This is a genomic window from Methylobacterium sp. 88A, assembly GCF_000376345.1.
GTDB lineage: Bacteria > Pseudomonadota > Alphaproteobacteria > Rhizobiales > Beijerinckiaceae > Methylobacterium > Methylobacterium bullatum.
In genome coordinates this window covers 2,637,075-2,691,076 of the sequence record NZ_AQVT01000001.1, presented here as the reverse complement: position 1 = coordinate 2,691,076, position 54,002 = coordinate 2,637,075, and the positions used below count along the sequence as shown (strand labels likewise).

At 66.6% G+C, this 54,002-nt stretch carries 59 protein-coding genes, 1 tRNA gene and 1 riboswitch (2 of these 61 cut by a window edge); of the genes, 30 read left to right on the top strand and 30 right to left on the bottom strand.

Annotation, left to right across the window (positions count from 1 at the left end):
- A protein-coding gene (gene gcvP, locus A3OM_RS0112880) for an aminomethyl-transferring glycine dehydrogenase (protein ID WP_018044178.1) crosses the window boundary here: on the top strand, window positions 1-1,021 show its 3' end. 1,838 nt of this gene lie to the left of the window's left edge; the window shows 1,021 of its 2,859 coding nt (coding positions 1,839-2,859); its start codon lies beyond the left edge, outside the window; the stop codon is at window positions 1,019-1,021.
- An 88-nt stretch (window positions 1,022-1,109) separates the two neighbouring features.
- Window positions 1,110-1,622 carry a methylated-DNA--[protein]-cysteine S-methyltransferase gene (locus tag A3OM_RS0112875; RefSeq protein WP_043764706.1) on the top strand — a complete coding sequence of 171 codons (513 nt, stop codon included), beginning with the start codon at window positions 1,110-1,112 and terminating at the stop codon, window positions 1,620-1,622.
- 62 nt (window positions 1,623-1,684) lie between these two features.
- Here the strand turns inward: A3OM_RS0112875 and A3OM_RS0112870 are convergent, their stop codons facing one another.
- Complete coding sequence (locus A3OM_RS0112870; protein WP_043764335.1) at window positions 1,685-2,389, bottom strand: GyrI-like domain-containing protein; 705 nt, start codon at window positions 2,387-2,389, stop codon at window positions 1,685-1,687.
- 243 nt (window positions 2,390-2,632) lie between these two features.
- Between A3OM_RS0112870 and dapF the strand changes: the two genes are divergently transcribed.
- Window positions 2,633-3,520 carry a diaminopimelate epimerase gene (gene dapF, locus A3OM_RS0112865; protein WP_018044175.1) on the top strand — a complete coding sequence of 296 codons (888 nt, stop codon included), beginning with the start codon at window positions 2,633-2,635 and terminating at the stop codon, window positions 3,518-3,520.
- Complete coding sequence (mtaB, locus tag A3OM_RS0112860) at window positions 3,521-4,768, top strand: tRNA (N(6)-L-threonylcarbamoyladenosine(37)-C(2))-methylthiotransferase MtaB (RefSeq protein WP_018044174.1); 1,248 nt, start codon at window positions 3,521-3,523, stop codon at window positions 4,766-4,768.
- A gap of 248 nt (window positions 4,769-5,016) precedes the next feature.
- Here mtaB and A3OM_RS0112855 read toward each other — a convergent pair whose 3' ends face one another.
- A complete protein-coding gene (locus A3OM_RS0112855) occupies window positions 5,017-5,742 on the bottom strand; it encodes an RluA family pseudouridine synthase (protein WP_043764334.1) in 726 nt (241 codons plus the stop codon).
- 41 nt (window positions 5,743-5,783) lie between these two features.
- Between A3OM_RS0112855 and ftsY the strand changes: the two genes are divergently transcribed.
- Window positions 5,784-7,199 carry a signal recognition particle-docking protein FtsY gene (gene ftsY / locus A3OM_RS0112850; RefSeq protein WP_018044171.1) on the top strand — a complete coding sequence of 472 codons (1,416 nt, stop codon included), beginning with the start codon at window positions 5,784-5,786 and terminating at the stop codon, window positions 7,197-7,199.
- Window positions 7,200-7,341: 142 nt separating this feature from the next.
- Window positions 7,342-7,959 (top strand): septation protein A, encoded by a 618-nt coding sequence (locus tag A3OM_RS0112845; RefSeq protein WP_026176000.1) that lies wholly within the window; start codon window positions 7,342-7,344, stop codon window positions 7,957-7,959.
- Window positions 7,960-7,976: 17 nt separating this feature from the next.
- On the opposite strand, the gene A3OM_RS0112840 is transcribed toward A3OM_RS0112845, so the two are convergent.
- Genes A3OM_RS0112840 through A3OM_RS0112830 form a run of 3 tightly spaced genes read right to left on the bottom strand, consistent with a single transcriptional unit; the run spans window position 7,977 to window position 9,511 of the window.
- The gene (locus A3OM_RS0112840) at window positions 7,977-8,579 is read right to left on the bottom strand and encodes a DsbE family thiol:disulfide interchange protein (RefSeq protein ID WP_018044169.1); all 603 of its coding nucleotides are present in this window, start codon (window positions 8,577-8,579) and stop codon (window positions 7,977-7,979) included.
- On the bottom strand, window positions 8,576-8,731 hold the full coding sequence (gene ccmD / locus A3OM_RS0112835) for a heme exporter protein CcmD (protein ID WP_018044168.1): 156 nt from the start codon (window positions 8,729-8,731) through the stop codon (window positions 8,576-8,578). Before ccmD ends, A3OM_RS0112840 begins: the two co-directional genes overlap by 4 nt.
- 3 nt (window positions 8,732-8,734) lie before the next feature.
- A complete protein-coding gene (locus A3OM_RS0112830) occupies window positions 8,735-9,511 on the bottom strand; it encodes a heme ABC transporter permease (RefSeq protein ID WP_018044167.1) in 777 nt (258 codons plus the stop codon).
- Between A3OM_RS0112830 and A3OM_RS26130 the strand changes: the two genes are divergently transcribed.
- Together A3OM_RS26130 and A3OM_RS0112820 are read left to right on the top strand one after the other, a co-directional pair.
- Complete coding sequence (locus tag A3OM_RS26130) at window positions 9,502-9,726, top strand: helix-turn-helix domain-containing protein (RefSeq protein WP_198290826.1); 225 nt, start codon at window positions 9,502-9,504, stop codon at window positions 9,724-9,726. The two genes, A3OM_RS0112830 and A3OM_RS26130, sit on opposite strands and share 10 nt — an antisense overlap.
- A gap of 9 nt (window positions 9,727-9,735) precedes the next feature.
- The gene (locus A3OM_RS0112820; RefSeq protein WP_018044165.1) at window positions 9,736-10,347 is read left to right on the top strand and encodes a heme-binding protein; all 612 of its coding nucleotides are present in this window, start codon (window positions 9,736-9,738) and stop codon (window positions 10,345-10,347) included.
- Here the strand turns inward: A3OM_RS0112820 and ccmB are convergent, their stop codons facing one another.
- The 4 genes from ccmB to A3OM_RS25270 form a co-directional block, all read right to left on the bottom strand.
- Window positions 10,348-11,004 (bottom strand): heme exporter protein CcmB, encoded by a 657-nt coding sequence (gene ccmB, locus A3OM_RS0112815; protein ID WP_043764704.1) that lies wholly within the window; start codon window positions 11,002-11,004, stop codon window positions 10,348-10,350.
- 8 nt (window positions 11,005-11,012) lie between these two features.
- Window positions 11,013-11,669 carry a heme ABC exporter ATP-binding protein CcmA gene (gene ccmA / locus A3OM_RS0112810; protein WP_026175999.1) on the bottom strand — a complete coding sequence of 219 codons (657 nt, stop codon included), beginning with the start codon at window positions 11,667-11,669 and terminating at the stop codon, window positions 11,013-11,015.
- Window positions 11,670-11,744: 75 nt separating this feature from the next.
- On the bottom strand, window positions 11,745-12,014 hold the full coding sequence (locus A3OM_RS0112805) for a type II toxin-antitoxin system RelE/ParE family toxin (RefSeq protein ID WP_026175998.1): 270 nt from the start codon (window positions 12,012-12,014) through the stop codon (window positions 11,745-11,747).
- Window positions 11,998-12,222, bottom strand: a complete 225-nt coding sequence (locus A3OM_RS25270; RefSeq protein WP_081612742.1) for a DUF6290 family protein — start codon at window positions 12,220-12,222, stop codon at window positions 11,998-12,000. The genes A3OM_RS0112805 and A3OM_RS25270 overlap by 17 nt, the downstream gene beginning before the upstream one ends.
- A 298-nt stretch (window positions 12,223-12,520) precedes the next feature.
- Here A3OM_RS25270 and acnA point away from each other — a divergent pair, with 298 nt between their 5' ends.
- Complete coding sequence (gene acnA, locus A3OM_RS0112795) at window positions 12,521-15,220, top strand: aconitate hydratase AcnA (RefSeq protein ID WP_018044160.1); 2,700 nt, start codon at window positions 12,521-12,523, stop codon at window positions 15,218-15,220.
- Between the two features lie 150 nt (window positions 15,221-15,370).
- On the opposite strand, the gene A3OM_RS0112790 is transcribed toward acnA, so the two are convergent.
- Window positions 15,371-16,492 carry an AI-2E family transporter gene (locus A3OM_RS0112790; protein WP_018044159.1) on the bottom strand — a complete coding sequence of 374 codons (1,122 nt, stop codon included), beginning with the start codon at window positions 16,490-16,492 and terminating at the stop codon, window positions 15,371-15,373.
- Window positions 16,493-16,864: 372 nt separating this feature from the next.
- On the opposite strand from A3OM_RS0112790, the gene A3OM_RS0112785 reads away from it, so the two are divergent.
- From A3OM_RS0112785 to A3OM_RS0112745, 9 genes are all read left to right on the top strand, one after another.
- Window positions 16,865-17,167 carry an acyl carrier protein gene (locus A3OM_RS0112785; RefSeq protein ID WP_018044158.1) on the top strand — a complete coding sequence of 101 codons (303 nt, stop codon included), beginning with the start codon at window positions 16,865-16,867 and terminating at the stop codon, window positions 17,165-17,167.
- A gap of 73 nt (window positions 17,168-17,240) precedes the next feature.
- The gene (locus A3OM_RS0112780; RefSeq protein ID WP_018044157.1) at window positions 17,241-17,738 is read left to right on the top strand and encodes a 3-hydroxyacyl-ACP dehydratase FabZ family protein; all 498 of its coding nucleotides are present in this window, start codon (window positions 17,241-17,243) and stop codon (window positions 17,736-17,738) included.
- A complete protein-coding gene (locus A3OM_RS0112775; protein ID WP_018044156.1) occupies window positions 17,735-18,886 on the top strand; it encodes a beta-ketoacyl-ACP synthase in 1,152 nt (383 codons plus the stop codon). The genes A3OM_RS0112780 and A3OM_RS0112775 overlap by 4 nt, the downstream gene beginning before the upstream one ends.
- Window positions 18,887-19,015: 129 nt before the next feature.
- Complete coding sequence (locus A3OM_RS0112770) at window positions 19,016-20,317, top strand: beta-ketoacyl-ACP synthase (protein ID WP_026175997.1); 1,302 nt, start codon at window positions 19,016-19,018, stop codon at window positions 20,315-20,317.
- Window positions 20,314-21,078, top strand: coding sequence for an SDR family oxidoreductase (locus A3OM_RS0112765; protein WP_018044154.1), 765 nt, complete (start codon window positions 20,314-20,316; stop codon window positions 21,076-21,078). The genes A3OM_RS0112770 and A3OM_RS0112765 overlap by 4 nt, the downstream gene beginning before the upstream one ends.
- Before the next feature lie 13 nt (window positions 21,079-21,091).
- On the top strand, window positions 21,092-21,367 hold the full coding sequence (locus A3OM_RS0112760; protein ID WP_018044153.1) for an SH3 domain-containing protein: 276 nt from the start codon (window positions 21,092-21,094) through the stop codon (window positions 21,365-21,367).
- A 209-nt stretch (window positions 21,368-21,576) separates the two neighbouring features.
- Window positions 21,577-22,602 (top strand): zinc-binding dehydrogenase, encoded by a 1,026-nt coding sequence (locus A3OM_RS0112755; protein WP_018044152.1) that lies wholly within the window; start codon window positions 21,577-21,579, stop codon window positions 22,600-22,602.
- Window positions 22,603-22,699: 97 nt separating this feature from the next.
- Complete coding sequence (locus A3OM_RS0112750) at window positions 22,700-23,704, top strand: lipid A biosynthesis lauroyl acyltransferase (protein ID WP_018044151.1); 1,005 nt, start codon at window positions 22,700-22,702, stop codon at window positions 23,702-23,704.
- Window positions 23,705-23,744: 40 nt separating this feature from the next.
- Window positions 23,745-24,473, top strand: coding sequence for a DUF1223 domain-containing protein (locus A3OM_RS0112745; protein WP_018044150.1), 729 nt, complete (start codon window positions 23,745-23,747; stop codon window positions 24,471-24,473).
- A gap of 28 nt (window positions 24,474-24,501) precedes the next feature.
- Here A3OM_RS0112745 and A3OM_RS0112740 read toward each other — a convergent pair whose 3' ends face one another.
- The 3 genes from A3OM_RS0112740 to A3OM_RS0112730 all read right to left on the bottom strand — a co-directional run bounded on the left by A3OM_RS0112740 (window position 24,502) and on the right by A3OM_RS0112730 (window position 27,913).
- On the bottom strand, window positions 24,502-25,767 hold the full coding sequence (locus A3OM_RS0112740) for an aminopeptidase (RefSeq protein WP_018044149.1): 1,266 nt from the start codon (window positions 25,765-25,767) through the stop codon (window positions 24,502-24,504).
- Between the two features lie 91 nt (window positions 25,768-25,858).
- On the bottom strand, window positions 25,859-26,152 hold the full coding sequence (locus A3OM_RS0112735) for a DUF2218 domain-containing protein (protein WP_026175995.1): 294 nt from the start codon (window positions 26,150-26,152) through the stop codon (window positions 25,859-25,861).
- Between the two features lie 315 nt (window positions 26,153-26,467).
- Window positions 26,468-27,913: an FAD-binding oxidoreductase gene (locus A3OM_RS0112730; protein WP_026175994.1), complete on the bottom strand. Its 1,446-nt coding sequence runs from the start codon at window positions 27,911-27,913 to the stop codon at window positions 26,468-26,470.
- 168 nt (window positions 27,914-28,081) lie between these two features.
- Between A3OM_RS0112730 and A3OM_RS0112725 the strand changes: the two genes are divergently transcribed.
- From A3OM_RS0112725 to A3OM_RS25875, 5 genes are all read left to right on the top strand, one after another.
- Window positions 28,082-28,780, top strand: a complete 699-nt coding sequence (locus A3OM_RS0112725; RefSeq protein ID WP_018044146.1) for a fumarylacetoacetate hydrolase family protein — start codon at window positions 28,082-28,084, stop codon at window positions 28,778-28,780.
- Complete coding sequence (locus A3OM_RS0112720; RefSeq protein ID WP_018044145.1) at window positions 28,777-29,256, top strand: NUDIX domain-containing protein; 480 nt, start codon at window positions 28,777-28,779, stop codon at window positions 29,254-29,256. The genes A3OM_RS0112725 and A3OM_RS0112720 overlap by 4 nt, the downstream gene beginning before the upstream one ends.
- Window positions 29,257-29,385: 129 nt before the next feature.
- Window positions 29,386-29,460: transfer RNA gene (locus tag A3OM_RS0112715), tRNA-Gly, on the top strand.
- Window positions 29,461-29,897: 437 nt separating this feature from the next.
- On the top strand, window positions 29,898-30,152 hold the full coding sequence (locus tag A3OM_RS0112705) for a hypothetical protein (RefSeq protein WP_018044143.1): 255 nt from the start codon (window positions 29,898-29,900) through the stop codon (window positions 30,150-30,152).
- 25 nt (window positions 30,153-30,177) lie between these two features.
- The gene (locus A3OM_RS25875; RefSeq protein WP_157196486.1) at window positions 30,178-30,654 is read left to right on the top strand and encodes a hypothetical protein; all 477 of its coding nucleotides are present in this window, start codon (window positions 30,178-30,180) and stop codon (window positions 30,652-30,654) included.
- A 191-nt stretch (window positions 30,655-30,845) separates the two neighbouring features.
- Here the strand turns inward: A3OM_RS25875 and A3OM_RS0112695 are convergent, their stop codons facing one another.
- A complete protein-coding gene (locus A3OM_RS0112695; RefSeq protein ID WP_026175993.1) occupies window positions 30,846-32,660 on the bottom strand; it encodes an adenine deaminase C-terminal domain-containing protein in 1,815 nt (604 codons plus the stop codon).
- 329 nt (window positions 32,661-32,989) lie between these two features.
- Here A3OM_RS0112695 and A3OM_RS0112690 point away from each other — a divergent pair, with 329 nt between their 5' ends.
- Window positions 32,990-33,247 carry a hypothetical protein gene (locus A3OM_RS0112690; RefSeq protein WP_018044140.1) on the top strand — a complete coding sequence of 86 codons (258 nt, stop codon included), beginning with the start codon at window positions 32,990-32,992 and terminating at the stop codon, window positions 33,245-33,247.
- 2 nt (window positions 33,248-33,249) lie between these two features.
- Here the strand turns inward: A3OM_RS0112690 and A3OM_RS0112685 are convergent, their stop codons facing one another.
- The 5 genes from A3OM_RS0112685 to A3OM_RS0112665 all read right to left on the bottom strand — a co-directional run bounded on the left by A3OM_RS0112685 (window position 33,250) and on the right by A3OM_RS0112665 (window position 36,344).
- Window positions 33,250-33,465, bottom strand: a complete 216-nt coding sequence (locus tag A3OM_RS0112685; protein WP_018044139.1) for an alkylphosphonate utilization protein — start codon at window positions 33,463-33,465, stop codon at window positions 33,250-33,252.
- A gap of 3 nt (window positions 33,466-33,468) precedes the next feature.
- Window positions 33,469-33,684: a hypothetical protein gene (locus A3OM_RS0112680; RefSeq protein ID WP_018044138.1), complete on the bottom strand. Its 216-nt coding sequence runs from the start codon at window positions 33,682-33,684 to the stop codon at window positions 33,469-33,471.
- A 119-nt stretch (window positions 33,685-33,803) separates the two neighbouring features.
- On the bottom strand, window positions 33,804-34,559 hold the full coding sequence (locus A3OM_RS0112675) for an ABC transporter ATP-binding protein (protein ID WP_043764700.1): 756 nt from the start codon (window positions 34,557-34,559) through the stop codon (window positions 33,804-33,806).
- On the bottom strand, window positions 34,559-35,311 hold the full coding sequence (locus tag A3OM_RS0112670) for an ABC transporter permease (protein ID WP_018044136.1): 753 nt from the start codon (window positions 35,309-35,311) through the stop codon (window positions 34,559-34,561). The genes A3OM_RS0112675 and A3OM_RS0112670 overlap by 1 nt, the downstream gene beginning before the upstream one ends.
- A gap of 4 nt (window positions 35,312-35,315) precedes the next feature.
- A complete protein-coding gene (locus A3OM_RS0112665) occupies window positions 35,316-36,344 on the bottom strand; it encodes an ABC transporter substrate-binding protein (protein WP_018044135.1) in 1,029 nt (342 codons plus the stop codon).
- 262 nt (window positions 36,345-36,606) lie between these two features.
- On the opposite strand from A3OM_RS0112665, the gene A3OM_RS0112660 reads away from it, so the two are divergent.
- Together A3OM_RS0112660 and A3OM_RS25870 are read left to right on the top strand one after the other, a co-directional pair.
- Window positions 36,607-37,008: a DUF3597 domain-containing protein gene (locus tag A3OM_RS0112660; RefSeq protein WP_018044134.1), complete on the top strand. Its 402-nt coding sequence runs from the start codon at window positions 36,607-36,609 to the stop codon at window positions 37,006-37,008.
- Window positions 37,009-37,810: 802 nt separating this feature from the next.
- Window positions 37,811-39,148, top strand: a complete 1,338-nt coding sequence (locus tag A3OM_RS25870; protein WP_157196485.1) for a hypothetical protein — start codon at window positions 37,811-37,813, stop codon at window positions 39,146-39,148.
- A gap of 118 nt (window positions 39,149-39,266) precedes the next feature.
- Here the strand turns inward: A3OM_RS25870 and A3OM_RS0112655 are convergent, their stop codons facing one another.
- Complete coding sequence (locus tag A3OM_RS0112655) at window positions 39,267-40,409, bottom strand: polyamine ABC transporter substrate-binding protein (RefSeq protein ID WP_018044133.1); 1,143 nt, start codon at window positions 40,407-40,409, stop codon at window positions 39,267-39,269.
- Between the two features lie 26 nt (window positions 40,410-40,435).
- Entirely contained in the window at window positions 40,436-40,798 is a 363-nt protein-coding gene (locus A3OM_RS0112650; protein ID WP_018044132.1) for a RidA family protein, read from the bottom strand.
- Window positions 40,799-41,006: 208 nt separating this feature from the next.
- Between A3OM_RS0112650 and A3OM_RS0112645 the strand changes: the two genes are divergently transcribed.
- Window positions 41,007-41,270: a GlsB/YeaQ/YmgE family stress response membrane protein gene (locus tag A3OM_RS0112645; protein ID WP_018044131.1), complete on the top strand. Its 264-nt coding sequence runs from the start codon at window positions 41,007-41,009 to the stop codon at window positions 41,268-41,270.
- 107 nt (window positions 41,271-41,377) lie between these two features.
- Here the strand turns inward: A3OM_RS0112645 and A3OM_RS0112640 are convergent, their stop codons facing one another.
- Entirely contained in the window at window positions 41,378-41,599 is a 222-nt protein-coding gene (locus A3OM_RS0112640) for a DUF2892 domain-containing protein (RefSeq protein WP_018044130.1), read from the bottom strand.
- A gap of 77 nt (window positions 41,600-41,676) precedes the next feature.
- Between A3OM_RS0112640 and A3OM_RS23975 the strand changes: the two genes are divergently transcribed.
- Window positions 41,677-43,491, top strand: coding sequence for a hypothetical protein (locus A3OM_RS23975; protein ID WP_018044129.1), 1,815 nt, complete (start codon window positions 41,677-41,679; stop codon window positions 43,489-43,491).
- 3 nt (window positions 43,492-43,494) lie between these two features.
- On the opposite strand, the gene A3OM_RS0112630 is transcribed toward A3OM_RS23975, so the two are convergent.
- The 3 genes from A3OM_RS0112630 to rpsO all read right to left on the bottom strand — a co-directional run bounded on the left by A3OM_RS0112630 (window position 43,495) and on the right by rpsO (window position 47,403).
- On the bottom strand, window positions 43,495-44,139 hold the full coding sequence (locus A3OM_RS0112630; protein WP_018044128.1) for a glutathione S-transferase family protein: 645 nt from the start codon (window positions 44,137-44,139) through the stop codon (window positions 43,495-43,497).
- A 608-nt stretch (window positions 44,140-44,747) separates the two neighbouring features.
- Complete coding sequence (gene pnp, locus A3OM_RS0112625; protein ID WP_018044127.1) at window positions 44,748-46,919, bottom strand: polyribonucleotide nucleotidyltransferase; 2,172 nt, start codon at window positions 46,917-46,919, stop codon at window positions 44,748-44,750.
- A 214-nt stretch (window positions 46,920-47,133) separates the two neighbouring features.
- Window positions 47,134-47,403: a 30S ribosomal protein S15 gene (rpsO, locus tag A3OM_RS0112620; protein WP_018044126.1), complete on the bottom strand. Its 270-nt coding sequence runs from the start codon at window positions 47,401-47,403 to the stop codon at window positions 47,134-47,136.
- A 454-nt stretch (window positions 47,404-47,857) separates the two neighbouring features.
- On the opposite strand from rpsO, the gene A3OM_RS0112615 reads away from it, so the two are divergent.
- Window positions 47,858-48,157 carry a hypothetical protein gene (locus tag A3OM_RS0112615; RefSeq protein ID WP_018044125.1) on the top strand — a complete coding sequence of 100 codons (300 nt, stop codon included), beginning with the start codon at window positions 47,858-47,860 and terminating at the stop codon, window positions 48,155-48,157.
- An 88-nt stretch (window positions 48,158-48,245) separates the two neighbouring features.
- Here A3OM_RS0112615 and A3OM_RS0112610 read toward each other — a convergent pair whose 3' ends face one another.
- Window positions 48,246-49,313: a low specificity L-threonine aldolase gene (locus A3OM_RS0112610; protein ID WP_018044124.1), complete on the bottom strand. Its 1,068-nt coding sequence runs from the start codon at window positions 49,311-49,313 to the stop codon at window positions 48,246-48,248.
- Between the two features lie 50 nt (window positions 49,314-49,363).
- Window positions 49,364-49,475, bottom strand: a riboswitch (SAM-I-IV-variant riboswitch).
- A 310-nt stretch (window positions 49,476-49,785) separates the two neighbouring features.
- Window positions 49,786-50,595, bottom strand: coding sequence for an exodeoxyribonuclease III (locus tag A3OM_RS0112600; protein ID WP_018044122.1), 810 nt, complete (start codon window positions 50,593-50,595; stop codon window positions 49,786-49,788).
- Between the two features lie 139 nt (window positions 50,596-50,734).
- Here A3OM_RS0112600 and A3OM_RS0112595 point away from each other — a divergent pair, with 139 nt between their 5' ends.
- The gene (locus A3OM_RS0112595; RefSeq protein ID WP_043764698.1) at window positions 50,735-51,475 is read left to right on the top strand and encodes a lysophospholipid acyltransferase family protein; all 741 of its coding nucleotides are present in this window, start codon (window positions 50,735-50,737) and stop codon (window positions 51,473-51,475) included.
- Here the strand turns inward: A3OM_RS0112595 and A3OM_RS0112590 are convergent.
- From A3OM_RS0112590 to A3OM_RS0112580, 3 genes are all read right to left on the bottom strand, one after another.
- A complete protein-coding gene (locus A3OM_RS0112590) occupies window positions 51,463-51,897 on the bottom strand; it encodes a hypothetical protein (RefSeq protein ID WP_051074322.1) in 435 nt (144 codons plus the stop codon). The two genes, A3OM_RS0112595 and A3OM_RS0112590, sit on opposite strands and share 13 nt — an antisense overlap.
- Window positions 51,898-52,155: 258 nt before the next feature.
- A complete protein-coding gene (locus tag A3OM_RS0112585) occupies window positions 52,156-53,067 on the bottom strand; it encodes an outer-membrane lipoprotein carrier protein LolA (RefSeq protein ID WP_018044119.1) in 912 nt (303 codons plus the stop codon).
- Between the two features lie 163 nt (window positions 53,068-53,230).
- Window positions 53,231-54,002, bottom strand: the final stretch of a protein-coding gene (locus A3OM_RS0112580; RefSeq protein WP_026175991.1) for a DNA translocase FtsK. 2,675 nt of this gene lie beyond the right edge of the window; the window shows 772 of its 3,447 coding nt (coding positions 2,676-3,447); its start codon lies beyond the right edge, outside the window — the gene reads right to left on this strand; its stop codon occupies window positions 53,231-53,233.

Genomic DNA, 54,002 nt, shown 5'->3' with positions numbered 1-54,002 from the left:
CGTCGTGGTGGTCGGCGCCGACCAGCACGGCAACATCGACGTGGAGGATTTTCGCCGGAAGGCCGAACTGCACGGCGAAAAACTCGCCGCCTGCATGATCACCTATCCGTCGACCCACGGGGTGTTCGAGGTGCGGGTCCGCGAGATCTGCGACATCGTCCATGCCCATGGCGGCCAGGTCTATCTCGACGGGGCCAACCTCAATGCCATGGTGGGCCTGGCGCGCCCCGGCGACATCGGCGCCGATGTCAGCCACCTCAATCTGCACAAGACCTTCTGCATCCCCCATGGCGGCGGCGGGCCGGGCATGGGGCCGATCGGCGTCAAGGCGCATCTCATCCCGTTCCTGCCCTCCGACCCGCGCAGCGGTGAGGAGGGTGCGGTCTCTGCCGCCCCCTACGGCTCGGCCTCGATCCTGCCGATCTCGTGGAGCTACTGCCTGCTGATGGGCGGGCGCGGCCTCACCCAGGCCACCCGCGTGGCGATCCTCAACGCCAATTACATCGCGAGCCGCCTGAAGGGCGCCTATCCGGTGCTCTATGCCGGGGCGCAGGGCCGGGTGGCGCATGAATGCATCATCGACGTGCGGCCGTTCCAGAAATCGGCCGGGATCGGCGTCGAGGACATCGCCAAGCGGCTGATCGATTGCGGCTTCCACCCGCCGACCATGAGCTGGCCGGTGGCCGGCACCCTGATGATCGAACCGACCGAATCCGAGACCAAGGGTGAGATCGACCGGTTCTGCGACGCCATGCTGGCGATCCGGGAGGAGATCCGTGCCATCGAGGAGGGGCGGATGGACAAGGCAAACAACCCACTGAAACACGCGCCGCACACGGTGGCGGACCTGATCGGCCCGTGGGAGCGGCCCTATTCCCGCGAGGCGGCGTGCTTCCCCTCGGGAAGTCTCGGCATGGACAAGTACTGGCCACCGATCAACCGCGTCGACAACGCTTACGGCGACCGCAACCTCGTCTGCTCCTGCCCGCCGGTGGACGCCTATAGCGAAGCGGCCGAATAAGCCGGATCGAGGACGCGGCGCGCTTGAGGCGTGCCGCGATCCTCGCCATCCTGGCCATGGCGGGCAGGTCGTGTCCGTGGGACGCGACATGCCGGACATCCTCTATACGTTTCTCGAGAGCCCCATCGGCGTCCTACTTCTCGCGGGCACGGAGGAGCGTCTGCGGTGCATCGGTTTTCCCACCGGCAAGGGCGCCGTCGCCCCGAAACCGGACTGGCTCCGGGACGACGCGGCCTTCGCCGAGGCCCGGCGGCAATTGAGTGCCTATTTCGAAGGCCGGCTCACCCGGTTCGATCTCGAACTCGATCCCAGCGGCACGCCGTTCCAGAGGCAGGTCTGGACCGCGCTCATGGACATCCCGCCAGCTAAGACGATCAGCTACGGCGAGCTGGCCAGGCGGATCGGACGTCCGAGCGCAAGCCGGGCCGTGGGTGCCGCCAACGGCGCCAATCCGCTCCCCATCGTGGTTCCGTGCCACCGCGTCATCGGAGCGGCGGGCAGCCTCACGGGGTTCGCCGGCGGCCTCGATACGAAGAAGTGGTTGCTCGCGCTGGAGCGCGGGGTGACCTCCGGGGTCTCGGCGCAGCTCAGCCTGCTCTGAGCCCGTACGGCGCGATCCGGGAAGCCGCTCGGCCGGGCGAGCCGGCCTGAGCGGCGATCCGCCTATTTCGGCAGGGCGTAGATGTTCACGTCGAGCTTCTCGTCCGCCTTGTCGTTCAGGTCGGTGACGTATTCCTCGATGAACCGGTCCTGGACCACCACGTCCTTGGCGTCGAGATAGGCGGTGAGGGTCTCGTAGGTGCCGTCGATCTCGTCGTAGGAGCCCTTGTGCGGGAAGCGCAGGGCCTTGCCGCTGGGGGTCGTGCCGAAGCGCAGGCCGCCGGTCTCGGCGGGCTTCGGGTTCGGCATCGAGGCGATGGGGATCATCGCCTCGAACTGGAACCCGTCATCGTCGGTCTTGGCGAAGACCGCGAGCGGCCGGCCGGCGGGGGTGATCCCGTCCTTGGCCAGCGCCTCCTCGATCTTCACGAAGGCCGCCTTCAGGGCCGGCACCGCCTCCTCCCAGCTCGCCCGCCCCGCCAGGATCGCGGCGGGTTTGGGCGGCAGGGAGACCTCGTCCACGTCGTTGGCGTCGCCGGGGGTCTCCACCAGGGTCGGGCGCGAGGAACCCGGCGTGAGTGCCGGCGCGGCGGGGAGGGCCTGGGTCGGCACCGGACGGGACGGCGCGTCGGGATTGACCGGATCGGGCGCCGTCGTGGTCGGCAGCGGAGAGGAGGTCGCGGGCGAGGACGGCTGCTGCGCGAGCGCGGAGGAGACGGCCAAAGCGGCGGCGAGGCTGACGAGCGGCAATAGACGATGACGGGTCAAGGCAACGCTCCGGAGATCGCACGCCGCGACGAATCGTACGGCTGAATCGCGAAGCCCTAAAATAGGGAGGAAGCCGCCCGCCTGCGAGGCGCCAACCCGCATCGGGCGCAGGAACGTGACGGGCGCGTCCCTTGTGCAACGCTCCCCCGAGCGGACCCCGCGTGCGCGGCCCGGCGCTTTGGCCTATATGCGGGGGCCGCGCATGCGGGATGCCCCGTTCGGACAACGAATCCAAAGACGCTCATGACGAGGCTCGAGAACCGCCGGTTCCTGAAGATGCACGGGGCGGGCAACGCCATCGTGGTGCTGGACCTGCGCGGCACGGAGCTGGTCGTGCGCGCCGAGGAGGCCCGCGCCATCGCCGGCCACCCGCGCTCCGGCTTCGACCAGCTCATGGTCATCCACGATCCGCGCAAGCCCGGCACGGATGCTTATCTGCGGATCTACAATACCGACGGGTCGGAATCCGGCGCCTGCGGCAACGGCACCCGTTGCGTCGCCTTCGCCATGTTGGACGACCCCGCCATGGCGCGCCCCGCCGAGAGCGGCCGCCTCACCCTGGAGACCAAGGCCGGACTCGTCGGCGTGAAGCGCGAGGCGCAGGCCTCCTTCACCGTCGACATGGGCCGCCCCCGCCTGAAGTGGGACGAGATCCCGCTGGCCGAGCCGTTCCCCGACACGCGGCGGATCGAACTGCAGATCGGTCCCATCGACGCGCCCGTCCTGCATTCGCCGGGGGCGGTGAACATGGGCAACCCCCATGCGGTGTTCTTCATCGAAAGCGATCCCGACCGCTACGACCTCGGCCGCTTCGGCCCGATGCTGGAGAACCACCCGATCTTTCCCGAGCGCGCCAACATCTCGCTGGCGCAGGTGACGGGACCGGAGACGATCAAGCTCCGGGTCTGGGAGCGCGGCGCCGGGTTGACGCTGGCCTGCGGCACCGCCGCCTGCGCCACGCTGGTGGCGGCCTCGCGCCTGCGCATGATCGGCCGCCACGCCACGGTGAGCCTCCCCGGCGGCGACCTCGTCATCGAGTGGCGCGCCGACGACCACGTGCTGATGACCGGCCCCGTGGCCCTCGAATGGGAGGGGTTCCTGTCCCCCGAGCTCTTCGCGCGGGTGGACTGAGTGGCGGTGGAGACCCTGACCTTCGGCTGCCGCCTCAACACGGTGGAATCCGAGGTGATGCGCCGCCACGCCGAGGCGGCCGGGACGGGCGGCGACCTCGTCCTCGTCAATACCTGCGCCGTCACGACGGAGGCCGGGCGCCAGGCCCGCAAGGCGATCCGCAAGCTCGCCCGCGAGCGGCCGGGGGCCGAGATCGTCGTCACCGGCTGCGGCGCTCAGGTGGAAACGAACGCCTATTCGGCGATGCCGGAAGTGGCGCGGATCGTCGGCAACGACGCCAAGACCAGGGCCGAGACCTGGCTGCCCGCCACGCATGTCAGACCGCGCCTTGCCATCGACGACATCATGGCCGCGCGCGACGCCGCTCCGACGCGGATCGCCTCGGTGGCCGGGCATACCCGCGCCTTCGTACCGGTCCAGAACGGCTGCGACCATCGCTGCACCTTCTGCATCATCCCCTTCGGCCGGGGGAATTCCCGCTCCGTCACGCTGGCGGACGCGGTCGATCAGGTCCGTCGCATCGTCGACCATGGCGGGCGCGAGGTCGTGCTCACCGGCGTCGACCTTACCGCCTACGGCCGGGATCTTTCGGAGTCATCGAGCCTCGGCCGATTGGTCCAGGCGATCCTGCGCCACGTGCCGGATCTCGCGCGCCTGCGCCTGTCCTCCATCGATTCCATCGAGGCCGACGCGGCTCTCTGGGAGGCGATTGCCGGCGAGAACCGGCTGATGCCGCATTTCCACCTCTCGCTGCAGGCCGGCGACGACCTCATTCTCAAGCGCATGAAGCGCCGGCACTGCCGCGACGACGCGATCCGGTTCTGCGAGGCCGTGCGCCGTCTTCGCTCGGGCGCCGTCTTCGGGGCCGACCTCATCGCCGGCTTTCCCACCGAGACCGAGGCGCAGTTCACCCGCTCCCTCGATCTCGTGGCCGAATGCGGCCTCACGCATCTGCACGTGTTTCCCTATTCGCCCCGCCCCGGCACGCCGGCCGCGCGCATGCCTCCCGTCGCCGGAGACGTGATCCGCGAGCGCGCCGCCCGCCTTCGTGACGCGGGAGCGGCAGCCTTGACGGCGCATCTCGCGGGAGAGGTCGGCCGGACCCACCGCGTGCTCACCGAGCGCGGCGGAATGGGACGCACGGAAGGGTTCACGCCGGTCCGGCTGGCAGCCGACACGCCTCCGGGCGAGCTGCGCGACGTGACGATCGCGGGGCATGACGGCCGGGTGCTGATCGCGGCAGAGTGATCCGGCGCGACGGCGACCGCCTCTCCCCGCACGCGGGGAGAGGATCGCGGACACCTTGTCGTGTCCGCGATGAGCGAGAGGCGAAGCCGAAGCGAGGGGGGGGGCGCATCCGATAGGGGCTCACCCGGACGCGCCCCCTCACCTTCGGCTGCCGCCTCGCCGCGACGACGACGAGGTCGTCGCGGCCCTCTCCCCGCGTGCGGGGAGAGGAGATGTGCTCCTCTAGCTCAGCCGATCCATTGCGCGCGTCATGCGCCGGCCCGATACCCGCACATCTCCATCCGCTCCCGCATGTGCCCGGGTGCCGGGGCCTCGACCACGATCGGCGGCTTCTTGGGGTAGAGCGGCAGGGTCAGCGCGCGGGCGTGGAGCTGGAGCCCCGGCCCGCCCGAGCGGGGGGCGGTGCCGTAGATCGTGTCCCCGAGGATGGGCCAGCCCATGGCGGCGCAATGGACGCGCAGCTGATGCGTGCGGCCGGTGACCGGGCTGAGGGCGAGCCAGGCGAGGCTCCGGTCCGGCGAGCGGCCGAGGACGCGCCATGTGGTCAGCGAGGGGTCTCCGGCGGGGTCCGTCTTCATCCACCACGAGCGCGGGTCGTCCGAGCGGCGGGCGAGGGGGAGGTCGATGCGGCCCTCGTCCCCGGCGGGATCGCTTTCGACGATGGCCCAGTAGGTCTTCCCCACCGTGCCGCTCGCGGAAAACAGCTTGTTCAGGCGGGCCAGAGCCTTGGCGTGACGGCCGAGAGCCAGGCAGCCGGACGTGTCGCGGTCGAGCCGATGGGCGGCCTCGGGACGGCGCGGCAGGCCGAAGCGCAAGGCATCGAGATGATCGGTCAGGGTCTCCCCGCCCTTGGGGCCGGGATGGACGGGCAAGCCCGCCGGCTTGTCGATGACGAGGACAAGGGCATCGCGGTAGAGGAGGCGCGCGCCTATGTCTGTTATGCGGTGTTCCACTGGGGCATCGGCTGACGGCATCGCCCTGCGCTACTCATGCGGGGTCGAGGGAGCAAGTGGGAATGAGCGAAGACAAGAGGCCGGGCTGGTTGCTGCGGCGGATGTTCGGGAAGAAGGAGGAGGCCTGGCCGCCCGAGCCGGTGCCGGTCCAGCCGCCCGATCCCAAATCCGAGTCCAAGTCCGAGTCCAAGCCCGAGCCGAAACCCGAAACGCCGATCGAGCCGGCTTCACCTCCCATCGCGTCCCCCGCCTCGGCATCGGAAGGCCAGCCCGACTTCGCCACGGGTGCGGACGACATCTCGGCGATCCCGCTGCCCCCCAGCGAGCCCGCGACCGCCGACCCGGACAAGAACACGATCCCCGACGAGATCGAGGGGGCGGACCTGCAGCCCATCGCGGGCGCGGATGAGCGCCCGCCGGCAGGCACCGTGGGAGACGATCCCGCGCGCGGAGCGGAGAAGGCCGACACCACGACGGTCGCCTTCGCGCCGGAGCCCGCCCCGGTCCCGGCCCCCACGCCCGAGCCGGTCTCCGAAGCCGAACCGGCCTCCGAGAAGCGTGGCTGGTGGAGCCGCCTCACCGGGGGCATGAAGCGCACCTCGTCGGCTTTGTCCGAGCGGGTGACCGGCCTCTTCACCAAGCGCAAGCTCGACGCGGACACGCTGGAGGAGCTGGAGGACGCCCTGATCCAGGCCGATTTCGGCATCGACACCGCCATGCGGATCTCGGAGGCCGTGGGCAAGGGCCGCTACGAGAAGGGCATCTCCCCCGACGACGTCCGGGCCATCCTGGCGGCCGAGGTGGAGCGGGCGCTGACACCCGTCGCCATTCCCCTCACCATCGACACGACGAAGAAGCCGTTCGTGATCCTGATGATCGGCGTCAACGGGGCGGGCAAGACCACCACCATCGGCAAGCTCGCCCTGAAGCTGAAGGGGGAGGGGCACAGCCTGATGCTCGCGGCGGGCGACACGTTCCGCGCCGCCGCCATCGAGCAGCTCAAGGTCTGGGGTACGCGCACCGGGGTTCCGGTGGTGGCGGGAGCCCAAGGGGCGGATGCCGCCGGCCTCGCCTTCGAGGCCTTCCAGCGGGCCAGGACCGAGGGCACCGACGTGCTCCTGATCGACACCGCGGGCCGGCTCCAGAACAAGACGGGGCTGATGGCGGAGCTCGAGAAGATCCTGCGCGTCATCCGCAAGATCGACGCCGAGGCGCCCCATGCCGTCCTCCTCGTCCTCGACGCCACCGTGGGCCAGAACGCCCTGAGCCAGGTCGAGCTGTTCTCGAAGGCGGCCAACGTCACCGGCCTCGTCATGACCAAGCTCGACGGCACCGCGCGAGGCGGCATCCTCGTGGCGCTGGCCGCGAAGTTCGGCCTGCCGGTGCATTTCATCGGCGTCGGAGAAGGCGTCGAGGATCTCGAACCCTTCGCCGCGCGTGACTTCGCACGGGCCATCGCGGGGTTGGACAAGGACTAGATTCATGGACAGTCGCTCCGGAGACCTGCGCGAAAAGCGCTCGCGCTAGGAAAGCCGGGGCGACTGTCCTACATCCGGCGTCCCGCCCGGCGCCGCTCTGCGTCCGGGCGTGCCGAACCACGAGCCGCTCACGATCATGACCCTGCCCATCGAATCCGTGCCGCCGCGCCGCCATCTCGATCCGGTGCCGAAGCTCGCCCTGGAAATGGGGCCGCTGGTGCTGTTCTTCCTGCTGAACTCGTTCGGCACGCGGTTCGGCTTGAGCGAGGACAGCAGCACCTTCATGGCCATAGGGGTGTTCGTGGTGGCGACGGTGGTGGCCTTGGCCATTCACTTCGCGCTGCTGCGGCGGCTGCCGATCATGCCGCTGGTCTCCGGCATCGTGGTGCTGGTCTTCGGCGGCATGGCGCTGGCGCTGCACGACAAGACGTTCTTCGTAATCAAGCCGACGATCGTGAACGCCCTGTTCGGCACCATCCTCCTCGGCGGTCTGCTGTTCGGGAAGTCCCTGCTGTCGGTGGTGCTCGATTCGGTCTTCGACCTGACCGAGGAGGGCTGGCGCAAGCTCACCTTCCGCTGGGGATTGTTCTTCCTGGCCCTGGCCGCCATCAACGAGGTGGTGTGGCGGACGCAGACCTACGCGTTCTGGGCCAATTTCAAGGTGGTCGGCATCATGCCCCTGACCATCCTGTTCGCCCTGTCGCAGACCCCGCTCCTCATGCGCTACGACCGCAAGGCCGAGGCGAAGCCCGACGTCTAGTCAGGCGCGTCGGCGAATCAGGGCTTCGCGGCCGTCATCGTCTCCGCCGCCCGGATCTTCTGCAGCACCGCGGCATAGTTCTCCGCCGTGACGATGCCGACGAGCTTGTCGCGGATCACGCCGTCGGGGCCGATGATGAAGGTCTCCGGCACGCCGTAGACGCCGAAATCGATGCCGGTGCGGCCGGTGGAATCCATCCCCACTGCCCGGAACGGAACGCCGCTGCGCGACAGGAAGCGGCGGCCGTTCTCCGGCGCGTCCTTGTAGTCGATGCCGACGAGGTTCACGCCCGGCTCACGCGCCAGCCGCATCAGTTGCGGATGCTCGATCTGGCACGGCGCGCACCACGAGGCCCAGAAATTGACCACCGTCACGCGGCCCTTGAGGTCGGCGCTCGACAGGCCGGGAATGGCCTGGCCTTCGCCGCCGACGAGGTTGGGCAACGGTCCCAGGGCGAAGGCCGGCACCGGACGCCCGATCAGCGCCGAGGGGATCGCGGCCGGGTCGGCGCCGGACCGAAGGCGGATGAAGAACACCAGGGCCAGCGCCGCGAAGATCACCAGCGGCGCGATGACGAGGAGCGACCGGCGCACCGGCGCCGACGAGGATGCGGCGCTCACGAACGCTCCCCGGCATCGCCCTGGAGGGCCGCGAGCGCCTGTTTCTGCGCCCGGTGATCGCTGAGCGAGCGCCAGATCAGGGCGCCGATGACGAGGGCGGTGAAGGCGTAGGCGCCGAGGATGAAGCCGGCATGCGGCCCGAGGGAAGCCATCGGTCAGACTCCCCGGATCGCCTGGCCGAGGGGCCGGGCCGGACGCGGATCGGCATCCAGGCGCTCGGCCTCGCGGATGGTGAGCGCCCGGACCCGGCGGCGCAGGATCTCCGTGCGCATGGCGTAGAGATGCAGCGTGATCCCGAGCAGGGTGAAGGCGAGGATCATCTCGAGCAGGGGGTAGAGCATCGAGGGATCGATGCTGGAGCCACCCATCCGCATGATCGAGGCCGGCTGATGCAGCGTCGACCACCAGTTCACCGAGAACTTGATGATCGGTAGGTTCACGGCCCCCACCAGCGTCAGGATCGCGATGGCGCGCGCGGCCCGGTTCGGGTCCTCGATGGTGCGCCACAGGGCGATGATGCCGCAATAGATCAGGAACAGGATCAGCATCGAGGTCAGGCGCGCGTCCCAGACCCAGTAGGTGCCCCACATCGGCTTGCCCCAGAGCGAGCCGGTGACGAGGCAGATCAGGGTGAAGGCCGCCCCGATCGGCGCGGCGGCGCGCTGCGCCACGTCCGCGAGGGGGTGGCGCCAGACCAGGGTGCCGATGGCGGAGAGCGCCATCGACCCGTAGAAGAACACGCCGAGCCAGGCTGCCGGCACGTGGATGTACATGATCCGCACGGTCTCGCCCTGCTGGTAGTCGGGCGGGACCACGAACCAGGTGAGATACAGGCCGATTGCGAGCAGCACGGCCGACAGCCCCGCGAGCCAGGGCATCACGGGGCCGGTCCAGCGCAGGAAGTGACCGGGATGGGCAAGACGTGTCCACATGGTCCGTGGACCTAGCCCAAGGTGCGGTGCAGCATCAATGCGGGCGTTACGCGCAGTCCGGCCGCGTCGATCATTTCTTCGCGCACGCCCTCGATCTGGGCTATGCCGATGCCGCCCATTTCACCCGCGCGTTCCGTGGCTGGACCGGCCCGCCGCCGACGGAATGGCGGCGTCTGGCGGCGAGCCTGGAAACAGGGCCGCCGATGGGGCGTTGACGCCGCGCCATGCTCGACAAAGCCCTCTACTACGCCCTGACCTTCGCGGAATCGGTCCTGTCTGTGTTCGGCATCCGTGCCACCTACGAGCAGCCTCGCTACGAGGTGGTCGAGCAACTGCCCCGCAACGTCGAAATCCGCCACTACGAACCGCGTGTCGCGGTCGAGACCGACATGGCGGGACCGGGCGATACGGAAGCGTTTCGGCGGCTGTTCCGGTACATCACCGGCGCCAATGGGGGAGACGACCGCATCGCGATGACGGTGCCGGTGGAACAGGGCACCCTGATTGCCATGACCGTGCCGGTGGAGCAGGGCGGCGATCTGCGCATCATGCGCTTCTTCCTGCCCGCCGCCATCGCGAAGGCCGGACCGCCGGTTCCCACCGACCCGGCGGTCCGTATCGCCCGGCTGCCCGCCGCGACCTTCGCCGCGCTCCGCTTCTCCGGCACACTCGACGCCAGGGCGCGCGAAAAACGCGAGGCGGTTCTCCGGCAGGTCCTGGCGAAGATGGCCCGCGAGACGGCGGGCCCATCGAGCGTGCTGAGCTACGATCCGCCCTTCGCGATCCCTTTCCTGCGGCGCAACGAGATCGTCATCCCCGTCGCCGAAGGGCGCTGATCATTCCGACCAGCGCAGGGCCGCGGCCGCCGCGAAGGTGCCGATCACCGCCGCGATCAGGCTGAGGGCCGACAGGATCAGCAGGGGCGTCGTGAAGGGCACCGTGCCGCCGGAGGCCGCCTCGGTCGCCGAGACGCCGAAGATCAGCGTCGGGATCATCAGCGGCAACACCAGGACGGCGAGGATCAGGCCGCCCCGGCGGATCGATGCGGTGAGCGCCGCACCGACCGCGCCGATGAAGGTCAGGGCCGGCGTGCCCACCAGCAGGGTGAGGGCGGTGGCGCCCATGGCGGTGCCGTCGAGGGCGACGAGCAGCCCGAAGAGCGGCGAGGCCAGTGCCAGCGGCAGGCCGGTGGTGAGCCAATGGGCGATCACCTTGGCGAGCACCACCATCTCCATCGGCGCGGGAGCACCGGTCATCAGGTCGAGGGAGCCGTCCTCCTCGTCGGCCTGGAACAGGCGGTCGAGGCCGATCAGGGTGGCGAGCACCGCCGCGAGCCAGAGGATGGCCGGACCGATCCGCGAGAGCAGGTTGAGGTCGGGTCCGAGCGCGAAGGGCACCAGGGCGACGATCATCAGGAAGAACACCAGCGACAGGGCGCCAGAGCCGCCGACACGGGCCGCGAGCTGCAGGTCGCGGGCGATGAGGGCGCGCATCACGCCGATCACCACCACACCTCCGAATCGGCCGCATTCGCGCCGGCCGAGGCGGGTGCGGGTTTCAACGCCTCGTCGATGCGCAATTCGCGGGCATCCTCCAGGCCGAGGGATTGGTGGGTGGCCGCCACGATGAGGCCGCCCTCGGCCCGGTGGCGCGCCATCAATCCGGCGAGCACGGCCTGAGAGGCGGTGTCGAGGGCCGCGGTCGGCTCGTCGAGCAGCCAGAGCGGACGCCGGCAGACGAGAAGCCGGGCGAGGGCGACGCGGCGGCGCTGGCCGGCGGAGAGGTAGGCCACCGGCAGCCGCAGGGCATGGCCGAGGCCGAGTTCGTTCAGCGCTTCGGCCGGGCTCGCGGTGGGCGCGCCGAGGAGGTCGCGGGCGAAGGTGAGGTTCTCCTCCGCCGTCAGCGGGCTCTTCAACCCGTCGCGATGGCCGACCACGTGGAGACATTCGGCCAGCGTCGCCTCGCCGACGTCGGCGACCGCGATGGTGCCGGCATCCGGCTTCAACCGGCCGGCGAGAAGGCTGAGCAGGGTGGATTTTCCCGCGCCGTTGCGCCCCGTCACCATCAAGGCCTCGCCGGGGCCGAGCGCGAAGGACAGACCCGAGAAGATGCGGCGGCCGGAGCGGCGGGCGGCGAGGTTCGTGGCGGTCAGCCGCACGGATAAGTCCATCCGTCGGCAGGGCCTTGGTTCAGGCCCCCGTCGTGAGACGAGTTGGGTCTTTTCACCATGCCCCTACCGATAGACCTCGCGACGATTGCCAATCCTGACCACGAGGATGCGAACGGCACTGTCTTCGATCGACGCGATCACGCGATAATCGCCGACCCGATACTTCCAGAATTCGCCGAGTTTTGAGCCCTTCAGGGCTTCGCCGATCATTCGAGGGTCGTCCAGAGACGAGACTCTGTGGCGCAGGAAGGTCAGAATACGCTTGGCTGCACTATCATCGAGCTTGGCGAGATCCTTTTCTGCAGTCCGCGTGAAATCAATGGTCCACGCCATAACGCGCCATCAGGTCGGACAGCGGGATCGTTTCGCTCTCGCCACGACGATGCTCTTCGAGGCGTCGCTCGGCCAATTCGAGATCCTCGAGGTTCTCGAGATGATCCAAGATCGCATCGCTCGCATGGTCGTGTGCGCTGCGGCCAGTACGGCGGGCGAGTGCCTCCAGGCGCTCCTCTATATCCGGGGGTAGGCGAAGGGCGATCATGGCGGTCTCCGGCTCTTCGATCTGCTTAACCCGCATGTGCCCCAACGTCCACGTTCTCCCGACACTCCCGCGCTCGTGTCACGGCAGGGCGTAGCGGCCAGTTTCGAAGTGTTCTATACGGGGCCCAGGCTGCGCCGCGCGAGTCCCGAGCGTCCAAATCGCTCGTCGCGCAACATCCTGTCCGGGCACCCCCGGAGCGGCGCGCGCTTTTTTTAGAAGCGCTCCAGCCGAACACGACTTCGTGGCGCGGGTCATGCCTGCGCGTGTTCGACAACCGCTCGTGAGGAAGAAACAAGCCGTGGCATCACTCGACAGCTTTCACTCCCGCCAGACCCTCACCGTCGGCGACAAATCCTACACCTACTACTCCATCCCCCATGCCGAGCAGGCCGGCCTCGCCGATGCGACGGCGCTGCCCTTCTCGATGAAGGTCATCCTCGAGAACCTCCTGCGGTTCGAGGACGACCGTTCGGTGAAGAAGGACGACATCTCCGCCACCGTCGCGTGGCTCGGCAACCTCGGCAAGGTCGAGACCGAGATCGCCTTCCGTCCCTCGCGCGTGCTGATGCAGGATTTCACCGGTGTGCCCGCCGTGGTGGATCTCGCGGCCATGCGCGACGCCATGGTGGCGCTGGGCGGCGATCCCCAGAAGATCAACCCGCTGGTGCCCGTCGACCTCGTCATCGACCACTCGGTCATCGTCGACGAGTTCGGCACCCCGAAGGCCCTGGCCGACAACGTGGCGCTGGAATACGAGCGCAATGGCGAGCGCTACACCTTCCTGAAATGGGGCCAGTCGGCCTTCGACAACTTCTCCGTCGTCCCCCCCGGCACCGGCATCTGCCACCAGGTGAACCTCGAGTTCCTGTCGCAGACGGTGTGGACCAAGACCGAAGACGGTACCGAGCTCGCCTATCCCGACAGCCTCGTCGGCACCGATTCGCACACCACCATGGTCAACGGTCTGGCCGTGCTCGGCTGGGGCGTGGGTGGCATCGAGGCCGAGGCTGCCATGCTCGGCCAGCCGCTCTCCATGCTGATCCCGGAAGTCGTCGGCTTCAAACTGTCGGGCAAGCTGCCCGAGGGCACCACCGCCACCGATCTCGTGCTCACCGTGACCCAGATGCTGCGCAAGAAGGGCGTGGTCGGCAAGTTCGTGGAATTCTACGGCCCCGGCCTCGACGACATGGCGGTGGCCGACCGCGCCACGATCTCCAACATGGCCCCCGAATACGGCGCCACCTGCGGCTTCTTCCCCATCGACCAGAAGACCATCGACTTCCTCAAGGTGACCGGCCGCGCCGACGACCGGATCGCGCTGGTGGAGGCCTATGCCAAGGCCCAGGGCATGTGGCGCGACGCGCAGACCCCGGACCCCGTCTTCACCGATTCCCTCGCCCTCGACATGGGTGACGTGCGTCCGTCGCTGGCCGGCCCCAAGCGGCCGCAGGACCGGGTGCTGCTGGACGGCGCCAAGCCGGGCTTTGCCCAGTCCATGGAGACCGAGTTCAAGAAGGCTGCCGACATCGCCAAGCGCTACCCCGTCGAGGGCGCGAATTACGATATCGGCCACGGTGACGTGGTGATCGCGGCGATCACGAGCTGCACCAACACCTCGAACCCGAGCGTGATGATAGGCGCGGGGCTGCTCGCCCGCAACGCCGTCGCCAAGGGCCTGCGCTCGAAGCCCTGGGTGAAGACCTCCCTGGCGCCCGGCTCCCAGGTGGTCGCCGAGTATCTGGAGAGTGCCGGCCTGCAGGCTCCCCTCGACGCCCTCGGCTTCAACCTCGTCGGCTTCGGCTGCACCACCTGCATCGGCAATTCCGGCCCGCTGCCGGCGCCGATCTCGAAGGCGATCAACGACAACGACGTGGTCGCGGCGGCCGTGCTTTCCGGCAACCGCAATTTCGAAGGCCGCGTGAACCCCGACGTGCGCGCCAACTACCTGGCCTCGCCGCCGCTGGTCGTCGCCTACGCGCTCGCCGGCTCGATGCAGATCGACATCACCACCGAGCCGCTGGGCATCGGCTCAGACGGTCAGCCGGTCTATCTCGCCGACATCTGGCCCTCCACGGCAGAGGTCGCCGAGTTCATCGAGGCCAACATCACCTCCACCCTGTTCAAGTCGCGCTACGCCGACGTGTTCAGCGGCGACCATTACTGGAAGGCCGTGGAGGTCACCGAGGCCGAGACCTTCAAGTGGGATTCGACCTCCACCTACGTGCAGAACCCGCCCTATTTCGAGGGCATGACCAAGACGCCGGCGCCGATCACCGATATCGTCGATGCCCGCATCCTCGGCCTGTTCCAGGATTCCATCACCACCGACCACATCTCTCCGGCGGGCAACATCCGCGCGGCCTCGCCGGCGGGCGCCTACCTGCAGGAGCATCAGGTCCGGGTGCAGGACTTCAACCAGTACGGCACCCGCCGCGGCAACCATCAGGTCATGATGCGGGGCACCTTCGCCAACATCCGCATCAAGAACCAGATGGTCCGGGACGAGAACGGCAATGTGGTCGAGGGTGGCTGGACCCTGTTCCAGCCCTCGGGCGAGCGCATGTACATCTACGACGCCGCCCAGAAATACGCCGAATCGGGCACGCCCCTCGTCGTCTTCGCCGGCAAGGAATACGGCACCGGCTCGTCGCGCGATTGGGCGGCCAAGGGCACCAAGCTCCTCGGCGTCCGCGCCGTCGTGGCGGAGAGCTTCGAGCGCATCCACCGCTCGAACCTCGTGGGTATGGGCATCGTGCCGCTGGTGTTCCAGGGCGAGACGTCCTGGGCGTCGCTCGGCCTCAAGGGTGACGAGACCGTCAGCCTTCTCGGCCTCTCGGGCGACATCAAGCCGCGCCAGACCATGATCGCCGAGATCACCTCCGCCGACGGCACCAAGACAGAGGTGCCGCTCACCTGCCGGATCGATACGCTCGACGAGCTGGAATATTTCCGCAACGGCGGGATTCTTCCCTACGTCCTGCGCTCCCTGGCGGCGTAAGCCTAGGATGCGAGGAAGGCCCTTCCCGGTCAGGGGAGGGCCTTTCGGCTCGGACATTCCACCGGAATCTGAGCCGGCTTTGCAATTCCTCGAAACACCGTCCCATGGCGGTCGTTTCGGCCGTCCCATGGCGGTTGCGGGCGGCTCGAATTACGGTCCGCGCGGGCCTCCGGATGCGGCCTGCGCCCCATCCCCATCGGTGAATTCCCGCCACAAAAGCACCAGCGCCGCCATCACCGCCGGGCCGAGGAAAAGCCCGAGCAGGCCGAATGTCTCGACCCCGCCGAGGATGCCGAGCAGCACCCAGAGGAAGGGCAGGCGGGTGGTGCCGCCGATCAGGACCGGCCTGACGAAATGGTCGGCGACGAAGGTGACGACGAAGCCCGCCGCCACCACCACCACCGCCGGGATCACCGCCCCGCCGGCGAGAAGAATCAGCGCGGCGATGCCGAAGACCAGCGGCGCCCCGAAGGGGATCATCGCCGCCACCGCCGTCAGCGCGCCGAGCAGGACCGGATGCGGCACGCCCGCAAAATAGTAAACGATTCCAAGGATTACGCCTTCGCCGAGGCCGACCAGGACGAGCCCATCGACGGTGCCGTGGACGGAGGCCACCATCTGGCGCGCCACCCGCTCGCCACGCGGGCCGAACAGGCGGCCGCTCGCGGTCAGCGACTGCTTAATGACAGTCCGCCCGTCGCGAAACAGGAAAAACAACGTCAGCAGGGTGAAGCCGAATAGCACAACCCGGCGAACCACTTGAGCCCCGAGGCTCTTGGTCAGGCCGATCGTGGTCGAGTTGTCGAGCTTGTGCAGGATTTCGGAGCCGGCGGACGGGTGGCTGAGATTCTCGTTCCACCAGGCACCGGCCCTTGCCGCGCCGTAGGGTAGATGGGACAGGAATTCGGGGGCTGGAATCCCGCTCTGCTCCACCGACTTCACCCAGGCCATCGCATCATGGGCCTCCCGCGCCGCCTGGACGCCGAGGATCACCAGGGGCGCCAGGAAGACCAGCGCCACAGCCAGGGTGAACAGGCTCGGCAGCAGGATGTTATGCCCCCCGGGCGGCCAGCGCCGCTCCGCCTTCGCGTAGAGGGGCCAGAGCGCGATGGCGAGGATCACGGCCCAGGCCAGGGCCGGAAGGAAGGGGTGGAGAACCCACAGGCCGAGGGCGGACAGCGCCAGGACCAGGGCGATGCGTGCCCCTCCTTGGGCGCGGCTGCGATGGTCCGTCGGCGGCTCCGCGGCATCGACAGAAATAGATTGTTCCATTCTCGTCACCTCTGCCGCCCCGTGGCACGCCTCACGCTCAAGGAATTTCGGGCAAGGAGCCGGATGGACCCACGTCGAACAGGCGCGCGTCCGCATGTAGGTCAAGGCATCGCAGTGCGGAATGGTCCGGCGAGGCCCGCAGCCGCACGAAGACGCGAGCCTGGCCTGAGCTTCTGCCAAGGTTGCCCGCCACCACCCCCTCGTGTAAGGGACCGCCTTCGATCGGAAGCGGCGCGACGCCGCTTCGGGGGCATGCTGCGCGACCCGGGGGGCGCCGGGTTCACGCGCCAGCCTCGGACCGGCCGCGCCCGCCACGGGATCCGATACCGGATCCACCACGGCGCGCCATAGAGAAGAAAACGGCGAGAACGCATGTCTGACCAGCCGACCACCGCTACGTTCGACCGCGTCGCGGACATCATCGCCGACACCGCCGACATCCCGCGCGACACCATCTCGCCCGAGAGCCACGCCATCGAGGATCTCGGCATCGATTCGCTCGCCTTCCTCGATATCGCCTTTGCGGTGGACAAAGCCTTCGGCATCAAGCTGCCGCTGGAGCGTTGGACCCAGGAGGTCAACGAGGGCAAGGTGCCGGCCGAGGAGTATTTCGTCCTCAAGAACCTCTGCGCCCGCATCGACGCGCTGGTGGCCGAGAAGGCCGCCAAGGCCTGAAGGGCAAGCCCGGCCGGGCCGAGCCTTTGAGTGTCCAGCGGAGCCTCTAGTCCCCAGCGGAGCCTTTGACGCCATGCGCCTCGAATATTTCGAGATGATCGACACGGTGACGAGTCTCGACAAGGCCGCCGGCCGGATCGAGGCGCTGGCTCACGTGCCGATGGAGAGCCCGGTCTTCGAGGGTCACTTTCCCGGCCATCCCCTGGTGCCCGGGGTGCTGCTCACCGAGACCATGGCACAGGCGTCCGGTTACCTGCTCCTCGCCCATCTCGATTTCGTGCAGATGCCGTTCCTGATGGCGGTGGACAAGGCGCGGTTCCGCTCCTTCGTCGGCCCCGGCGCGACGCTCGTCGTGCAGGCGAGCCTGGAGCATGATGGCTCCGGCTACGCGGTGACAAAGGCCTCGATCCGCCACGAGGGCAAGCCGTTGGCCGATGCGGAGCTGCGGTTCCGGACGATGCCGTTTCCCGAAGGGCTCGATGCTCCCATGCGCGAGCGCGCCCGGCGGATCGGCCTGATGGATCGCGCCATAGCATCGGGGGCGCCCTCCGGCGGGGCGGTTCCGGCATGAGCAAGACCAGCATGAGTCAGCGCGACGTCGTCGTCACTGGTATCGGCCTCGTCTCCTGCGCCGGCGAGGGGATCGCCGCCCACCTCGAAGCCTTCGCAGCGGGCAGTCCAAAGGCCACGGATACGGAGCGCTTTGCGCCCTATCCGGTCCATCCCGCCCCGGCGCTGGTCCTCGACGGACAGATCCCCAAGAAGTCGGACCAGCGGCAGATGGAGGCGTGGCAGCGCCTGGGCGTCTACGCGGCCGGGCTTGCCCTCGACTCGGCCGGGGTGAAACAGGACGTGGCCTTCAAGGCAGCGATGCACCTCGTCGTCGCCTGCGGCGGCGGCGAGCGCGATACGGCGGTGGACGGTGCTATCCTGACCGGCCTGCGCGACGCGGCCGATCCGGGCGCCTATCTCAACGAGCACCTGCAGAACGACCTGCGCCCGACCCTCTTCCTGGCACAGCTCTCGAACCTGCTCGCCGGCAACATCGCCATCGTCCATGGGGTCACGGGCGCCTCGCGCACGTTCATGGGTGAGGAGGCTTCGGGCGTCGACGCCTTGCGCAACGCTCAGAGCCGTATCGCTTCAGGCCAGATCGACACGATGCTGGTGGGCGGTTCCTACAGCGCGGAACGTCCCGACGTCCTGGTCGTCCACGAGCTGGGCAGATATCTGCGGAAGGGCAACTTCCGGCCGGTCTTCGAGCGTCAGGGTGAAGGCGGGGCCGGCTTCATCCTTGGGAGTACCGCCGCCTTCCTCATGCTGGAAGCCGCCGAAACGGCCGCCGCGCGCAAGGCGACTATCTTTGCCCGCCTGCTTTCGGTGGAGAGCGATCGTCCCAGGCGCGAGACCGGCAGCGTAGAACTCAGCCTCACCGCCTTGTGGAAAAAGGCCGGTGCCAAGCCGGACCTGCTAGTTTCGGGCGCTACCGGCGTCGAGGGAATCACAGCCGAGGAGAGCACGGCACTGGGCGAACTTGCGCCCGGTGTGCCCGTCACGGCCCTCGGGGACATCACCGGCCACTCGCTCGAAGTCACGGCGCCGTTGGGGGCCGCACTCGCCGCCGCGCTCATCTCGGAGGGCAGGGCGCGCGAGGTCGCGATCACCACCGTTGGCCATCGCCGTGGTGAGGGCTTGGTCCGCTTGAGCGCGATGTCGTGACCCGCGGGGATACGGCTGTCAGCTCACCGAAATTCCGCTAAGACCGGTTCAACCGTGATCGATCGGCCCGAATGTTCGGGGCGGGGCAACTTCAAGGCCGTTCGGTCGGAACGATAGCAAGACGGCGCTATGACGAACTCCTCTCCCCGCGATTCACGAAGCTTCCGGGACAGCCATGGCCGGCCATTGGTCGCGGTGACGGGCCTCGGCATCGTCACGTCCCTCGGGCAGGGACAGGCCGACAATTGGGCTGCGCTCACCGCCGGCCGGTCCGGCATCCACAACATCGCCCGTTTTTCCACCTATGGCCTGCGCACCCGCATCGCCGGCACGGTGGATTTCCTCGACACCGACCCACTCGTGGCGCCCGCATTGTCGCAGCGCTTCGCCGAGGAAGCGGCCGAGGAAGCGATCACTCAGTCCGGCATTGGTGCGAAGGGTGATTTCCCCGGTGCACTGTTCATCGCCGTACCGCCGGTGGAGATGGAATGGCCCCAGCGCCAGTCCCTGGCACAGGCGTCCGGCCAGAACGGCGACATCACCTATTCCGACCTTCAGCGGGCGGCATCGAGCGGGCGGTTCGACGCTTGGCACGACCTCTTCATCTTCGCCACCGTAGCCGACAACATCGCCGACCGGTTCGGCACCAAGGGATCGCCGATCTCGCTCTCCACCGCCTGTTCCTCCGGCGCCACCGCGATCCAGCTCGGTGTCGAGGCGATCCGGCGGGGCGAGATGAAGGCGGCTCTCTGCATCGGCACCGACGGTTCGGTAAACCCGGAATCACTGATCCGATTCTCGCTGCTCTCTGCTCTTTCGACCCAGAACGATCCGCCGGAGGGGGCGTCGAAGCCGTTCTCCAAGAATCGTGACGGTTTCGTCATGGGGGAGGGGGCCGCCGCCCTGGTCCTGGAGAATGCCGAATCCGCACGGGCGCGGGGCGCGACGATCCTCGGCTATGTCCTGGGCTGCGGAGAGAAGGGCGACGGCTTCCATCGCACCCGGTCGAGCCCAGACGGTGCGCCCGGCATCGCCGCCATCCGCGCTGCCCTGGACGATGCCGGCAACGAGCCGGATTCCATCGATACGATCAATGCACACGGCACATCGACGCCGGAGAACGACAAGATGGAGGCATTGGGATGCGCCGCTGTGTTCGGTGAGCGGATCCGCACCCTGCCGATCTCGTCGAACAAGTCGATGATCGGCCATACGCTGACCGCCGCGGGGGCCATCGAGGCGGTGATCTCGCTCCTCACCATCGCCCATGGCCGCATCCCGCCGACGATCAACTATGCGGTGCCGGACCCAGCCCTCTCCCTCGACGTGGTGACCACGGCCCGCGACGCCCGGGTCAGCCGCGTTCTGTCCAATTCCTTCGGCTTTGGCGGGCAGAATACCTGCCTCGTCCTTGGGGACGAGCCCGTATGACGACGGAAACCACCCGGCGCGTTCTCGTCACCGGGGGTGCCTCCGGCCTCGGCTCGGCAATTGTGCGGGCGCTGGTATATGCCGGCTACGACATCGCTTTCACCTATCGCTCCTCGGGCGATGCGGCGGAGCGCCTCGTGGCCGAACTCAGCCAGGCCAATCCCGGACGGGCGATCACCGCCCACCCTCTCGACCTCGCCGACCGCGATGCCTTGGAGGTTTTCTGCGAGGCCCAGGAAGGGGAAGCGTTCTACGGCCTCGTCCATAATGCCGGCCAAACCTACGACGTGCTGGCCGCGATGATGGCTCAGGACAAGGCCGAGGCGGCGATGCAAGTGAACTTCTGGTCGCTGACCCGGATCACGAAGGCACTGGTGCGCGGCATGATCCGAGGACGTTCCGGCCGCATCGTCGCCATCGGTTCGGTGGCAGCCCTACAGGCCAACCCGGGCAATGCTGCCTATGCGGCGACGAAGGGTGCGCTGATCTCCTATTGCCGGACGTTGGCGATCGAATCGGCCAAGCGCGGGGTGACGGTCAACGTCATTGCGCCGGGCTTCATCGACACCGAGATGATGGCTCCCTACGCCGCGCATCGTGACGGTATGGAGAAACAGATTCCCTCGGGACGCTTCGCCAAGCCTGAGGAAATAGCGGCGCTCGTGGCATTCCTTATGGGAGATGCCGCGGCCTACATTACCGGCGCGGTTCTGCCGGTCGATGGCGGGCTGACGGCGATGATGGGTGTTCACCGGACCTGAGGCGGATGATCCTATGCGCTTCCGCCTCATCCTCGCGCTGGCTCTGACAGCGGTTCCCGCCTTCGCTGAGACCGGCGCTTTCCGCGTCGACGGTCTTCCGCGCGGTGACGGGTTGAGCATCCGCGAGACCCCGGACGCCTCGGCGCCCGTGCTTGGCCAAGCGCCGGAAGGGGCGCGCCTGCGCGGCTTCGGCTGTACCAACGAGACGCCGAGCGGCCTCACATGGTGCCGGGTCAAGGCTGGCCCGATCCTCGGCTGGGCGCGGCGGCGCTACCTTGCGCCGGATTGAGCCGGGACGGCTTTCAGTCGATAAGGCCGCCTATCCATTCCAATCCCTCTTCCCCGAGGTGCGGATTTATTGCGGAGGCCTCTAAGGAGGGCTCCAGATGGCACATGGGCCCTGGAGCCCCCCTTCGAGGCCTGCTGATGCGGGCGCCTCAGGACGAGGTGGTGCGAAGGAGGCTCGGGGTCCGAAGCGCCTGACGAGAGACGAGACCGATGCAAGCCCTCCAACTCTTCGGTGACCGTGACCTTCGCCTCGGCGAGGTCGATCCGCCTTCCGCTCCCGGCCCGGGCGAGGTTCAGATCCGCGTGCGCGCCGTGGGATTGAACTTCATCGATGTCTGGGGCTTTCGCGGCATGGCCTTCGCCAAGCGCAAGATGCCTCTGACGGTGGGGGCCGAAGCCTCGGGCGAGATCGTCTGCGTCGGCGAGGGCGTGACGGATCTCCGCGAGGGCGACCGCGTGGTGATGTACGGCGCGCAGACCTGCGGCCGCTGCAAGGCCTGCCGGGAAGGTCGCGACAACCTGTGTGAGGACGTCTCCGGCGTCATGGGCTTCCATATCGACGGGTTCGCGCGCGAGCGCGTCACCATGCAGGCCCGTCTCGTGGTAAAGGTGCCCGATGGGGTAAGCTTCACCGATGCAGCCTGTGCGCCGATCGCCTTCGGCACCGTTCAGCACATGCTGTTCGACAATGCCAAGCTCGAACCCGGCGAGAGCATCCTCGTCCATGCCGGTGGCTCGGGCATCGGCACCGCCGCGATCAAGATGGCCAAGGCTATCGGCTGCACCGTGTTCACGACGGTAGGCGACGACAGGAAAGGCGAGATGGCAAAAGCCCTCGGCGCCGATCACGTGATCAATTATCGGAACGAACGCTTCGAGGGTGAGGTTCGCCGCCTGACTAAGCGAAAGGGCGTCGATGTGGTGTTCGAGCATGTCGGTCCTGACACTTGGAACGGCTCGCTCCTTTGCCTCAAGCGAGGAGGCCGCCTCGTCACCTGCGGCTCCACCTCCGGCGTCTCCACCACTATGAACCTGATGCAGTTGTTCCAGCAACAGTACCGCATCACCGGCTCCTTCGGGTGCTCCATGGCCAACATCCGCCAGTCCCTGGCGAAGATGGCGGACGGGATCACGCCGGTGGTGGACACGGTCCTCCCCCTCGGGGACTTTTCACAGGGGCTGGAACGCCTGGAATCGCGTAAGGTGTTCGGTAAGATCCTGGTGGCGATCGACTGACCTATCGTTGGGGCAAGCATGACTCGCATTCACCTCAGGCTGCCACTTCTCCAAAAAATGTTCTACACGAGCATGATAGCCACTTCCGGATAGTCTCGTGCTGCGTCTTGCCCTCGTCCTGAACCGCCATCTGCCCCGGATGGCGGGGATTGCCATGATTCCGCTGGTCCGCTGCCTGTTCTGGCTGGCGCGGATGCTGGGGACCGAGCGGGCGAGCCGGACTGGCGGGGCGATTGCGCGAAGGGTGGGGCCGTTCCTGCCGGCGAACCGTATCGCATTGGCGAATCTGCGTGCTGCTTACCCCGAGAAGAATGAGGCCGCGATCAGGGCGTTCGCGACCCAGGCTTGGGACAATCTCGGCCGGACGGGGGCAGAATACGCGCATCTCGCCACCCTGTTCGATATCGACCCCAACGATCCGGCGAGTCAGCGGATGACCATTGCCGGCGCCGAACATTTCGAGGCCTTGCGCGACGACGGCAAGCCGGGTCTCATATTCGCTGCCCACCTCGCCAATTGGGAATTGCCAGCGATCTGCGCCGCTCGCTACGGGCTTGAGGCTACGGCGATCTTTCGCCCCCCCAACGACATCGCCTCAGCCCGCCTCGTCGCCGAGGTGCGCCGCGAGACCATGGGCGGGTTGGCGGCAGCGGGGCAAGGCGCCGTATTTTCGATGCAGGGCGTCGTGGAACGCGGCGGCCATCTCGGCCAACTCATCGATCAGCATTTCACCCGCGGTGTGGTGGTGGAGTTCTTCGGCCGACCCGTTCTGGTAAACCCTTTGCTCGCCAAGCTCGCCAAGCATTACGAATGCCCCGTTCACGGGGTCCGCGTGGTGCGCAAGGACAATGCCCGCTTTCATCTCGAACTCACCCCACCCCTCGATCTGCCCCGTGATGCCAAAGGCGAGATCGACGTCCAGGGCGCGATGCAGGCGATGACCCGCGTGGTGGAGCAATGGATCCGGGACAATCCCGGCCAGTGGCTCTGGATGCACAGGCGCTGGCGCCCGAACATGCTGCCAAAACCCAAGGTTGCCCCGCCGACACAGTCGGACTCATCCACGGCCCATCGAGACAACGTGTCTTCCGTTCCAGGCTAAGGCGCTGTCACATAGGTATATGGGCCGATCCGCTTCACGCATGCGCCGCTCCGCGCCAAGCCTCCTCGCGCTGACCATTGTCCTGACGCACATGGTGGGTCCGGCTCGCGCCGAGCCGCCCCGCGCGGTGATCGAACTCTTCACCAGCCAAGGTTGCGGCGCCTGCCAGCAGGCCTCCCGGATGATGGGAGAGTACGCTCAGCAGCCCGACGTCATCGCCCTGACAATGCCGGTCACCTACTGGGACTATCTCGGCTGGAAGGACGAGTTTGCGATTCCGGCGTTCACCGAGCGCCAGCGCGCCTATGCTCTCAGCCACGGTGAGCGCCAGCTCTTTACGCCCCAGGCCATCATCAACGGCGAGCCGTCCCCGGTCCGGTCGGACCGGGCATTCCTGGACCGCAGCCTTCGTGCGGCACGACAATCGAGCGGCCTCATCGTATCGGTGAAGGCAACGGACCAGGGGGACCGTATCGCCATCGATATCGGCGCCGGACGCGGCACCGGCGAGGTCTGGCTGCTGCCAATCCTGCGCAGGCACCGGACCGCCGTCGCGCACGGCGAGAACAAGGGGCAGGTGGTGGATTACGTCAACGTGGTGCGCGGGATGCACAGGGTCGGAGCCTGGACGGGCCAAGCCACGCATTTCGAACTCCCGCGCACCCTCGTTCGCTCGGGCAATGCCGATGGTTACGTGGTCGTACTCCAGAGCGGGACGCTGGCCCATCCCGCTCGGATTCTCGGTGCCACGAAGGGTCCCGGCTTCTGAGCCACGGCCACTTCCCGCCTTCGGTGCCTCAGCCGATCCATTCCCCCGCGCGCATCACCGGTACCGCGCGCCCTTCGGCAGTAAGTCCGTCGACATCAATGTCGGCAGAGCCGATCATCCAGTCGATATGGATTAGGCTACGGTTTGCGCCACGTGCCGCGAGGTCGTCCTCACTGAAGCCTTCTCCACCATTGAGGAAACATTTGCTGTACGCCTGCCCCAGAGCAATGTGGCTTGCGGCGTTCTCGTCGTACAGGGTGTTGTAGAACAGCAGTCCGGACGCCGAAATGGCGGACGAGGCCGGCACCAGGGCGACCTCGCCGAGACGGCGGGAACCCTCGTCCGTGTCGAGCACCCGCGCGAGGACGTCGCTTCCCGTGCGAGCCGTCGCTTCGACGATACGCCCCTCTTCAAACCGAACCCGGATACCGTCGATCAACGTGCCCTGGTAAGACAGCGGCTTGGTGCTTGCCACATAGCCGTCAACCCGCAACTTGTGCGGCGTGGTGAACACCTCCTCGGTGGGAATATTGGCATTGCACAGGATGCCGCTGCGCGAGACGGATGCACCGCCGCACCATTCGTGATCGTCAGCGAGGCCGACGGTGAGGTCGGTATCCGGCCCTTGAAACCGCACAGCCGCGAAGCGATGCTGATTGAGGATTTTAGTGCGGGCGTGGAGAGCATCGTTATGCGCCTTCCACTGGCCCACCGGATCGTCTCCGTCGACCCGGGACGCGGCGAAAATCGCGTCCCACAGGCGTGCCAGCGCCTCGTCCTCCGGGCAATCCGGGAAGACGGTCCGCGCCCACGGGCGGGTCGCCGCCGAGACGATCGTCCAGTTGGTGGCGAAGTTGGCGATAAGCTCAAGGGCCGGCACATAGGCCTTCGAGCGCGAGCGATTGGCGCGGGCGACCTTCTGCGAATCCTGGCCGGCCAGCAAGGATGGATCATCTCCGGCGATCGCCAGCCTCGCGGCCCCGTTGCGGAAGGCTTCGGCCATACCGCCGTAGAGCCAGCCCGCCGCAGTATCGAACGCGTCGTCAGGCGCGTGAGCGAAACGAGCCAGGGTTGCGGTATCGTCGGAATAAAAGGTTGTCACCAGGGACGCGCCGGCCTTGTAGGCTTCGGTGGTAATCGCGCGGGCGAGGGGCGCGGCTTCGAGCGGCGCGGTCATCACCAATTCCTGGCCATGCTTCAGCCCGAGCCCAATTCGGACCGCCACCTCGGCGAGGCGGCCGATCCGCTCGTCGAAGGGGAGGGCGATCGTGTCAGCCCCAGTGCTCGTCGTCATCACCCTGTCTCCTCAGCCCCACCCCGCATAGGCTGCGGGGACGACGCTCAGCAAGATCGGAATTCGTGGCGGCGTTTCAAGCGCGAGGCGGTCAGGCCGCGCGCGACCAGGTGATTTCGCCGAGATTCTCGCGGAAGGCAAAACGCATGAGGTGGTCGGCCACCACGTTTTCGAGACGGGTCAGACCGGCCGGGTCGGGGGTCGCCACACGCATCAGCAGGGCGTCGGCTTCTGCCTGGAACGTGCAAATGCGATCCTCGCCGAACGGCACCGTACCGGCCGCATCCGTGGCCTCCACGGGGAACTTATGACTCCAATGGCGGCAAAGCTGCTTCAGGTAGCGGCTTGCCTCGGCAGTAGGAACTCTCGCCTGCGAGGTCGGCATCGTCTGGTCTCCTTCGGTCCCTGTAATTCAAGAGCACAGCCGGAAAATGGTTGTCGCCAGGCTGGGCAGGCCGTCATTGAGGGTACGATCCGCCTCTCATGAAGGGGCCTAGATCGTTAACGCCCCCATAAGACGCTGCAGCGCACTCAAGCAGCACTCTCACCGCGACAACGCTTTAAATCGGAATTCAAACCCGATTTATGGCGCATCGCGAGACGGATTGTGATCCTTTCTTGTGCGTCGCACAATGGGGTTGTGTAAAAGGCGGATGAGCGTTCGGTTCGCTCCTGAAAGGCAAGGTCATGGCCCCGAATCCTATTCGGGAGGAAGCGCCGGAGGTGGATTTGCCGACATTGCTACGATCTTCCCAGGGTTTAGGAGATCGTGCGGATCGAGGGCGAGCTTGAACCGACGCATCAGGTCCAGGCCCACTGGATCGCCGTAAAGGCCCAGTTCGTCGCGCTTGATCAGGCCGATGCCATGCTCGGCGGCGATGGACCCGCCCATATGATGCACAATGTCGTGAACGATCCTATTGAAGCGAGCCCAGTGCTTGAGGAAAGCGGCCTTCTCCATGCCGAGAGGCTGGCTGAGGTTGAAGTGGATGTTACCGTCGCCGAAATGCCCGAACGCGCAGACGCGCAGGCCCGGCATTTCGGCTTCGCAGGCTGCAATCGCCGTATCCAGGAAGTCGGCCAGACGCGAGAGCGGTACCGAGACGTCGTGCTTGATCGAACCGCCTTCGAGTGACTGAACGTCGGACAGGTTTTCGCGAAGCGCCCATAAGTTCGCGTTCTGCGTCTCGCTCAATCCGATGACGGCATCTTCAACAAGACCATCCTCAATCGAAGCGGCGAGGGCCGTCTCGAGGCCGCCCAAAGCCTCCGGCCCGGCGCGCGTCGTGGACATCTCGACGAGCGCGTAGGCAGCATGGTCGCCGGGGAGGGGGCGCAGAAACTCAGGCCTATGTTTCAGCACGATGTCGAGGCCGAAGCGCGGAATGTACTCGAATGCCGTGAGATCCTGACCGGCCGTCCGCTTCAACTGGTCGAACAGGGTCAGAGCCGCGTGTGGGGACGACAAGCCAGCGAAACCCACCGCCCGCGACGAGGGCTTGGGATAGAGTTTCAGCACCGCCGCGGTGATGATTCCCAGCGTCCCTTCCGATCCGACGAACAGGTGTTTCAGGTCGTAGCCCGCATTGTCCTTACGCAGTGCGCTCAGACCGTTCCAGACTCGGCCATCAGCCAGCACCACTTCGAGGCCGAGCACGAGATCGCGCGTGTTGCCGTAGGCGAGGACTCCGGTCCCGCCGGCATTGGTGGCGAGGTTCCCGCCGATCGTGCACGACCCTTCCGAAGGCAGTGAAAGGGGGAACAGCATTTCCTCCACGTCGGCCGCCGCCTGAACCTCGGCGAGCAGGGCGCCGGCTTCGACGGTAATGCTGGCGCTCAGGCGGTCGATGGCGCGAATGCGGGAGAGACGACACAGGGACAGGACGATCCCGCCCTGTGGCACGCCGCCCCCCACCAGCCCGGTATTGCCGCCCTGGGCAACGATTGCGATTCCAGCTTCGGCGCAGGCCGCGACGACGAAGGCGACCTCGCCGGTATCGGCCGGACGGACGACGGCGATTGCGCTCCCCCGGAAGAGGCCGCGCCATTCCACGAGATGAGGTGCGATGTCAGCGGGCGCCGTGAGGACATGCTTCTCCCCCAACCGACCGGCGAGACGAGAAAGGAATTCGGCGGAAGCGCTCACGGAAAGCTCGGGGCAGGAGATGAAGGGGCAACACGAGGGGTCAGGGCAGGACCGGCACGATGGCGGCGGGCGGCTCTCCTCCTATAATAATGATAGTGACCCCTCTTTGCAGGGCGCAGGGCTGCCCCGCAACCGATCCGAGCAAACCCATCAGGAGGCGCCAGACCGATGCTGTCCGTGATCCCGAACCCACCCCGCATTGCCCTGCCTATCGTCGGCAGCGAAGACTTCTTCCCCGTGCGCCGCGTCTATTGTGTGGGGCGCAACTACGCCGCTCATGCCCGCGAAATGGGAAAGGATCCTGAGCGCGAGCCGCCGTTCTTTTTCATGAAGCCGGCGGACGCGCTTCAGATCGTCCCGGGCTCGGAGGCGGTGGATCATCCCTATCCGCCGCGTACCGCTAATTACCATTTCGAGGTGGAACTCGTGGCCGCTCTCGGACGCGGCGGGCGGGATATTCCCGCGACTGAGGCGCTGGATCACGTCTACGGCTACGCCGTCGGCCTCGACATGACCCGCCGCGATGTTCAGGACGAAGCAAAGCGCCTTGCCCGCCCGTGGGACGTCGCCAAGTCAGCCGATGCCTCGGCCCCCATCGGACCGCTCCACCGGGTAGAAGGTGACGGGCATCCGATGCGCGGCGCCATCGTGCTCTCAGTGGACGACATTCCCCGTCAAGCCGGCGACCTGTCGGAGATGATCTGGTCCATTGCCGACCAGATCGCGCTCTTGTCCACCTATTTCGAGCTCCATCCCGGCGACCTGATCTTCACGGGCACGCCTTCGGGCGTCGGCGCGGTCGAGCGCGGACAGGCAATGGAGGCGGCCATCGAAGGCTTCGGCGCCATCCGCCTCATCGTCGTATGATCAGACCCCTCCTCGACCGACCGCTCTTCCAGTGGCTGTTCCAGTTCGGCGCCCTCGCGTCCCGGGGGATGACCCTCGGCGTGCGTGGCGTCGCCCTCGACGCGCGGGGCCGCGTCTGCCTCGTGCGCCATACCTATGTGGCGGGATGGCACTTGCCCGGCGGTGGCGTCGAGATCGGCGAGAACGCCGTCGACGCCATGGTCCGGGAGTTACGGGAGGAGGCCGAGATCGTGGTGGAGGAAGCGGACACGATGCGCCTGCACGGATTTTTCCGCAGCACTGCTGCCACGGGCCGCGACCACATCGTCGTCTACGTCGCCCCAGCCTTCACGCTCCTCGGACCAAAGTTTCCCGACCGGGAGATCGCGCAATGCGACTTCTTCGCGCTCGACGCCCTGCCCGAAGGGACCACGCGGGCCACGCGCGAGCGCCTCGGCGAGATCGCCCATGGGCGATCCCCGGCGGCCGCGTGGTGAGGAAGCGAGAAAGTCGCCCGCCGGCAAAAGAACCGCAAAACAGCCCTTGCCACGCCCGCCGTAATGTTGTTTAGAGACGCCGTCCGGGGCCGCCGGCGGGTCTTCTCCTTCAGCGGCACGGCATAGTGAGCGGGTGTAGCTCAGGGGTAGAGCACAACCTTGCCAAGGTTGGGGTCGAGGGTTCGAATCCCTTCGCCCGCTCCAATTCATCCAACCGACTTATAGTACTGCGACAGGCCGCCTTCGGGCGGCCTTCGTCGTTTTCGCCTTGTAACGCATCTCCTGGCAGACGGTTATGATGCATCGGCTTCCCGCACATCGCTTCATCCGGTGGCGACCTTCCAGACCTGTCGATGAACCAATGCGGCCCTCTGCATGTTGAGTGAACGACAGCAAGGGAAAAAACGTATGACATCAACGTGGATGACCCTCGAAGAACTCGCCTTGAACCGCCGGATTACGGTGGATGAGGCTCTCCGAATCGTGAACGAGGCCCATTGCCCCAAAGTGTTTCGCGCGTCGACCACTCTCTATCTGGTTTGAGGGTCATACGGGCATGTTTGGGTTTCGTTAACGATTTTTACCTTCTATGCCCGTCCCAGCCCTGAACCAGTGACTCCAGACCGAAGGAATACGACGCAATGAAATCATTCCGGATTGCCGCCCTCACGGCATTCGTAGCCTGCGCCGGCTTCGCCTCCGCATCCCAGGCTGCACCCATATCGCTCGGCAAGGTGGATATCGCTCCGTCGGGCGCCGTGGAACATGTGCAGTATGGCTACGGCTATGGCTATGGTCACAGCGCCCGCTATTTGCGTCGCAAAGCCATCCGGCAGGAAATCCGTCGCGAGCGTCGTTGGGACGCCCGCCGCCGTGCTTGGCGCTACGGTTATTGAGCGTTACGCCATCGTCATGATTTGAATGAATTTAACGAAACAGCTTGGCGCCATCATTTGGCGCCGAGCTGTTTCGCTACGCGGGTCTCTGCTGCTCAGCATTCGTACGGGATCGAGCGGGAATACAGACCCGTATCCGGGTGATCTCAGAACCGGCGTTTCCGCCCCGGCCTTGTTGGATCATATTGATACCTGGCGGGTCTATCTCGCGATGAGATGCCCCCAACTCATGGGATTCACCCTTGATACCGGACGCCAAGCGGGCTCATCATGGCTGCTTGAAAGCCTCCAGTCAGAGCTCTCGTTAAAGCGCTTGCCCGCCGGTCTGACGCATGGGATCGCAGATTTTCGCCGAAACCTTATCGAGATGCTCGCAGGCATTCTTAAGGTACCAAGTTTTCAAATCTGGCTGGGTTGGTGCGACGAACATCGCCACGAGGACGAAGCCGACGAAGCCGAGGACGACGATCGTCAGAAGATTCCGCATCAACTCACTCCATAAAAAGGCGTTCTCTCCCGCTATTGGAGCAATAGCCCCTAGAAGATAACGCAAAACGGCCAGCCAATCGCCTCAACGGACAATTCGGCTGACCGGTTCGATAACACTACGGCTTGCAAAAGCCGACATGGGAAAGGCTGTTGAGACCTGATCCATCAACGATCGTTGGAGTGCATCGGTTCCCAATAGGAGTTTTAGGCCTCTACGGGTTCGAATAGCGGCACAATCTCCATGGCTGGGACCAATACGATGCCCTTGTCGGTGATCCGAATTTCCGGAATGACCGAGAGGGGGATCAGGTTGAACCCCATATAGGGAATCGTGCACCCGGCCCGCTCCCAGGCCTTCTTCAGCAGTCGGACTTCCTCGGCGACGATACCGACGCGCTTGTCCGAGAGAAGTCCCGCCACTGGCAGCGGAACCATGGCGGTCACCTGGCCATCCTCGACGACGCAGACGCCCCCTTGGATCGCCGACAACGCATCAATGGCGACGCGCATATCCTCCGCGTTCAGCCCCGCGACGATCACGTTGTGCGAGTCGTGGCCGACACTGCTCGCGACCGCGCCATGCTTCAGCCCGAAGGCACGCAGCAATCCGTGTGCGACGTTGCCGGCTCCGCCATGGCGCTCAATGACGGTGACGAAGCACAGATCGTTGTCCCGCAGGGTCGTCGGCCAATCCGAAGCAGGCGTCAGGTCGTACCGCTCATGGGTCAGTTCGATTCCGGGAAGCGTGGTGCGGATGGCGTTGACGACACAGCGGCCTTTGGGGAGCACCGGGACCAGGGCTGGTAGGGGCAGTGGCAGATGCATCGTCGCATAGGCCGGTGCAGGGTATTGGTAGGGACGCGAGAGCGCCGCATCGAGGAGAGGCGTGATCGTGCGATTCTCGACCACGCAACGGCCACCGTACCAAGTGGTCTGCGGAATGAAATCGTCGTCGAGGAGTACGAGATCGGCCCGGCGACCGCCACCGAAGCCACCGATCTCGCTATCGAGCCCATACCGGGTCGCCGGATGCAGCGAGCCCATCGACCACGCCTGTTCGCGGGGAATACCCATGCGGATGGCCTCTCGCACCACCCAATCGAGACCGTAGGCGAGGAGATCCTGGGCGTCCCGGTCGTCGGTACAGACGCAGACCCGCTTGGCCGAGGCCCCCAGTTCGATGATCGTGCCGATGGCCTTGGGCAGGCTGTGCCAGGGCGTGGTCGGCGGGCCTCCGCGCAGGTAGATCCACAATCCCGCTTCCAGCAAGTCGTCGGCAATGTCCCGGTCGATGGCCTCGTGGGTGTCGGTGACGCCGCTGGCGGCATAGGCGCCGACAAAGCCGCGTCCGTAGATGCGACCGGAGACCGGTCGCCCACGCTGCAGTGCAGCCGCGATGATGGCATGAGCCCGCTCGTCGCCCTCGGCCACGGCGACGAAATCCATCTTCTCGCCGAGGCCGATCGCCTCCGGCCACGCATCGAACAGGGCGCCAATCTTCTCCGCCGTGAGGTCGCCGCCGGCGGTCTCGAGTTCCGGCGAGGTGGCCGGAACCGTGCTCGGAACCGTCAGGTAGATATTGAGCGGCGCCGCGCGGGCATCCTCCAGCATCCAGGCGATCCCGTCCGTGTCGAGGACGTTGCCGATCTCGTGGCTGTCGCAGACGATCGTCGTTGTGCCATTGAGGAGCGCAGCCTCGGCATAGGCACAGGCCGTCACCATGCTGCTCTCGATGTGCAGATGGGGATCGACCAGGCCGGGAGCCAGAATGCCGCCGCCGGCCTCATAGCGTGGCGCTCCGCCCCTGTAGGCTCCCGCCGTCTTCACGGCGGCGATGCGCCCGCCCGTGATCCAGACCTCGCTGTCGGGCCGCATCCGCTCGGAATAGGTGGACAAGATGCGCGCGCCGGTGATGACGAGATCCGGCTCGGCCCGTCCGCCTGCGACACTGGCGAGCTGGCGGGTCATCCGGCTTAAGGGAGCGACGGAGAAGCGTGTCAGCGGTGTCGGATCGGTCATCGTGCAATTGGCTCCTCGCCTTGCCCGGCCCCCCTGCCCGACGGGGCGGGTCACAGCGGGCGATCCGCACGCATCATGCCACAGGTCGGTCCATTAGGTCGGCCCATGCGGGAGGCTGCCTTGCGCCGCACCATGCCGGAGGGGATACGGGTTGCCTTAACGTCGGGACGGGACCATGTAGCGCCTGAGCCCGGTCGCGACCCTTCCGATCGATCGGCGACGGCGAAGAAGGCAGGATGTCGGCGGGACCACGGGGTCGATCGCCAGACATCTGCCTTGAGAGCCGTCGACCGGGCACCCTCCCGGTTTTCATCGTCCGAGCATCCGTCATGGCCAAGCGTACCAAGTCGAAACCGCAGGAGCGTGGCTCCGTCCTGTTCGATGTCCTCTACGAGGACGAGTCCCGCGCTTCGAACCGGCGGGTTCCCATGGAGATCCTCGGAGGCCTCGACGGCGACGAACCCGCCAGGCACCTCATCGAGGAGCAGGATCGCGCCATCGCCGAGAAGTCCGGCCGCCCCTCCCGTGCCATCCGCAGCCTGAGCCGCTCGCCGATCCGCGCACCGAGTGCCGTCTCCGGCGACTGATCTCAGGCCTTCTTGAGGAACTGGGTCTTCAGGACGAGCCCTTTCACCTTCTCGGCGTTGCACTCGATCTCCTCGGGATCGTCCGTGAGTCGAATGTTCTTGACGAGCGTTCCCCGCTTCAAGGTGGTCGAGGTTCCTTTCACCTTGAGGTCTTTGACCAGGGTGACGGAATCGCCGTCCGCCAGCTTCGTGCCATTGGCGTCCTTGGTGTCTGCCATGGCTCAGGCGTCCGCGTCGGAGATCGGCGGCATGTACGGCTGACCGGCATTGGTCAGCGCCCGGTCGACCGCCTCGATCGCCAGCAGGATGCGCATGAAATCCTCCGCCGCGGAGGCGGCGGCGAGCTCGCTCGAGCCGATCCGCTTGGCGAGCGCGCTGCGCTGCCGCGAGAGGCTGGCGCGGGCGCGGTTGAGGTCTGCAATCTCGTCGGGCGTCATGGTGGGGTCTCTCTGCCGATCGACCGCCCAGGCGGTCTCGGGTGGGGAGCGATGCAGTCTTTATCGGCGGGATGCAATGGCGCGTCCCCCCGCGGAGAAAGCGTCGCCTGCGTAGAGGGTCACAATTCCGCCGACCGCCCCGACAGCTCCGCCCGGAGCTGCCGGGCCGCGTCGGTGAGGGCCGTATCCCGGCGCAGGCGCGGGCGGGGAACGTCGATCGTCATGTCGGCGGCGACCCGTCCGGGACTGCCCGCGAGCACCACCACGCGGTCGGCGAGGGTCACGGCCTCGTCGATATCGTGGGTGACGAACAGGATGGTCTTGCCCGTCGTCGCCTGGATGCGCTGCAACTCGTCCTGCAGGCCCTCGCGGGTGAAGCTGTCCAGCGCCGAGAAGGGTTCGTCCATGAGGAGCACGTCCGGATCGACGGCCAGCGCGCGCGCGATGGCGACGCGCTGGCGCTGGCCGCCCGAGAGCTGGTGCGGCCAGCGCTGGCCGAGGTCGCCGAGACCCACGAGGGCGAGCATCTCCTGCGCCTTGGCCAGGCGCTGAGCCTTCGACAGGCCGCTGCCCTCGAGACCGAAGGCGACGTTGGCGATCACCCGGCGCCAGGGCAGCAGGCGGGCGTCCTGGAACACCAGCGCCATCGGCGTGCGGCAGCCCTCGCGCGTGGCGAGGCGCACGGTTCCGCCGCTGGGCTCGGCAAGGCCGATCAGCACCCGCAGGACCGTGGATTTGCCGACGCCGGATTCGCCGACGATGACCACGAACTCCCCGCGCGCGATGGAGAGGTCGAGCTCCGACAGGATGACGTTGCGGACCCCGTCGCGCTCGTAGGCGAGGCTGAGGCCGCGGATGTCGATGATCGGGTCCATCAGGCGCGCCACCGCAGGAGCCAGCCCTGGAGGGCGACGAAGCCGGTGTCGAACAGGCCGTAGAGCCCGGCCATGGTGAGCATGTAGACGACCACGATGTCGGTGGAGAGGAGGCTGGAGGCCTGCATCATGCGGGCGCCGACGCCGGGCACGCCGAAGATCTCGGCGGCGACCACCGCCATCCAGGCCTGGCCCAGCGCCGTGCGCAGGCCGACGAGGATGCCCGGCGTGGCGGCCGGCAGCAGGATCTTGGTGAGACGCGCCAGGGGCGAGCGGAAGCCGAAGGCCTGGGCGACCTCCACGAGGTCCCGGTCGACCCCGCGCACCGCCCCTTGCGTCGCGAAGAACACGATCCAGAACACGCCGATGGCGATGATGAACACGGCGGCCGAGGGCTGGACCCCGAACCAGATGATGGCGAAGGGCACCCAGGCGAGGCCGGGAATGGGCCGCAGCAGGCGCACGATCCAGGCGGTGAGCGCCTCGAAGCCGCGGAACATCCCCACGACGATGCCCAGCGCGATGCCGGCACCGGCGCCGACGGCGAGGCCGACGAGGTAGTGGCTGAGGCTCGACCACACCGCCTCGCCCCAGACCCCGAGGCGGATCTCGTTGAGGAAGGCGGCCGGGATCGTGCTCGGCGGCGGCAGGAAGGCCGGGTTGATCAGCCCGAGCCGAGGCATCGCCTCCCAGAACAGGAGGAAGGCGACGAGTCCGAGAGCCGCGAGGGCGGGGGCGCGAAGGGCCTTCATCCGATCAGCGCGCGATGGCCTTCTCGTAGTAGCGCGAGTCGAACAGCCCATCGAGGGGCACGTCCTTCTCGAGGGCGCCGATGGAGACCTGATAGGCCTGCATCGCCTTGGTGGCGACGATGATGGCGCGCGGATCGACGGTGAACTTCGCCGCCGGCGAGGTCAGGGCCTTCTGGATCGTGGCGAGGTCGACGATGCCCTTGCCGAGGGCGGCGAGCACGTGGGGCGCGGCCTTGGCGGAGTCGGATTTCAGCAGCGTGTCGGCGCGGATGAGGGAGCGCACCAGGGATTCCACGGCGCCGGGGTTCCGGTCGGCATAGGCGCCGTAGACGCCCACCACCGTGCCCGGCTGGTCGGGGAACATCTCGGCCCCGTTGGCGATCAGCGCGATCGCGGGGTTGCGGCCCTGGACGATGGTGAGGGCCGGCTCGCGGATCGAGGCGCCGTCCACGGCGCCGGCGAGGATCGCCTGCTGCGTGGCGTCGATGCCCATGGAGACCACCTCGGCATTGGCCTTGTCGGCCTTGGCCACCTGCCACAGCCAATGCTGCAGGGTGGTGTTGGGCACCGAGCCGAGGGGCTGGGTGGCGAGCCGCGCGGGGCGGCCTTCCTTGGCCTTGAACTGGGCGAAGGCCTCGGCCTTGCTGGCGCCGCTGGCGAAGAAGGGCGCGAGCTTCGGCCCGGCCACGAACACCATCTCCTCCACCGCCGTGGAGGCGACCACGCGGACGTCGATGTTCTTGGTCCGCGCCACGGCGAGCGGCGCGACCCCGGCGACGTAGACGTCGATGGTGCCGGATGCCAGCGCCTGGATCATGTTCGGGCCGGATTCGAAGGTGGTGAAGGTGGGGCTGAGGCCCGCCTCCTTGAGCCAGCCTTCGCCGTTGGCCACGAAGATCGGCGAGGCGCCGATGACCGGGATGACGCCGATCCGCATGGGAATCGGCGCGGTCTGCGCCTGGGCGGGGGCGGCGAGGACGAGCCCGACGAAGGCCGTCAGGAGCGTCGCGAGGACGGGGAGGGGAGAGCGCATCGGGAGATCCGGATTCCGGAGCGAAGGGTGGCCCGGCAAGGAGCCTCGAGCCCGGCCATGCCACAGGCCGCGCATTCTTCAAACACCCGTGAGCGAAAGAACGGCCCCGGCTCCGCAATCGGGGAGGGCGTTCCACGCTCACGCTTCGCCGCGCGGTCTTTATTCCCCTTCGCCGGACCGGAACGGGCGCGGCCCGATTCCGTTGAGAGCAGGAGACCGGCCACATTTCGTCGCGGCCGGCCAACGACAAGGACACAACGCCATGAGCTTTCTCGGCAGCATCGTCAGCAAGATCCTGCACCCGTTCGGTGGCGGAAGCACCAGCGCGGAGGCCGCCCCCGCCGACGCACCGGCCGGCACGGCCACGACCGACACGAGCGGCGCCGCAGCGGCCAAGCCCGGCGAGCCGGTGGACGTGGAAGCCGTGCTGAACGGCATGGCCGCGAAGAACTCCCAGACCCTCAACTGGCGGACCTCCATCGTCGACCTGATGAAGCTCCTCGACATCGATTCGAGCCTCAGCGCCCGCAAGTCGCTCGCCGACGAGCTGCACTACACCGGCGACAAGGAAGACTCGGCCACGATGAACGTCTGGCTGCACAAGCAGGTCATCAAGAAGCTCGAAGAGAATGGCGGCAAGGTGCCGGCCGACCTGAAGGATTGATCCACTCCAAACCCTCCCCCCTCTGCGGGGGAGGGTGCCTGCGGAGCAGGCGGGAGAGGGGGCGACGCTTCCGGATAGGGCGCTCCCCTCATCCGACCCGCTTCGCGGGCCACCTTCTCCCGCAGAGGGGAGAAGGACACGTGCACCACCGGCTCTCCACACACCTTCACCCCCGCGCGCGACAGCGCCGGGGGCATGGCCCAAGAGAAGCCCCAAAAGGGGGACGCGGGACGCCGCGAAACCTATTGAGCGCTAGAATTGTTTGCCGGTCCCCCGGCGTCCCGTCAGGCTCCGGCGTTCCCGCCGGGGCCTGTTTTTGCGTCGCGGTGTCTCCAGCGGTCCTCGCGTTGCGTCGCGCTCTGGTGGTGGTCGTTCGATCCCATCCCGGCTGTTCGAACGGACTTTGCCCCGCACGCCCTCTCGTATTGGAGGGGTCGCAATCCTTGTCATGGGAGCCCAGACCGAGGTCGATGCCGGGGCATTTAACTCCCAGTTCCTCGCCCCGATCCGAGCCTCCAGCCTTGGCGAGCCGCCGCCCGGGGCGATGGTGACCGACACCACCGACGCAGGCACCGCCCCGCCGCCCCTTTCGGCCCACCCGGTCGGTCACCGGACAGGCCCCCTTCGCTGGGCGGCAGGTGTGGGGATATAGGCATGGACTAGGAATTTTGTCAATAATAAACTTGAGTTCGAGAGCGGGTGGTTTACATGTGGCTCATCGGAAGCGGGTCGCTACCGGTTGACAGCATTGTTTATGTAAATTGTTATGCCCACAATATAAAACAATAGATTTGGGATTGAAATGGCTTTGTACTTTACGAACCGGCGCCTACATCAGATGTTTTGCGATATAAAGCCTCACTTAAATAGCAGTAAACGCAAGGATTTTGTTGGGCGCCTCAATAGCCCATCAGTTGACCAGTCGCTTCCCGCAGAAATCGAACTCGCTTTAATTTGGGCGCTTGCACAGACGGGAGATATCGACGTCGAACCAGAATGGCTCACAGAGATTAAACGGCCTGATGCATACACTGAAACACTAATCCCTGGCTATCCAGCAGTTGTGGAGATCACTGCCCACAGCAATGGACGAATGGCATTTGAGGATCCCATGGTCAAATCCGCCACGAGAATTTCGGAATTTGCGGACACCGTTGAACGAAAATTTAGTGAGAAATTGCGTTTTTGCTTCTCTTGTTTACGAATATATAGAAATAACACATTCGAAAGACTACCAAAAGCTCGACAGAACTACAAAATTTCGCAGCACGGAAAAAATCAAATTCGACGCTGGATTGAAGTCGGCGAAGATCGGCTTGAGTATCTTCAGTTCGAGGATGGCGAAGTTGAATGCCAAATACGATACACAATTCCAGCGCGAATTCCTATGAGACAACGAGTCTGGACAACTGCACCACCCGAAACATACGACCTCGTCGACAATCCTCTTTTCGAAGCGTTGGACCGAAAACGTAAGCAACTTTCTGGCACTCCAGATGGGATTGCTCGAATTATTTTCATCGCTGACGCTGGATCGGATCTACTACGGAAAATCGATAGCAGCAGCATGCGAGACTGGAGCAATCCTAAAACTGGCTCCCAAATTATCGAAAATTTTCTTTTAAAGAGAAAGCTAGATATCGACGCAGTCGTTGTCTTTACGCCTCACAGATCAACAGAGTCACCATTTGGAATTCCCGCAATTTTAAATCAGTCAAAAGTTCAATGGCTTACTAAGATTTTTACTAGCAGTGAGTTTAGCGCAGACTTGTCAGGACTTGAGAATATACGGCGAGCCCTTCCAAATCCTAAGCGCGAGGGATATCAGGCTAGATCAATCGGTCAACAGTATCATACATCTAAAATTCGAACTCGTTTATATCGTGGATATAGAATTGTGTCTGACATGAAAAGTATGAAGTTTAGCATATCATCGAAGGCATTATTTGATCTGTTATCAGGCATGCCAATGGATGAAATTTTAAGAGATGCTATTCCGGAACAGATTCCAGCGCTGCGCGATCGTGGATATACGATTAATGATATAAAATTCGAATCAAAAGGCCTCGACTCCGACGACGATCACATCGTAATCACCCTTGCACCAGATCTTTCTAATACGCCGTTTTCCATAGATTAGATTGAATTAAATCAGCAACACAATTAAAGCTCGGCTAGAAATAAACAAACATTCATATCAAATCATTCAATATAGAATTTGGATAATATTATTATACAGGCAAAAAACAATTCATCGATCACCGCCCCGTCCGCACCCGCGTCCAATTCCGCGTCACGAACCGCTGCGTCCGGTCATCCCAGGCCTGGTTGGTGAACAGCCGCTGCATCGTCGCCTCGTCCGGGTAGATGCCGGCATTCGAAAGAATCTCCGGCTTCACCAGGGGTTTGGCGGCGAGGTTGCCGTTGGCGTAGGAAACGAAGTTGGTGTTGGCGGCGGCGACCTCGGGGCGCATCAGGTAGTCGATGAAGCGGTGCGCCTCCTCCGGGTGAGGGGCGTCCTTCGGGATGGCGAGGGCGTCGAACCACATCAGCGCGCCTTCCTTCGGGATGAAATAGGCGATCTCGACGCCGTTCTTCGATTCCTCGGCGCGTTTCTTGGCCTGCATCACATCGCCGGAATAGCCGACCGCGAGGCAGAGGTCGCCGTTGGCGAGCCCGTTGATGTATTCCGAGGAGTGGAATTTTCGCACCGAGCCGCGCACCTTAAACAGGGCGTCGGTGACCTGGGAGAGGTCGTCCCAGCGCTTGGTGTCGGGCTTGAGGCCGTAGGCCGGCAGCATGCTCGGGATCAGGTCCTCGGGGCTGTCGAGCATCATCACCCCGCACTCCTTGAGCTTGGCCATCAGCGAGGGATTGAGCACCAGGGTCCAGGTGTTGAGGGGCTGGTTGGGGCCGAGGCGCTCGCGCACCGGGCCGAGATTCACGCCGATGCCGGTGGTGCCCCACATGTAATCGACCGCATAGGCGTTGCCGGGGTCGTAGACCGCCAGACGCTGGGCGATCTCGGGCCAGGCGTGTTTGAGGTTGGGGATCTTGGCCTTGTCGAGGGGCCGGAACACGCCGGCCTTGATCAGCCGCTGCAGGAACGGGCCGGTGGGCACCACGAGATCGTAGCCGGACTGGCCGGCCAGCAGCTTCGTCTCCAGGATCTCGTTGTTGTCGTAGGTGTCGTACACGACCTTGATGCCGGTCTCCTTGGTGAAGGCGTCCAGCATCTTGGGGTCGATATAGTCCGACCAATTGTAGATGTTGACCACGCGTTCGGGGCCCTTGGGCTCCTCAGCCTGCGCCGAATTGAGGAAGGCGAAGGCCAGGAACAGCGACCCGGCGAGGCTGAGCGCCAGCGCAATCAGAAGGATGACGAAAACGATCCGGCGCATCGGCTGGCTCCTCGCGTGTCGGTGCGTCAGGCGGTGCGTTTGGCCGCGACGACGACGATCTCCACGAGGTATTCGGGTGCGGCGAGCTTGGCCTCCACCGTGGCGCGGGCGGGCGGGTTCTCCTTCGAGACCCAGGCGTCCCAGGCGGCGTTCATCTCGGCGAAGGTGGCGATGTCGGCGAGATAGATCGTGGTGGAGAGGATCCGGCTCTTGTCGCTGCCGGCCTGGGCGAGCAGCCGGTCGATCTCGGCAAGGATCTCCCGCGTCTGCGCGGTGACGCCGACCCCCACCACCGTGCCGGCCACCTGGCCCGCGAGGTAGACCATGTCGCCATAGGTGACCGCCTGGCTCATGCGGGCGCCGGATTCGAAACGGGTGATCGTGGTCATGCGGGGATACTCGAGAATGGGGGAGGGTGCCCCCGCGTTGTGCCGTGCGGGAGGGCCGCCCGTAAAGGGGCAGGGGGACGCGCCCCCTCGGGGAATGAGACATTCTCGCCACGCCGGGCGCAACCCATCCCGCGGTGCGGCGTTGCTTGACCAATACGGCCAAGTCCGGCGGGGACAATCCCGGCCGCCGCGTATCGGGGATCATCTCATGGGTATCATCTGGACCATCATCATCGGCTTCCTCGCCGGTGTCGTCGCCAAGTTCATCATGCCGGGCGACAAGGAGCCCGCGGGCTTCATCCTCACCACCATCCTCGGCATCGTCGGCGCCTTCGTCGCCACCTTCCTCGGCCAGGCCCTCGGCTGGTACGGCCCCAACCAGGGCGCGGGCTTCATCGGCGCGGTGGTCGGCGCCATCGTGGTGCTCGCCATCTACGGCTTCATCGCCAGCCGCCGCACCACCACCCTCTGAGGCTCATGGGGTGCGGGTCGTGTGACCCGCGCCGGAGATCGGCAAGACAAAAGGGGCGCCCCATCGGAGCGCCCCTTTTTTGTGTCTTGGCTTCAGGAGATTTGGGTTCAGGAGATGTAGCCTGCCGACTTGACCGGGCAATGGCCGGTGGCGCCGCGAATGGCGAGGCCGGCACCGACCACGAGGGCGGCCAGGCTCAGCCACTTGTTCGGCCGGGGCTGGGCGGCGGCGGCCGCGATGCCGAGGCCGAGCACCACGGACACCGCCCGCTCGGTGGTGGACAGGTTCGCTTCGCCCTCGAAGATGCTCGGAATCATCGGATCTGCCATGGTGGAGTCTACTCCTCGTGTTGCGTCGCGGGGCGAACGCGGCGGGAGGATGGGTGTTCCGAGAGAACGGAGGCCGGATGGGTACGAGCACACGCAAACCGATCCCCGTGGCCGAGATCCGCCGCCTCGCCGGCCCGGAAGTGTTCACGCGCGGCGAGGAGTACCGGCGCCGGGGCGCGGTCTCCGACCTCGTGATGCGCGGCGACACCCTCACCGCCGCGGTGGCGGGGAGCGAGATCGACCCCTACCGGGTGAGCATCCGCATCGCGCGGGGCAAGGCGACGGCCTTTTCCTGTAGCTGCCCCTACGAATGGGGCGGCGCCTGCAAGCATGTGGTGGCGGCGCTGCTCACCCTCGCCGACGACCCCGGCTCCGCCGCCGCCCGTCCGACCCTGGAGGCCCTTCTCGCCCCCTTGAGCGCCGAGGCCCTGCGCGACCTGATCCTGCGGCGGGCCGAGGAGGATCCCGACCTCACCGGCTGGATCGAGGCGGACCTCGCCACCGCTCTGCGCCCCGGCAGCGCGCCGGTGGACACAACCGCCGTCTCCGCACGCGCCCGCGCCGTGCTCTCCGGCCCCTCCCGACACCGCGACTTCTGGTACGGCTATCGCCCCAGCGGCAATGCCGACGCCCTGCGCCACCTGGCGGACAAGGCCGTGCCGCACATGGAGGCCGGCGACGGTCGCAGCGCCCTGCGCATCCTCGAGGCCGTGGCCGAACCCGTGATCGAGGACTGGCTCGGCGGCGGCTACGAGACGGACGAGGAATTCTACCTCCTGTTCCACGATCTCGGGCGGATGATGGCCGAGGCGGCGCTGCTCTCCGACCTCGACGGGGGCGAGCGGGAGGCGCTGGTGGACACCCTGGAGGGCTGGGACGCGGAGCTCTACGACTACGGCGTCGAGGACGGCTTCGGCATCGCGGCCCGCGCCCTGGAGCAGGGCTGGGACGGTCCCGCGCTCAACGCCATCCTGGAGGGCGGGACCGGGCCGTGGCCGGCGGACGACGAGGACCTCACCGAGCTCGAACTCACCGCGATCCGCCTGCGGGTGCTCGACGCGCGGGGCCACGGCGACGCCTATCTCAACCTCGCCCGGGCCGTCGGCGCCGAGGCGCGCGTCGCCACCATGCTCGTGCGGCTCGGCCGGATCGCGGAGGCGGTGGCGCATGGCAGCGCCCGCTTCACCCTGCCGGACGAGGCCCTCGACCTCGCACGGGCCCTCGTGGAGGCGGGCCGGTCCGATGAGGCGTTCCACGTCGCCGAGGCCGGGCTCGGCCTCGCGGGGGGCGATGCCGGCGACAGGGACGACGAACCGTGGCGTCCCGGCGCCTCGGTCCTTCCCCTGGGCCATTGGCTGCGCGAGGCCGCCGCCGAGGCAGGGCACACGGAGCTGGCCGTCCGGGCCGCCCGCGCGGCCTTCCGGCGCTCGCTGTCGCGCGAGGATTACGAGGCCGCGCGCGCCGTCGTGGGGGAGGGCTGGGACCGGCTGAAGCCCGATCTCCTCACCGGGCTGATCGCCGCCGACCGCGCGCCCGACCGGATCGAGATCCTCCTCGACGAGGGGATGATCGACGAGGCGGTCGCCGCCATCGGCGAGGCGACGGGCTACGACACGCCCGAGCCGGTGACTTTGCGCCTGCTGGAGGCGGCGCATGGGCGCCATTCCGATTGGGTGATCCGCACCGCCGAGCGCAAGGCCGTCGCGATCATCGCTCAGGGTCAAGCGGGCCGCTACGATGTCGCCGCGGCCTTCCTCGCGCGCGCCGCCCAAGCCTACGACGCGGCGGGACGGATCGACGACTGGACCGCCCGCATCGAGGACCTCATCGCCACACATCGCCGCAAGCACAAGCTCCGCCCCCTGCTGGCGGCCCTGCGCTACGACGCGTGAGCCTCACGCCCGTACATGGCCGGCGGGGTTCGATGCGGCGACAAGGCCGTCGTCGATCTCGCTCGCCCGCAACGCCGCCGGCCGGCCATAGAGCCGGCCGACATAGGCCTCGAAGGCGGGGCGGCGCGGAATCGTGCCGAACTGCATGCCCCAGCCGAGATGCGAGCCGAGATAGAGGTCGGCGGCGCTGAACCGGCCGCCCGCGAGATACTCCGTGCCCGAGACCGCGCCTTCCAGGGTATCGAGCACCTCGGCCATGCTGCCGTAGCCGGCCATGCCCTTGCGCTCGGGCGGCACATCGATACCGAGCGCCGTGTTCAGGACGGCCGCCTCCACCGGCCCGGCGGCGAAGAACAGCCAGCGGTAATACGCTCCGCGCTCCGCGCTGCCGGGTGGCGGTGCGAGACCGGCGTCGGGGAACGCATCGGCGAGATAAGCGAGGATGGCGGCGCATTCGGTGACCACGCTCTCGCCATGGCGCAGGGCCGGCACCTTCCCCATGGGATTGATGCCGAGATAGGCCGGCTGCTTCAGCGCTGTGAAATCGAGGATCTCTGCCCGGTAGGGCCGCCCGACCTCCTCCAGCATCCAGCGCACGATCCGCCCGCGCGACATCGGGTGGGTGTAGAGGATGAGGTCGTCGCTCATGGGGCCTCCCTGGGGACGGTGGTCGTCGGCGATTCGCCGAGGCCGGGGAGGGTACGGAGCCTGCCGGAGCCGGCAAGGGCCCGTGGCTGCCACCAAACCACCTCCGCCTCAGGTGCGGCGCCGCGGCCTCGACGGAGGGTTCCGGGGATCACAATGATGTCTGGAGGCCTCCTTCGAGGCCTGCGCTCCGCTCCGTCACCTCAGGATGAGGTGGTTTGGTGGGATGGGCCATGTGCGGCAGGCCCTATCGCCATCACCTGACGTCCCACCCAATCCCCTCATCCTGAGGCGCCGCGTAGCGGCCTCGAAGGAGGGCTCCAGAAGATCGCGGTGGGTTCTGGAGCCCTCCTTCGAGGTCTCCGCTCCGCCCCGTTCCTCTCCGAACTTTCATGCATCGGTCGAGGTCGATGTCATCGATACACACCCAGGGCGCAGCGGAACGATCATGGCCATCCGCCTCTGACGATACCGGATGATGGACCGAGCACCGGGCACGACCATCTCGATCATGGGCGCGCTTCCCGAGGCATCCGTGCCCCAAACGAAAAAGCGCGGCCCCTCTCGGGACCGCGCTCTTCATTCTCGATCACCCCGAAGGCTGAGACGTCTCACGCGTCCTGGCGGGGTCCGCGGGCGCGGTCCTGCTCGGCGTTGCGCTCGGCCTTGAGCTTCTCGGTGAGGTCTTCGCCGGTCTCCTGGTCGACGACCTTCATGGAGAGGCGGATCTTGCCGCGATCGTCCGCGCCGAGGAACTTCACCTTGACCTTCTGGCCGTCCTTGACGACGTCCGTCACCTTGGCGACGCGCTGGGCGGCGAGTTCCGAGATGTGGACGAGACCGTCCTTGGCGCCGAAGAAGTTCACGAAGGCGCCGAACTCCATGCACTTCACGACGGTGCCGTCGTAGATCATGCCGACTTCGGCTTCCGCCACGATCGACCGGATCCAGTTATAGGCGGCCTTGATGGCCTTGCCGTCGCTGGAGGCGATCTTCACCGTGCCGGTGTCGTCGATGTTGATCTTGGCGCCGGTCTTCTCGACGATCTCGCGGATCACCTTGCCGCCGGTGCCGATCACTTCCCGGATCTTGTCGGTGGGGATCTGCATGGTCTCGATGCGGGGCGCGTATTCGCCGAGCTCGGGACGGGCATCGGTGAGGGCCTTGGCCATCTCGCCGAGGATGTGGACGCGGCCTTCCTGCGCCTGATGCAGGGCGACCTTCATGATCTCCTCGGTGATGCCGGCGATCTTGATGTCCATCTGCAGCGAGGTGATGCCGGCTTCCGTGCCCGCCACCTTGAAGTCCATGTCGCCGAGGTGATCCTCGTCGCCGAGGATGTCGGACAGCACGGCGTAGCGCTCACCCTCGAGGATGAGGCCCATGGCGATGCCCGCCACCGGACGGCGCAGGGGCACGCCGGCATCCATCAGCGACAGCGAGGCGCCGCAGACGGAGGCCATCGAGGAGGAGCCGTTGGACTCGGTGATCTCGGACACGACGCGGATCGTGTACGGGAACTCGTGGGCCGGCGGCAGGACGGGGTGGACGGCGCGCCAGGCGAGCTTGCCGTGGCCGATCTCGCGACGGCCCGGGGAGCCCATGCGGCCGGTCTCGCCCACCGAGTAGGGAGGGAAGTTGTAGTGCAGCAGGAAGGTCTCCTTGTAGGTGCCTTCGAGCGCGTCGATGAACTGCTCGTCCTCGCCGGTGCCGAGGGTGGCGACCACGAGGGCTTGGGTCTCGCCGCGGGTGAAGAGCGACGAACCGTGGGCGCGCGGCAGCACGCCGACCTGGGACACGATCGGGCGCACGGTGCGGACGTCGCGTCCGTCGATGCGGGAGCCCGTGTCGAGGATGTTCCAGCGCACGACCTTCGACTGCGCTTCCTTGAACGCGGCCTTGACCTTCTCGGCCGGGAACTTGGCCTCGCCCTCGGCTGGGCAGAGCGCGGCCATCACCTTCGCCTTCACGGCGTCGACGGCGGCGTAGCGCTCCTGCTTGACGGTGTTCTTGTAGGCGTCGCGGAGTTCCGCTTCGCAGACGTCGAGCACGGCCTTCTCCACGTCGCCGTTCTCGGGCGCGGAGAAGTTGCGGGGCTCCTTGGCGGCCTTCTCGGCGAGGCGGATGATGGCGTCGATGACCGGCTGGAAATGCTTGTGGCCGAACATCACGGCGCCGAGCATGGTCTCTTCGTCGAGTTCCTTGGCCTCGGATTCCACCATCAGCACGGCGTCCTGCGTGCCGGCGACGACGAGATCCAGGGTCGAGTTCTCGAGCTCGGGAACCGGCGGGTTCAGGATGTACTGGCCGTTGACGTAGCCGACGCGGGCCGCGCCGATCGGGCCGGTGAAGGGCACGCCCGACAGGGTGAGGGCGGCGGAGGCCGCCACCATGGCGAGGATGTCGGGATCGTTCTCGAGGTCGTGGGTCAGGACGGTGACGACGACCTGGGTGTCGTTGCGCCAGCCTTCGACGAAGAGGGGGCGGATCGGGCGGTCGATGAGGCGGGAGACCAGCGTCTCCTTCTCGGAGGGACGGCCTTCGCGCTTGAAGTATCCGCCGGGGATGCGGCCGGCGGCGTAGGCGCGCTCCTGGTAGTTCACGGTGAGCGGCAGGAAGTCGATTCCGGCCTTAGGCTCCTTGCCGGACACGACGGTGGCCAGCACCGAGGTCTCGCCATACGTCGCCATCACGGCGCCGTCGGCCTGGCGGGCGACCTTGCCCGTCTCGAGGACGAGCTTGCGGTCGCCCCAGATCAGCTCTTCACGTTGTACGTCGAACATATGTCATGCCTTCCTGCGGTCGGGCGTGCCCGGCGCCGCCAGGGGCAAGACGGCGAGGAGTTCCGCGCCGGACCGGCGAAGAACTCCTGGCGATCCTGTCCCCGACGAGTGCGCCTCGAAGCGGCCCGATGGTCGCGCGGCCAGACCCATTCCGGCAGCGCGGGACGTCAATGAAACGCGGCCCTGAGCCAGGCTCGGGACCGCGAAAATCGCCTTAGCGGCGGATGCCGAGACGCTCGATGAGGCTGCGGTAGCGGGCCTCGTCCTTGCGCTTGACGTAGTCGAGCAGCGAGCGGCGCTGCGAGACCATCTTCAGGAGGCCGCGGCGGGAATGGTTGTCCTTGCCGTGGGTCTTGAAGTGGCCGGTGAGGTTGGTGATCCGCTCGGTGAGGATCGCCACCTGGACCTCCGGAGAACCGGTGTCCTTGCCGCCGGTCGCGTATTCCTTGATGAGCGCAGTCTTGCGCTCGGCCGAAATCGACATCGCATTCCCTTTCGATACGGGTTTTCGGATCGAGACGGTTTTCTTCGAGAAAGACCGCCTCAGCCTGCGACGGGGCCTGTGCCGGGATGTCGTCCAGCACGGTCGCGTTCACAAGCAGTTTTAGCCCCGTGCCCGTTTCCGGGTCGAGGCCAGGGGACACATACACGAATCCGGGCTTCGTGCCACCCCCGTCCCGGCGCCTGCCCGGACGGATGCCGGGCCTTCGCTCCGCCACGGCGGAGCATCCGGAACGACGCAAGGCCGCCTCGGGCCATTCCAAGTCTAACGTCTTGATTTATCGTATTGTCTGTCGACGAGCCGGGCTCCATTTCGCTGCAAAGGTCACACTGCAACAAATTCGATCTTCTGTCTTTTGCATTCAAACTTAAATGTGATAAAGGCTCGGCCTCAACTAAGAAGCGCAATCAGGTTTTCCGAAACGACTGGGGGTGGAATGAACCGGATCATCATCAAGATCGGAAGACCGATAGCATTTGCTGTTATTGCTTTCGTTTCAAGTTATTACTTGTTTGGCTCGGCCTTTATCGCGTTGGCACTTAGCCTGATCCCCCTGCTGCTCGGGGGGCTTGGTGTCTTCGAGAGCTTTTCCTACACAGTCGCGGCGCTGATCTTCGTCGCCGCCGTGATCTGGGCCGTCGTTCCCGCCGGGACGAAGGAGTTCGTCAAGCAACACTACGATGCCGCCGTGAAGGAGTTCGTGGCCGGGATGCCCGACACGAAGAAAACGGACTGAGCCGGTATCGAAAACGGCGTTCGCCGGTTCTGCGGCCGGACCGCCCCGACACTCAGAAGCTTGAGCGCAGCCCGATGGGCGGACGGAATCAGCCGGAGGCGGACAGTCGATCCGGCACAGCGGAGCTCACCGCGCGGATGTCCCGCACGAGCGCGTCGATCCGCTCGAGCTCGGAATCCCAGGCGAACATGAACCGGGCGCCACCGCCGATGAAGGTGTAGAAACGCCAGCCCCTGTCCCGCAAGGCGTCCAGTCGCTCGGGCGATGCCTTCAGGAACACGGCGTTGGCCTCCACCGGAAACATGGCGGTAAAGCCCGGGCACTCCGCCACCGCCCCGGCGAGGCGTCGCGCGCAGGCATTGGCATGGGCCGCGTTGCGGAGCCAGGCACCGCCCTCCAGCATTCCGACCCAGGGCGCGGTGAGAAAACGCATCTTCGAGGCGAGCTGCCCCGCCTGCTTGCAGCGATAGCCGAAATCCTCGGCGAGGGCGGGATCGAAGAACAGGATCGCCTCGCCCGCCGCCATGCCGTTCTTGGTGCCGCCGAAGCAGAGCAGGTCGACTCCCGCCTTCCAGGTCATCTCCGCCGGCTCACAGCCGAGGCTGGCGCAGGCATTGGCGAAGCGCGCGCCGTCCATGTGGAGGCGCAGGCCGAGGTCCCGGCAGGCGGCCGAAACCGCCCGGATCTCGTCGAGGGTATAGAGCTGCCCGGTCTCCGTCGGCTGGGTGATCGTCACGACGCGGGGTTTGGGGAAATGAATGTCGGAGCGCCCCGTCGCGAGCCCCCTGATGAGGGCGGGCGTGAGCTTTCCGTCCGGGCTCGCCGCCACCAGCAGTTTCGAGCCGTTGGAGAAGAATTCCGGGGCGCCGCACTCGTCGGTCTCCACGTGCGCCGAGGCCGAGCAGATGACGCTGTGATAGGACTGGCACAGGGAGGCCAGCGCCAGGGAGTTCGCGGCGGTACCGTTGAAGGCGAAGAACACCTCCGCATCCGGCTTGTCGAACAGATCGCGGAACGCGTCCGACGCCCGCTTCGTCCAGACATCCTCGCCATAGGCGGGCACCGAGCCGCCATTGGCCGCTTCGGTGGCGGCCCAGGCCTCGGGACAGATGCCGGCGTAGTTGTCGCTGGCGAATTGCTGGGGTTCGGACTTCATCGTCGCTGCGCCTTCCGTCGGTCCCAAAGGGGAGCCGAAGCGACGCGTGGCGAAACCCGTTTCGTTGCCGGTTCGGCCACATCCCCTCCAGTCGATGAGGGCTCCACCTTGCTCGGATCAGCAGGTTGGCGTCGGGCGTCGCCGCGACTCTTGATGCAGGAGGAGACTTAGCAGCGCGCGGGGCCGGCCGCAACGCGAAGAGAATATGCGTGCCGCCCGTCCTCCCACACTGGGAGGACGGGCGAGGAGCGAACTTCAGGCAGTCGGGCGACCCGAGCGGCCGGAATAGCGGCGGCGGAGGTAGGAGACGACCTTGGGGAGAAGGAAGGCGAGGATCAGCTTGCGCATTTGGAGCACACTCCGGAGCGGTGAATAAGATGCGGCGCCCATCCGGGGCCGCCAGTCCGAAGTGCAATGATCGGCAGGGCCTTGCGTTCCTCGGCCGGCCATACGGAGAGGATGCGCCCGCCCGTCACAGGTCGAGGGTCAGCGTCACCGGTACGTGGTCGGAGGGTCGCTCCCAGCCCCGCGCCTCGCGGAACACGTCCACGGAGCGCGCGGTGCCGATGAGGTCGGGCGAGATCCAGGCATGGTCGAGGCGCCGCCCCTTGTTGGCGGCCGACCAGTCCGGCGAGCGGTAGCTCCACCACGTGTAGATCTTCTCGGGCTCCGGGGTGAGCACGCGGGCGGCGTCGATCCAGCCGGCTTCCCCGCGCAGTTCTTCCAGGGCCTGCGTCTCCACCGGCGTATGGCTGACCACGGAGAGCAACTGCTTGTGCGACCAGACGTCGTGTTCGAGGGGCGCCACGTTGAGGTCGCCCACCAGGATCGCCGGGCCGGCCATGCGCCGTGCGCCCCAGGCGCGCAGGTCGCGCAGGAAATCGAGCTTGTGCGCGAATTTCGGATTGAGCCCGACATCCGGAACGTCGCCGCCGGCCGGGACGTAGAAATTGTGGATCACGAGGCCTGCCGCCGCGCCCGCCTCCGGCCCGAGCACCGCCGAGATGTGGCGGGCATCCGGCTTCCCGCAGAAGGCCATGACGTCGCGGGTGAGCAGGGGAAAGCGCGACAGGATGGCGACACCGTTGTAGCCCTTCTGGCCCGCGAAGACGACGTGCTCGTAGCCGGAACCCCGCAGGGCCTTGAGCGGAAACGCGTCGTCCGGGCACTTGGTCTCCTGCAGGCAGAGCACGTCGGGCTTCGCTTGCGCGAGGAACCGCAGCACGAGATCGATGCGCAACCGCACCGAATTGATGTTCCAGGTGGTGACGGAGAGGCGCAACGGGTCTAGCTCACAGATGTGATAAGGGACGGGATCGGCCGCTTCGATAGACCGGATCGGCCCGCCCGTCGCCGCACAAATGCCGCGTTCCATCAGCGAGAAGGACGCGCCGTCGCCGTTTCAGGAAGGATCGCCCGTCGTGTCGCGCACCCGCTCTGCGCTCTTCAACGTCTACTGGGCCGCCTGGACCGCCTGTTTCGCGCTTCCCCTCGTGGTGCTCGCGGCCCTCGGCTGCCCGACGAAGCCGATCCGGGCGGCGACGCGGCTGTGGTCGCGCGGCATCCTGTTCGGCCTGCGCCACATCGTCGGCCTGTCCTATGTGGAGGAGGGGCGCGCCCACATCCCCGCAGAGCCGTGCCTCATCGTGGCCAACCACCAATCGGCCTGGGAGACCCTGGCCTTCCTCATCCTGATCCCGAACGTCGCCATCGTGGCCAAGCGCGAACTCGTGGCGATCCCCATCGTCGGCTGGTTCCTGCGCCGCTCGCCGATGATCATCATCGACCGGGCCAACGGCACCCAGGCCCTGCGCACCATGATCGACGAGAGCCGGATGGCCATCGCGGAGGGGCGCTCGATCCTGATGTTCCCGGAGGGCACCCGCAGCACCATCGACGCGCCGGTGCAGTTCAAGCGTGGGGTCGAGCTGCTCTATGCCAAGCTCGGTCTGCCCGTCCTGCCGGTGGCGGTGAATTCGGGCCTGTACTGGCCCCATGGCGGCTCGCGACACATTCCCGGAACGGTGGTGGTGAGCTACCTCGCGACCCTGAAGCCGGGCCTCTCCGGCGGCGAGTTCATGCGGGGCACGCAGGACGCGATCGACGCGGAACTGAATCGCTGGCGGAGCGGAGCCCCGGCCGTCGCGCTTCAGGTGTCGTAAGTCTTCGGAGCGACCTCAATGGCGTCGAGACTCGCACGAATCGCCCCGAACGCACCAAAGCAGGGTTTGAGATCGATCTCGATATCGCCGAGGCCGAGCCCCGTGCAGCTATGCGTCGGGTGAACCGGGCGATCCGTGGCCCATCGCAACCTTAGACCGCCAATCACATTCTGACGGCCGAATCCCGCCAGGCTGACATCGATCATGTCCGTCAGGACCAAGGTGACGCGGGCGTATTCGCGCCGTCCTCTTGCGCGCGTCTCGACGTCGAGCTTAAGGAGATTTCGACCGGAGCAGTCGAGGGTCAAGGCAACGAGTTCGGCATCGCCGAAATTCGGGGACCCGCCCATCCACGCCAGCAACGCGGCGCCGCCCGGTGTCGCCTCGATGACGGCACTGGTCTGGTCCGGCTCTTCCGTCATCGATCTCTCCAGCAGCCGCCGGCCGCACACCACCCGTTCCATATACCCGCCGCGTCAGGGGAAGCCGATCAGGGGAACGAGGCCGGTGACAGATCGGCAGGGCTTGATGAGCGAAAAACCCTCCCCCCTGTGCGGGGGAGGGTGCCTGCGGAGCAGGGGGGAGAGGGGCCGCCCCTTTCCGGAAATGGCGCTCCCCTCATCCGACCCGCTGACGCGGGCCACCTTCTCCCGCAAAGGGGAGAAGGGAGGCACTCGCGATCACTGCGCCTTGATCTGCTTCTCCATCGCCTTGTCTTCGCTGCGCCCGTAATTGATGAAGAACTGGCTGCCGTCGATGGCCTTGCCCTTCTGCAGGTTCGAGAGCTGGACCGTGGTCTGGTAGCCCTGCGGATCGGTGATCCGCCACTGGCTGAGGGTCTTCATCTCGGCGTCGAAGAACAGCTGGATCTTCGAGGTGCCGCCCAGCGTCGCCCGGTCCTCGAGCGAGATGCGGATGCCGCCCGGATCGTTGGCGATGTCCGACACGGTGAGGTCGCGGGCGAGGTCGATCTTGTCGCGCAGCAGGAATTTCAGTGGCGTCTGCGAGATGAAATAGAGGTCCTGGGTCTTCAGCTTGCGGTCCTTCACCGCCACCGACGTGCCGTCCGCCACCACCTCCATGGGGGAGGGCTGGTCGTAGTCGAAGCGCAGGCGGCCGGGCTTGGCCAGGGTCAGCTTGCCGCCGATGCGGCGCCCGTCGCCGGCGATCTGGACGAAGTTGCCGCTGAGCGTGGTCATCCCGTTGAAATAGGCGTTGGCCTGGGCGAGCACGGCGGCGGGCTCGGCATCCAACATGGACGCCGCCGCGGTGGGGGCACCGACGGCGGCCACCTTGGCGGGCGCGTCCGAGGGCGCGGCCTTCGCGGCGGGCTTCGCGCCGGGAGCCGCCTTGTCCGACCCCGCCTTGGCGTCCTTGGCGGGTTTGGGCGCCTGGGCCGCAGGCTTCTTCGGCGCGGTGGGAGCGGCCGGGGGCGCTTCCGGCTCGGGAGCGGGGGCCGGCGCGGGCTGCTCCTTGCGGCCGAACAGGCCGTCGAGGAAGGACGAGACCTGCGCCGAGGCCGGCGCGGGCTGGAGGCCGGCCGCCAGCACGAGGAGCGAGCCGGCGGCGAGAAGGTGGCGTCGGCCGGTCATCCTGGGGCGTTCTCCGAAGTCGGGTGGGGTTCCGGCTTAGAACCCGAGCCTGTGGCGAATATGGGACGGGGAAGCGGTGGAGGTGAGGGGCCGGAAACGGCTCGCTTGGTCCCGAGCCACCCCCACCCTCGGTCCCTCCCCACAAGGGGGAGGGAGGGGGAGCTCACTCGTCGTCGTCGTCCATCATCGGCGAGGACATCGAGATCGCCCCCATGCTGGACGGCGCGGTCTCCATCAGGATCTCGCGCTTGCCGGCGTGGTTGGCCTGGCCGACGATGCCCTCAACCTCCATCCGCTCCATGATCGAGGCGGCGCGGTTGTAGCCGATCTGCAGGCGGCGCTGGATGTAGCTGGTGGAGGCCTTGCGGTCCCGCATCACCACCTGCACCGCCTGGTCGTAGAGGTCGGCACCCGCATCGATCCCACCGCCCGCATAGGCCCCGGCATCGAAGATCGGCGCATCGATCTCTTCGGCCTCGGCGGCCGCCGCCTTGTCGGCCTTGGAGGCCTTTGCCGGCTTCTCCTCGGGCGGGTTCTCGTCCACGGTGACGGCTTCGAGATAGGACGGCCGGCCCTGGCGCTTCAGGTGGGCGACCACGCTCTCGACTTCCGAATCCGAGCAGAACGGGCCGTGGACGCGGGTGGTGCGGCCACCGCCGGCCATGAACAGCATGTCGCCCTGGCCGAGCAGCTGCTCGGCACCCATCTCGCCGAGGATCGTGCGGCTGTCGATCTTGGAGGTGACCTGGAAGGAGATCCGGGTCGGAAAGTTCGCCTTGATCGTGCCGGTGATGACGTCCACCGAGGGGCGCTGCGTCGCCATGATGAGGTGGATGCCGGCCGCGCGCGCCATCTGCGCCAGACGCTGGATCGCACCTTCGATGTCCTTGCCGGCCACCATCATCAGGTCGGCCATCTCGTCGACCACGATGACG

Bases quoted from the DNA above. Each gene is read 5' to 3' on its own strand.
- A3OM_RS0112675 (WP_043764700.1), bottom strand. From the start codon at position 34,559: ATGGACCCGATCATCGACATCCGCGGCCTCAGCCTCGCCTACGAGCGC.
- A3OM_RS0112770 (WP_026175997.1), top strand. From the start codon at position 19,016: ATGACGAACTCCTCTCCCCGCGATTCACGAAGCTTCCGGGACAGCCAT.
- A3OM_RS0112670 (WP_018044136.1), bottom strand. From the start codon at position 35,311: ATGAAGGCCCTTCGCGCCCCCGCCCTCGCGGCTCTCGGACTCGTCGCC.
- A3OM_RS0112660 (WP_018044134.1), top strand. From the start codon at position 36,607: ATGAGCTTTCTCGGCAGCATCGTCAGCAAGATCCTGCACCCGTTCGGT.
- A3OM_RS0112695 (WP_026175993.1), bottom strand. From the start codon at position 32,660: ATGACCGATCCGACACCGCTGACACGCTTCTCCGTCGCTCCCTTAAGC.
- A3OM_RS0112775 (WP_018044156.1), top strand. From the start codon at position 17,735: ATGAGCAAGACCAGCATGAGTCAGCGCGACGTCGTCGTCACTGGTATC.
- A3OM_RS0112760 (WP_018044153.1), top strand. From the start codon at position 21,092: ATGCGCTTCCGCCTCATCCTCGCGCTGGCTCTGACAGCGGTTCCCGCC.
- rpsO (WP_018044126.1), bottom strand. From the start codon at position 47,403: ATGTCGATTTCGGCCGAGCGCAAGACTGCGCTCATCAAGGAATACGCG.
- A3OM_RS0112830 (WP_018044167.1), bottom strand. From the start codon at position 9,511: ATGTGGACACGTCTTGCCCATCCCGGTCACTTCCTGCGCTGGACCGGC.
- A3OM_RS0112610 (WP_018044124.1), bottom strand. From the start codon at position 49,313: ATGAAGTCCGAACCCCAGCAATTCGCCAGCGACAACTACGCCGGCATC.
- A3OM_RS0112650 (WP_018044132.1), bottom strand. From the start codon at position 40,798: ATGACCACGATCACCCGTTTCGAATCCGGCGCCCGCATGAGCCAGGCG.
- ccmB (WP_043764704.1), bottom strand. From the start codon at position 11,004: ATGCGCGCCCTCATCGCCCGCGACCTGCAGCTCGCGGCCCGTGTCGGC.
- A3OM_RS0112615 (WP_018044125.1), top strand. From the start codon at position 47,858: ATGAACCGGATCATCATCAAGATCGGAAGACCGATAGCATTTGCTGTT.
- A3OM_RS0112745 (WP_018044150.1), top strand. From the start codon at position 23,745: ATGCGCCGCTCCGCGCCAAGCCTCCTCGCGCTGACCATTGTCCTGACG.
- A3OM_RS0112820 (WP_018044165.1), top strand. From the start codon at position 9,736: ATGCTCGACAAAGCCCTCTACTACGCCCTGACCTTCGCGGAATCGGTC.
- A3OM_RS25270 (WP_081612742.1), bottom strand. From the start codon at position 12,222: ATGATCGCCCTTCGCCTACCCCCGGATATAGAGGAGCGCCTGGAGGCA.
- A3OM_RS25875 (WP_157196486.1), top strand. From the start codon at position 30,178: ATGAATTTAACGAAACAGCTTGGCGCCATCATTTGGCGCCGAGCTGTT.
- A3OM_RS25870 (WP_157196485.1), top strand. From the start codon at position 37,811: ATGGCTTTGTACTTTACGAACCGGCGCCTACATCAGATGTTTTGCGAT.
- A3OM_RS0112690 (WP_018044140.1), top strand. From the start codon at position 32,990: ATGGCCAAGCGTACCAAGTCGAAACCGCAGGAGCGTGGCTCCGTCCTG.
- A3OM_RS0112790 (WP_018044159.1), bottom strand. From the start codon at position 16,492: ATGGAACAATCTATTTCTGTCGATGCCGCGGAGCCGCCGACGGACCAT.
- A3OM_RS0112630 (WP_018044128.1), bottom strand. From the start codon at position 44,139: ATGAGCGACGACCTCATCCTCTACACCCACCCGATGTCGCGCGGGCGG.
- A3OM_RS0112590 (WP_051074322.1), bottom strand. From the start codon at position 51,897: ATGACGGAAGAGCCGGACCAGACCAGTGCCGTCATCGAGGCGACACCG.
- A3OM_RS0112585 (WP_018044119.1), bottom strand. From the start codon at position 53,067: ATGACCGGCCGACGCCACCTTCTCGCCGCCGGCTCGCTCCTCGTGCTG.
- A3OM_RS0112755 (WP_018044152.1), top strand. From the start codon at position 21,577: ATGCAAGCCCTCCAACTCTTCGGTGACCGTGACCTTCGCCTCGGCGAG.
- A3OM_RS0112655 (WP_018044133.1), bottom strand. From the start codon at position 40,409: ATGCGCCGGATCGTTTTCGTCATCCTTCTGATTGCGCTGGCGCTCAGC.
- A3OM_RS0112645 (WP_018044131.1), top strand. From the start codon at position 41,007: ATGGGTATCATCTGGACCATCATCATCGGCTTCCTCGCCGGTGTCGTC.
- A3OM_RS0112740 (WP_018044149.1), bottom strand. From the start codon at position 25,767: ATGACGACGAGCACTGGGGCTGACACGATCGCCCTCCCCTTCGACGAG.
- A3OM_RS0112720 (WP_018044145.1), top strand. From the start codon at position 28,777: ATGATCAGACCCCTCCTCGACCGACCGCTCTTCCAGTGGCTGTTCCAG.
- A3OM_RS0112685 (WP_018044139.1), bottom strand. From the start codon at position 33,465: ATGGCAGACACCAAGGACGCCAATGGCACGAAGCTGGCGGACGGCGAT.
- A3OM_RS0112725 (WP_018044146.1), top strand. From the start codon at position 28,082: ATGCTGTCCGTGATCCCGAACCCACCCCGCATTGCCCTGCCTATCGTC.
- A3OM_RS0112785 (WP_018044158.1), top strand. From the start codon at position 16,865: ATGTCTGACCAGCCGACCACCGCTACGTTCGACCGCGTCGCGGACATC.
- ccmD (WP_018044168.1), bottom strand. From the start codon at position 8,731: ATGGCTTCCCTCGGGCCGCATGCCGGCTTCATCCTCGGCGCCTACGCC.
- A3OM_RS0112875 (WP_043764706.1), top strand. From the start codon at position 1,110: ATGCCGGACATCCTCTATACGTTTCTCGAGAGCCCCATCGGCGTCCTA.
- A3OM_RS0112680 (WP_018044138.1), bottom strand. From the start codon at position 33,684: ATGACGCCCGACGAGATTGCAGACCTCAACCGCGCCCGCGCCAGCCTC.
- A3OM_RS0112855 (WP_043764334.1), bottom strand. From the start codon at position 5,742: ATGCCGTCAGCCGATGCCCCAGTGGAACACCGCATAACAGACATAGGC.
- A3OM_RS0112705 (WP_018044143.1), top strand. From the start codon at position 29,898: ATGAAATCATTCCGGATTGCCGCCCTCACGGCATTCGTAGCCTGCGCC.
- A3OM_RS23975 (WP_018044129.1), top strand. From the start codon at position 41,677: ATGGGTACGAGCACACGCAAACCGATCCCCGTGGCCGAGATCCGCCGC.
- A3OM_RS0112665 (WP_018044135.1), bottom strand. From the start codon at position 36,344: ATGCGCTCTCCCCTCCCCGTCCTCGCGACGCTCCTGACGGCCTTCGTC.
- A3OM_RS0112765 (WP_018044154.1), top strand. From the start codon at position 20,314: ATGACGACGGAAACCACCCGGCGCGTTCTCGTCACCGGGGGTGCCTCC.
- ftsY (WP_018044171.1), top strand. From the start codon at position 5,784: ATGAGCGAAGACAAGAGGCCGGGCTGGTTGCTGCGGCGGATGTTCGGG.
- A3OM_RS0112640 (WP_018044130.1), bottom strand. From the start codon at position 41,599: ATGGCAGATCCGATGATTCCGAGCATCTTCGAGGGCGAAGCGAACCTG.
- A3OM_RS0112780 (WP_018044157.1), top strand. From the start codon at position 17,241: ATGCGCCTCGAATATTTCGAGATGATCGACACGGTGACGAGTCTCGAC.
- A3OM_RS0112805 (WP_026175998.1), bottom strand. From the start codon at position 12,014: ATGGCGTGGACCATTGATTTCACGCGGACTGCAGAAAAGGATCTCGCC.
- pnp (WP_018044127.1), bottom strand. From the start codon at position 46,919: ATGTTCGACGTACAACGTGAAGAGCTGATCTGGGGCGACCGCAAGCTC.
- A3OM_RS0112735 (WP_026175995.1), bottom strand. From the start codon at position 26,152: ATGCCGACCTCGCAGGCGAGAGTTCCTACTGCCGAGGCAAGCCGCTAC.
- dapF (WP_018044175.1), top strand. From the start codon at position 2,633: ATGACGAGGCTCGAGAACCGCCGGTTCCTGAAGATGCACGGGGCGGGC.